Source organism: Rhodococcus sp. G6(2025) (assembly GCF_058628105.1).
On sequence record NZ_CP179753.1, the window covers coordinates 1 to 57,671 of the forward strand.

Sequence of the window (57,671 nt, forward strand, 5' to 3'; positions counted from 1 at the left end):
GCTGCTCCCGGCGCTCCGCACCGGGAGACGGAGCGAGTCGCTTCGCTCCCCGCCAGGGAGCCGCTGCGCGGCTCGCAGTGGGTCGATTCCCGTTGCCGTCAATCGAGTCGCTTCGCTCCTCTGGGTTTCCGAGATTAGGTTCTCACCAGTGGTTTTAATCGAAGCGTTCGGTCCGGTCCCCCACACCCCAGCGAGGCTGGGGAGGCAGGAGGGTGTGCCCGACTCGCCGCCCGCTCGGCTTCCCGCACCACTCAATGTCATACCCACAGCATACCACCCGCCCACCGCCACACCCCTCAATCATCCAAAATCAACAATTTCTCAAACCTTGTTTCTCAGCAACGTATTACGAACCTTACAATCTCACATTTGTGCACAACGCACGTAATTACTTATCTACCAATTATTTATCCAAACATGTTGTAAATCAACACCTTTCAAAAACTCGACTCTAAACCGGGGCGAAACAGGCACCCCACGCGCCCGTCGACACCCCCACACCCGGCGTCGGCACTCCCCTGTGTGGGGGTCGCCGGCAACCCCCACATCACAAACCGGGGACATGTCATCACACCAGGTCACAACACCATTACACCCCCACACGGCACACGGAATGCGCCTACGGGGCGTCTACATCGGTGCGGGTCCAGCCAGGGCGGTCCGATCGACGCGGCCCTCCACGTACTGCCCACCCGACGGACCATCAAGCACCGTCAGCAGCAACTCACGGCCCGCCGGCGAAGCACAAGCGGCTACCGGACGCGCTCTTCTCGAGCCCCTCCGGGACATCTCATCTTTCCTGGTCAGCACGCTGCCCCAGACCCCGGTCCTTACCGTCCATCCACGCAATCACATCGAAGACCCGCAACACCGTAAAATCTCCTCCGCAGCCCCGATCCTCAGCAACCGCCCGTGCAACGCCCCGTCGTCGGCACGCAGCGCCTCCCGCACCGGATTCAAGTGGGCGCGTGCAGTACCCAAAACCCCCATCACCACCGAATCCCAGATCGGGAACAGGCGCGGGGACGTTTACGGGCAATCAGCTTCGTGGCCTTCGTCCGGCCGATCCCCGGCAACGCCCACAGCGCCGTTTCCAGGTCCCAGGCAGGCCACCCCTGGCCGAGCGGATCCGATTCGTCGAACCAAGTCCCGATCCGGTCCCACCGCCCGCAGAAGCACGCTCAGCGCCTCCGCGGCGGTATCCAGGATCGCCCGCGCCGCCCTCGGCGGAATCTGCACGGACAAGAACGTCACCGCCGCCGCGACGACTCCGCGGACCAGATCACGGTCATCCGAGTGCAGCAGGGCGTCGACCATCGCCGTCGCCGCCGCGAGGAAACCTAAAACACGAAAAACGGCCCCTCCCGATTGAGCTCAAGGCCGAACCCGCGTGTGGACGGGACAAACGTCGACACCATGGAAAACATGAAGGGGTTCATGCGCGTTTAGGGACCGTAGCGACGAAACCCCACGGGCGATACCGTCCACGGCATGCCCAGACTCACCGAGGAACAGAAGAAGCAGCGCGCCGCCGACAAAGTCATGCGTGACGCCCTCGAAGCCGAGGAACGCGATCGGCGCGAAACAGAGAAACGACTCGAATGGGAAAGGAACGGAACCTACCTCACCGAAGTCGAGTTCGAAGCGAACATGCCCTGTCGAGGTTGCGGCAGACCATTCATCGACAACCGAGGTTCATGGCCTCCGGAAATGCACATGACTCCCGCTGAACGTGAGGAATACGACGCCGAAAACAAGTACTACCTCGACAGACACCGTGACTGCCACGCCTATAGAACTGGCATCAGCGGCTCACGGATAACCCACTGCGGATTCTGCTGTCCGCCTCCGCCGCTCAGCCCTAGGCAAATCGAAGTCATCCGAAATCTGTTCCGGAGCGCATCGAAGATCCCCGAACACGAACTCGACATCTGGGCGTCAACACTCACATGCGGACACACCGTCGAAGTCAGACAGCACCGCTCGTCCAGGTCGCGGACAAGCAGAGTCGAGGATTGCCCAGCACGCGCGGCACGACGAGGTGTTATCGGCACCGACCGTATCGGGCCAGCGGCACGTCCACCAGCGAGAACAATGTCCGAACAGCCGACGCTGACCACTGCAGAGGCTGACGCCATCAAGATGGTGGAGGAACAACAGGCGGCCTTGCAGCTTGCGAAAGATCGATTGAAACAGATCCGTCGCGACGTCGCCCGTGGCGTCAGTTTGGAAGACTGAATACAGCAGCGGAGCCAACCCGTCGGGGTGCTGGCGCATCGACTCGACGACACGCGGATCCTGTCGCTCGTGGTGCCAGCACTGCCGATTACCCCAACGTCAGATTGAAGTCGTCGAGGAGCGAGGCGGTCACCGCATCCCGAGCCCATCCGTCGGTGTCGAGTGGTGCCGAGCGCACCACCGTCAGAGCCGGTGTCGTTCGTCCGTCGATCAGCATCAGCGCGAGTTCGTTTCGTCCGTGCCGGCACTCGTAGCGCAGCCCCTGCGCCGCAGGGGTGTGGGTCAGAATGTCGGTTGCGGTCCGGCGAGTCTGCCCGTAGTCCCGCCAGGTGCACGCCGTCAGGGAGGCATCCCGGCCGAGCGGGATCAGGTTCCGCTGCCCGTCCAGCACCGCGACGTCGACATCATCGTCCAGCACGAGTTGCGCCAAGGACTTACCGGCCAGCAGCCGTTGTCGGATGATCAGGTCCGGTGGGATGTCCTGGCCACGCAGAATGCCCTCGGCGACCACCGCACCCACCGACAACCCGAGATACAGGTAACCGCCCAGCGCGGCCCCACCCGGGCACACGGCAGGGTCGTGGACAGGCTCGAAACGCCCCTGCACCGGAATGACAGACGTGCGGGTATCGAGGGTGCGGGCATCGACCCAGGGCGCGATGTTGCTGCGATTGAACGCATTCGGAGGATAGGACGAGGATGTCCAGTGCACCCGCCACACCGATGTCCCCGCCGCGATGGTGTCGATGTTCGCCGGATTGCCGTTGTAGGCCCCCACTCTCCTACATTCCCCGCTCGGCCAGGCTGATCATGTTGTCGACGGCGATCTCGGTCAGATCGCCGTCCTCGAGCTCCTGCAACGGGGTTCGGCCGTCGAGGATGTCGGAGGGGGTGCGCCACCAGGACGTGACCCCCCACGGGTCCTCCGCCGCCCCCAACCTGCTGTTCGCGTACGCCACGATCGGCCACACCCGGTGATGCACCGTATCGAACTGGAACGCCGGATAGTGATAATCGGGGCGGCGCCCCAACGGCAAACCGAGCAACACACCCTCATCCCGCAACTTCTTCACCAGAGTCCGCGATTCCCCCGCCCGCGGGGCCAGCACCCGCCCGGCCTCCCCGGCCTTGAAGGTGGCCACCTGCTCGAGCAACGACTGCCGCCGCTGCGCCGCCGCGCCCGCAAGGTCCCCGGCACGAGTGCCCACCGGGTCGGCGAACGCCTCATCGAGAATCAGCTTCGCGATCAGCGCCCACTCCTGACGCGGCGCATTCCGGGTCACGTACTCCACGAACTCGCCAGCCACCTCCACACCACGGCCCGCACCAGTGGGCCGGGCAGCACTCAACCGGTGACCACGACCGGCCACCACCCGCGACCCACCCCCGCTTTTCGCGGCCGGCGCCTTGATCACCTTCCGCCGTGTTCGATTCTCCGGCATCCCACACCTCCGATACGTGAAGTACGTAAAAATCATCGTACTCCACGTACTCCCTGCAGGGGGCCGACCCACGATCCGGAGATTTCATTTCGGACTCCGTGAAGTCGAGCAGGACCCGGCGGTAGAGGCCAGGCACCGCCTGCAAATTCAGCGACGCCAGATCGAGGTCAGCGGGCCGGCCGCGAACTCCGACCGCTACGACACGCGCGTGCGCCCCGAAAAATCGCATGAATGCCTCTCGCCGAAGCGGCAAGCGTTCACCGTATGTGGTGGGCGCGCAAGGCTGGAAACCGCTGGGTGGGGCTGCCTACAGGGGTGCTTACGCCCCGGAGACCTCCTACACGAACCGCTTCCCTCGGCTATTGCCTCGGGCACCCACATCATGTCGGTGCCGGCTGCGGCGACGCAACAGTAGGGTCCGTGACCTGCACGGAAGCAGCTGGCACACACCCGAGCCGCCCGCGACGGCCAGGCGCAGGTTCTTCCGCAGCGGCCCGTGCGTCCTTTCTCGTTCTCCTCCGTCTGATCTGGTACCCAACCCGACGGATCAAGGAGCCACCATGACCAACCCCCACGAGTTCGAGAACCCGGCGACGGATCGAACGGACGCAACACCACAGGCTGCGGCGCCCACGTGTTGCAGCACCGAGAGGCAAACCATCTGCTGCGACCAGCGTGAGAAGTCGACGTGCTGCGGTCCGGCGGCGACGGCCGGCGGCGGGTGCGGCTGCCAGTAGCCACTCAATTCACAACAGATGGCGGTGCGGTGCGAGCGAAGATGGCTCGCACCGCACCGCCGTCTGAGCTGGGTCATGCGACCGGTCGCCGTCCCCCGGAGACGGTGTGCGGGGCTATTGGTCCGCCGGCGTTGTGGCGCCGCAGGCGCAGGTTCCGCCGCTGCGGGGCTGGTAGTCGTGCACGTGGCCGGTGCGGTCCTGGCTGATCTCACAGCAGGCGTGCAGTCGGGCCTGGAGGGTGGCGCGGCCGCGTTGGACCCGGGATTTCATCCCGGACACCGAGATTCCCGCCTCGTCGGCGGCGGCGGCGTGGGTGCGGGCGTCGAGGTCGACCATCCGCACCGCGGCGGCCTGCTCGGCGGGCAACCCGGAGAGCATCGGCACCAGGCAGGAGGCGAGTTCCTTCTCCGCCGCCTCGTCGGCGTCGGGTTCGCCGTCCGGTGGGGTGTCGGGGACAGCGTCGACGGCGAGCTCGCGGCGGTGGGGCGCGGACCGGTAGTAGTCGGTGATCGCGTTGCGGGTGATGGCATACATCCAGCCGAGGAGCCGGTCCTGCTCGCGCAGGTTGTCCAGGCTCTTGGCCATCCGCAGGAACACGATCGACAGGATGTCGTCGGCGTCCTCGGGACGGGAGACCCGGCGGGCGATGAAGGCCCGCAGGTCGCTCGAGAAGCGGCGCCAGAGCTGGTCGAGATCTGCTGGTACCGGCTGTGTGGTTGCGGTGGTGGCCGTGTCCTCGCTGCTCATGATCTGTGGTTCCTTTCCGTCTCCAGCATCCCCGCCCGGCGGCGCGGTGGCGACCCCTTCGGGGCGCCCTTTCGAGGTACCGACGACGGTGACCGGATACGGACGCATCCGCGATCCGACGTCGTCGTTGCGTCCATATCCGGGATGCCTCGTCTGTATGGGTGTCGATGTCGATGACGGGTTCTCCGGTTCGACGTATCAGTAGAAGCGCGGTGAGGAGGTGAGAGCGATGCTGACCACACATTTGTTTTCGGGTCTGACCGACGAAGAGGTCGATCTGATCGTGGCGGAGGAACTGCATCTGCTCGACGCCGCCGCATGAGCGCCGTCGCCGCCCGCACCGGGCGTATCCGCTGACCACAGCACTCTCCTAGCCCTTACCCCCTCTGTATTGGGGTAGGGGCCGGAAGAGTGCCCGGAGCCAGACGGACAGCACACACGAAGAACCCGCCCCATCCTTCGGTGAAGGACGGGGCGGGTGTGTCGCCGGTCAGCGGGTGCGTACCGACCGCACCAGACGGGTGAGGACGGGGACGGCGGTGACCACCGCCCACAACCCGATCGCCGCGACCAGGGCCGCGGCGGTGTCACCAGCGGTGGCGGTGCCGAGCACGTGCCCGCGCAGGGCGTCGGTGGCGTGCGCGACCGGATTCACCGTCGCCATGGCCTGCATCCAGCCGGGCATGGTCTCGATCGGCGCGAACGCACTCGAGACGAACATCAGCGGCATCATCACCATCATCCCGGCGAACTGCACCACGTCCGGCCGCCGCAGCCGGTCCCCGATCAGCCCGAACAGCGCGCTCATCGCCCCCGCGAGCACCACCAGCACCACGACCGCGGCGACGGCATCGACGGCGGTGCCGTGGAACTCGAAACCCAAAGCGACGGCCGCGATCCCGAGCAACGCAGCCCGGGCCAGGGTGAACGCGGCCTCGTTGATCGTGCGGGCCACCCCCGGCAACGCCGCCCGCATCGGCAGGGCCGCGAATCGGTCGTGCAGGCCGTTGGTGTGATCGATGGCGGCGGAGACGCCGGCGTTGGTGCCGGCCATCACCGTGGAGACGGCGAGCATGGCCGGGGTGAGGAAGACGATGTAGCTGACCCCGGCCGGGAAACCGGGTCCGGCGGCGACGCTGCGGAAGACCTGGCTGAACAGCACCAACATGGCCATCGGCATGGTCAGCGAGAACATCAGCAACTGCGGGACGCGGGCACTGGTGCGCAGGTTCCGGACGGTGAGGGCGGCGAGCTGGTCCACGGCCGAGGGACGCCCGACCTGGGCGGTGGTGGTGGTGGTGCGGATGGTGGTCATCGGTGGGCTCCGGGGGTGTGGGCGAGGTGGGTGAAGACGTCGTCGAGGCTCGGGGAGGTCACGTCCAGGTCAGTGACCTCGATGCCGCCGCGGTGCAGGTGAGCGACCAGTTCGGTCGCGGTGGGGGCGTCGTCGACGGTGACCGACACCCGAACCCGGTCGGCGTCGACCCGGTCGGCGTCCGGGATGAACGGCAGCGCGGCGAGCTGACCGGCGGGGACGGTCGCGCTGACGACCTTGCCGCCGACGATCCGTTTCAGCTCGGCGGGGGTGCCGCGGGCGGCGACCCGGCCCCGACTCAGGACCACGATGTGGTCGGCGAGCCGGTCGGCTTCCTCGAGGTACTGGGTGGTGAGCACGACCGTGGTGCCCGCGTCGGTGAGCTCGTCGACGACGTCCCACAGCCCGGTGCGGGCGATCGGGTCCAGGCCGGTGGTCGGCTCGTCGAGGAACAGCACCGACGGAGAGCCGGCGAGGCTGGCGGCCAGATCGATCCGGCGGCGCGAGCCGCCGGAGAGTTCCCCGACCCGCCGGGTGGCGTACTCGTCCAATCCGAGCCGGTCGATCAGCGCGTCGGCCCGTACGCGGGCGGCGGTGCGGCGCAGCCCGGTCAGGCGGCCGATCAGTTCCAGATTTTCCCGGGCGGTGAGGAATTCGTCGAGCCCGGCGTATTGGCCGGTCACCCCGATCCGGCGGCGCACCTGGTCGGCGGCGGCGACGACGTCGAGACCCTCGATCTGCACGCGGCCGACGGTGGGCCGCACCAGGGTGGTCAACGTGCGGATCAGGGTGGTCTTGCCGGCACCGTTGTGGCCGAGGACCCCGAGGGTGGTCCCGGCGGCAGCCTCCAGGTCGACGCCGTCGAGAGCCCAGGTTGTGCCATAGGCGACGTGCAGGTCCTCGACGAGGACGGCAGGGGCGGTCATCTCGCACCCCCGCGGTGGTCTCCGGCCGGGCGGGTAGTCGGGTGCGTGGTCATCGCAGGGTTCCTCTCGAAGAAGGGTGTGCTCTCACCCGGTTCTGGATGAGAGTCCGCTTCCTCAGACGAAGCAACTTCGCGTTGGACGCGCCCACCGCCGAATCAGCTCTCTATCGGACGCCGGCGAGCCTGCTCACCAGGTGGTGGGCGTCGCGGTCCACCCCGCGCAGCGACGCCGACGACAGCGTCCGTTGCCACTCCAATCCCAGGTGGTGTCAGGCGGCGATGTCGGCCTTGCGGTGATGCGGGATGCTGGCGGCCCCGATCAGGGCCGCGACCACGGCGAGGGCGGCGAGGATCAGGTAGGTGCGGGCGTAGCTGCCGGTCCACGCCGACAGGACGGTTCCGGCCCACGGGGCCAGGGCCATGACGATGACGACCGGGGCGGACATCAGCCCGTTCAGGCGTCCGTAGTGGGTGGCGCCCCATCGGTCGGTGATCGCGGTGGCCTGGATCAGGGTGAAGATCCCGCGGATCAGCCCGGCCCCGATGGCCACCGAAATCAACGCGATGGTGGTGGAGGCGATCCCGAGCAATGCGGTGCTGGCGGCGGTGGCGGCGAGGATGACCACGATCCGGGTGCGGGCGGTGGTGCGGGCGGCGATCGGAAGGTAGCCGAGGCGGCCGAGGACCTGCCCGGCACCGCCCAACCCTAGGGTGAGGGCCGCCAGCGACGGGGAGAAGCCCTGCTCGATCAGCAACGGGACCAGGTTGAACACCCCGGCGAACGCGGCGAACGCCCCGAGACTCAGTGCGATGACGAGGGCGAGGAACGCGCGGCTGCGAGAGGCATCCCGGTGATCGACCGGATGGTCCCCCACTGGGGTGGGTGGGCGCGGCCACCGCCCACGCAACCCCAGCAGGTGCCCAGGCACGGTGACGACGGCAAGGACGGCGGCGAGGACGAGATAGGTTGTGCGCCAGTCATACCGGTCGACCAGCGCGGCGGTGAGCGGGGCGAAGACGGTGCTGGCCAGCCCGGCGGCCAGGGTCAGGATCATCAGCGCTTTGACGTAGCCGCCGCCGTACCAGCGGGTCAGCGCCGCGAACGCCGGCGGATACAGCACGCCGCCCATCGCGATCCCGGCCGCGATCCAGCCGGCGTAGAAGATCGGCAGACTCGGGGCCGCCGCCACCACCAGCAGGGACGGAACGGCCAGGACGGAGCCGGCGGTCATCACCGTCCGTGGGCCGATCCGGTCGATGATCCGCCCCACCGGAATGCCCGTGAGTGCTGCGGCGAGCTGGGAGATCGAGAACGCGGCGGTGATCTGCGGCAGCGACCACCCGGTATCGGCCGAGATGGATACCGAGAGCACCGGAAACGCGTAGTAGAGGATGCCCCAGCTGGTGATCTCGGTCAGGCACAGCACCGCCAGGACCCGCCGCAGACCGGTCCCGTCGAGAGACGCGGTCTGCGGCAGGGTCCTGGTGTCCGTCATCGGTTATCGGCCCGCGCGGGTGGCGAGACTGATCAGCGCCAGGTCCGGTGCGGGGCAGCACCCAGCGGGTGCTTCCTCGGCGTCGACGGTGTCGGCAGGGGTGTCGGCGTCGTCGAACACCCCGGCGCCGCCGCACACTCCGGTCTCCGGCAACGTGAGTTCGACCCGGGCGGCGGCGTCGTGGTCCCCGGCCAGGGCGGCCGCGATGCTGCGGACCTGCTCGTACCCGGTCATCGCCAGGAACGTCGGGGCGCGGCCGTAGCTCTTCATCCCGACCAGGAACACATTCGGCTCCGGATGCGACAGTTCGGCGACCCCGTGCGGGTAGACAGTGCCGCAGGAATGCACGTTCGGATCGATCAACGGCGCCAACTGGGTCGGGGCCTGCAGCACCGGATCCAGGCCCAGGCGAATCTCCGAGAGCCAGGACAAATCGGGCCGGAACCCGGTAAGCACCACCACCCGATCGACGTCCTCGATCCGGGCGCCGGTGTCGGACACCAACACCACCCGCTCACCGTGGGACTCGATGGCTGCGGTGCGGAATCCGGGAACCACCTGCAACAGCCCGTCGTCGACCGCCGCCTTGGCGCGCAATCCGAGGGCGCCGCGGGCGGGCAGCTGATCGTCCTCGCCGCCGCCGAAGGCGGAGCCGGCGTCGCCGCGGCGCAGCACCCAGCTGATCCGGGTACCCGGCGCCTGCTTCTCCAGATCGGCCAACGCGACGATGGCGGTCAGCGCCGAGTGCCCACTGCCGGCGATCACGATGTGCTTGCCCGCGTACCGATCCCGCACCTTCGGGTCGTCGATGTTCGGCACCCGGTACTCGATCCGGTCGGCCGCGGACTTCTCGCCGAGTGCGGGCAGACCTTCACCGCCGAGCGGATTGGGGGTGGTCCAGGTGCCGGAGGCGTCGATGACGGCCTGCGCGAGGATGCGGTCCGCGGTGCCGTCGGCGCGGCGCAGGTGCACCGAGAGCGGTTCGGTGTCGCGGCCGGCGTCGACGACCCGGTCCCGGCCGCGGCGGGCCACGCCGACCACCTCGGTGCCCAGCTGCACGATGTCGCCAAGGGCGGCGGCCAGCGGCGAAAGGTAGTCGCGGGTCCAGTCCTGGCCGGTTGGGTACGCCTCGTCGTCCGGGGCCACCCAGCCGGTGGCGACGAGCAGGCGGCGGGCGGCGGGGTCGATCAGCTCACCCCAGCGGGAGAACAGCCGCACGTGGTTCCACTCGGAGATCGCCGCACCGGCCACCGGGCCGCGTTCGAAGACCAGCGGGGTCAGGCCGCGCTCACGCAATTGTGCCGCGGCTGCGAGGCCGATCGGGCCGGCGCCTACGACGACTACGGGCAAGGTGTTCATCTGGATAATCCTTTCATCGACGTTCATCGATCCATTGAGATCGAAGAGTATCGATGTGCGTCGATTAATGCAACCATCGATGGATATCGATATAGTGAAGGGCATGACTTCCCTGGACATGCCGGTCGTCCGCGCCCCCGGTGCCGAGCAGGTGGATGCGTTGGCGCCGGAGGACGCGGTCACCTACGCCGGCTGGTTCGCCTGCCTGGCCGACCCGACCCGGGTGCGGCTGCTGCACCACGTCGCCTCCCGCCCGGCCGGGATCACGGTCGGCGATCTCGCCTCGGCGCTGGAGATCGGTCAGCCCACCGTCTCCCATCACGTCCGCAAGCTCGCCGACGTCGGGTTCGTCTCGGTACACAAGAACGGCACCAGCACCGTCGTCACGGTCAACCCGTCCTGCTGCACCGGTCTCCCGCACGCCGCCGACGCGGTGATGGGTGTGCTCACCCCGCGCCCGTGCTGCCCGGACGACCTCCCCGACGACGTCGTGGTTCGCGCCATGACCGAGCAGGATTGGGACGATGTGCGCCGAATCTACGGCGAGGGAATCGCCACCCGCATCGCCACCTTCACCACCGAGGTCCCCGCCCACGAGGTGTTGGACACCCAGTGGCTCGACGGGCATCGGTGGGTCGCCGAAATCGACGGCGTCGTGGTCGGCTGGGCCGCCCTGTCCTCGGTGTCCGGGCGGGACTGCTACGCCGGGGTGGCCGAGAACTCGATCTACGTCGCCGACGGGATGCGCGGGCGCGGGGTCGGGAAGACTTTGCTGCGCACCCAGGTGATCGCCGCCGACGAGGCCGGGCTGTGGACGTTGCAGACCTCGATCTTCCCGGAGAACCGGGCTTCCATCGCTCTGCACCACTCCGCCGGGTTCCGCACCCTCGGGGTGCGCGAGCGCATCGCCCAGCTCGACGGGATCTGGCGCGACGCCGTCTTCCTCGAACGCCGCAGCCCCGTCGCCGGGTAACCCGGAACCGACTGAGGCGCATCATGTCCGAGCCGCCACCCGTCGACCGCCAGGAGATCGCCGCCGACCTCGAACGCGCCCGCCGAACGCTGCACGAAATCCTCGGCCGCGCCACCGCAGCGGATTTCGATCGACGCTCCGCCGGCACCCGCTGGACCAATGAACAACTGCTGTTCCACATGGTTTTCGGCTACATGGTGGTGCGCCGACTGCTGATCCTGGTCCGGGTGTTCTCCCGGTTGCCGGACCGGGTCGGCCGAGGATTCGCCCGCGGACTGGACGCCGCCACGCCGGCGTTCCACGAGGTCAATTACCTCGGCTCGTGCGCGGCGGCCACCGTCTTCGATCGCCGCCGGATGGGCCGCCAGTGCGACCGCGTCATCGCGAATCTGCAACGCTCCCTCGCCCGGGAAACGGAGGCGAACCTGCTGCGCAGCATGGCTTTTCCGGTGCGCTGGGATCCGCTGTTCACCGAGACCATGACCCTCGAACAGGTCTACCGGTATCCGGGTAAGCACTTCGACTTCCACCGCGCCCAGCTCACTCTCGGCTGACGCCGCACCGTCGGAACTCCGGTGCCTTCGACTGGCCCGGTACGCACCGACGGGCGCCGGCCCCGCCGACATCAGCTCGGGTGCGTCCTTCCGGACCGGCCGGCGTCTATAGGTGTGCCGACATCCCGGCTATCCATCGAGGACGAGGAAACTTTCATGACCACCATTCCCACCGATACCCACATCGACATCGACCGCGCGCTCAAGGCCAAGCACCGGGCGCTGTGGGCCTCCGGCGATTACCCGGCCGTTGCCGCCGAGCTGATCCCGACCCTCGGCGAGGTGCTCGTGGAAGCAGTCGATATCCGCTCCGGCCAGCGGGTGCTCGACGTGGCCGCCGGCAGCGGCAACGCCGCGATCCCGGCTGCCGCGCGCGGCGCCACCGTCGTCGCGTCGGACCTGACACCGGAACTGTTCGTCGCCGGGCGAGCGATCGCCGACCAGCGCGGCGTCGAGCTGGACTGGGTCGAGGCCGACGCAGAGGCGTTGGCGTTCGACGACGACAGCTTCGACGCCGTCATCTCGGTCGTCGGAGCAATGTTCGCGCCGCACCATCAGCGGACAGCCGACGAGATGCTGCGAGTCTGCCGGCCCGGCGGCACCATCGCGATGATCAACTGGACACCGCAGGGCCTGATCGGCAACCTGTTCAAGACCATGGGACCCTACGCACCGCCCCCGCCGCCCGGTGCGAACCCGCCGCCGCTGTGGGGCGACGAGCAACACATCCGCGACCTGTTCGGCGACCGGGTGACCGCCCTCGACGCGCACCGCCAGTCGCTCGTGATCGACCGCTTCGCCAACCCGACCGAATTCCGGGAGTTCTGGAAACGCAACTACGGCCCGACGATCGCCGTCTACCGCCACAACGCCGCGGACCCGGATCGGATCGCGCACCTCGAACAGGATTTCCTGCAGTTCCTCACCGCATGGAATCGGGCCGATGCGCCCGGTCGGACACACTACGAAGCCGAATACCTTCTCGTCACCGCACGCAAACGGTAGTCCGCATCGGTCCTCGGTCACCGGCAGCGCACCGGGAGGATCGCGGAACACTCCGCCAGCTGTGAGATGCGGAAAGAACCCCATACGCCGACGGCAAACCATCGACTCGACTCGAAGGTCAAGCCGGGATCGTCGACTCCCTACCCGGACACAGGTCCACCGACTACCGATTTGCGGCCTGATTTGATTCCTGTCAATATCGAAGCATGTCGAAACAAGAGGTGTCGGAGAGCGGTGCCTGCTGCTCACCCCTGGCACGCGAACCCTTGACCGAGGACTGGGCCGGGGATCTGGCCCGAATGTTCAAGGCCCTCGGCGACCCGGTCCGGCTGCGCCTGCTCAGCCTCGTCGCCTCCCACGCGGGCGGCGAGGCGTGCGTGTGCGACATCTCCGCCACGATCGAGTTGTCCCAGCCGACGATCTCGCACCACCTGAAGGTGCTGCGCCACGCCGGATTACTGGACTGCGAACGCCGCGGCACCTGGGTGTACTACTGGGTGATCCCCTCCGCCCTGCAGCAACTGTCGGCGGTGCTGCTCACCGAGGGCGGACCCGTCGTCCCGTCCGAAGCGTGCGCCACGGAGGTGCCGGCATGAGTGAGACCGCCACCGAACACCCGGCCGTCGTCGGGAAACTCTCCACCCTCGACCGGTTCCTGCCGGTGTGGATCGGCGTCGCCATGGTCGCCGGACTACTGCTGGGCCGGATGATTCCCGGCCTCGGGGACGCCGTGTCCGCGGTGGAGATCGACGGCATCTCGTTGCCGATCGCGCTCGGACTGCTGATCATGATGTACCCGGTGCTCGCCAAGGTCCGCTACGACCGGCTCGACACCGTCACCGGCGACCGCAAACTCCTCGTCGGCTCGTTGGTCCTGAACTGGGTGCTCGGGCCCGCGCTGATGTTCGCCCTCGCCTGGCTGCTGCTGCCGGACCTGCCCGAGTACCGCACCGGCCTAATCATCGTCGGCCTGGCCCGCTGCATCGCCATGGTGATCATCTGGAACGACCTCGCCTGCGGTGACCGCGAGGCCGCCGCCGTGCTGGTCGCAATCAACTCGGTGTTCCAGGTGCTCATGTTCGCCGTCCTCGGCTGGTTCTACCTCTCGGTCCTTCCCGGCTGGCTGGGTCTCGAACAGACCACCATCGACACCTCGCCGTGGCAGATCGCCAAATCGGTACTGATCTTCCTGGGCATCCCCCTGCTCGCCGGCTACCTGACCCGCCGTTTCGGCGAAAAGGCCAAGGGCCGTGAGTGGTACGAGTCCACGTTCATCCCGAAGATCGGGCCCTGGGCGCTGTACGGGCTGTTGTTCACGATCGTGATCCTCTTCGCCCTTCAAGGTGAGCAGATCACCTCCCAGCCGTGGGACGTCGTCCGCATCGCCATTCCGTTGCTGGCGTATTTCGCGATCATGTGGGGCGGCGGCTACGCCCTCGGCGCGGCCATGGGTCTGGGTTACGAGCGCACCACCACCCTGGCGTTCACCGCCGCGGGCAACAACTTCGAACTCGCCATCGCCGTGGCCATCGCCACCTACGGCGCCACCTCCGGTCAGGCGTTGGCCGGTGTCGTCGGACCGCTGATCGAGGTCCCCGTCCTCGTCGCCCTGGTCTACGTGTCCCTGGCGCTCCGTAACCGCTTCACCCACTCGACTGGTTTCACCCCCGAATCTGCATCTGTGACGAAGGAGTCCTGATGTCCGACAGCCCGCTCGAGAAGGAACTGTTCCCCTCGCTCCACCGGGCAGGGCCGGAACTGCTGATGCCCCAGGCGGTCCTCTCGCGCACCGCCGCAGACCTGGCCGAACCTACACCGGCGTCTTCTCCCCGCAGACGGTGGAGCGGTACGTCTTCGAGTCCTACACCGCGCTGCGGCGCACCTCCAAGGTGCACACCCACCTGACCACCTTGGCCGGGCGGTTCGCCGCCGACCGGCTCACCGCCCTGGCCCAATCACAGGGTGCGGCACCGAAGGACGTCCCGGAGGTGCTGTTCGTGTGCGTGCACAACGCCGGGCGTTCCCAGATGGCCGCCGCCCTGCTCGACCACCACGCCCGCGGGCGGGTGCATGTCCGTTCCGCCGGGTCCGCCCCCATCCACGCGATCAACCCCACCGTTACCCTGGCGATGACCGAGGTCGGGATCGACCTGGGCGCCGAGTACCCGAAGCCGCTGACCGACGACGTCGTCGCCGCCGCCGACGTGGTGGTGTCGATGGGCTGCGGCGACGCCTGTGCGATCTACCCGGGCAAGCGGTACCTGGACTGGGCCCTCGCCGACCCCGACGCGCAACCGCTCGACGTCGTGCGGGTCATCCGCAACGACCTCGACACCCGAGTCCGGGCTCTGCTGCGCGAACTCACCACCGTCCCGGCCTGACCCGGACCAGACGTCCCCGACCCGTTTTTCGAAAGGACTTCCCTCATGTCCAAGCCCTCCGTGTTGTTCGTCTGCGTCCACAACGCCGGCCGCTCCCAGATGGCCGCCGGATTCCTCACTCATCTCGCCGGTGACCGGGTCGAGGTCCGCTCCGCCGGGTCCGCCCCCGCGAAGACCATCAACTCCGCCGCCGTCGAGGCGATGGCCGAGATCGGCATCGACATCTCCGCCCAGTCCCCGAAGATCCTCACCCCAGACACTGTCCAGACCTCCGACGTGGTCATCACCATGGGCTGCGGCGACGCCTGCCCCGTCTTCCCCGGGATCAGCTACCGGGACTGGGCCCTCGAGGACCCGGCCGGTAAGGGCGTCGACGCGGTCCGCCCGATCCGCGACCAGATCAAGTCCAAGGTCGAAGCGCTGATCGCCGAACTCGTCCCCGCCACCGCCTGAACCCGGGTGACCATCGTGAGTAAGCCCTCCGTGTTGTTCGTGTGCGTGAAGAACGGCGGCAAGTCCCAGATGGCCGCCGGCCTGATGCGCAAGGCCGCCGGCGATGCCGTTGACGTGTACTCCGCCGGCACCACACCCGGCGCCGCCGTCAACGCCCTCTCCGCCGAATCCTTGCTGGAGGTCGGCGTCGACATCACCGGGCAGACCCCGACGCTGATCGACCCGCAGCTGGTCCGCGACGTCGATCTGGTGGTCACCCTCGGCCGCGAAGCCCGCGTCGACCCGGTGGACGGCACCCGGTTCGAGAACTGGGACACCATTGAGCCGTCCGAGCGCGGTATCGACGGCATCGAGCGGATGCGCCTGGTGCGTGACGACATCGCCACCCGCATCGACGAGCTCGCCGCCCAGCTCCGCACCACCCAGCCCTGATACCCGAGGAGAACCCGCTCGTGAGCACCATCGAAATTTTCGAACCCGCCCTGTGCTGCAACACCGGCGTCTGCGGCGACGACGTCGACCAGGCGCTGGTCACCTTCTCCGCCGACATGGACTGGGTCCGCTCGAAGGGCGGGAACATCGCCCGATTCAACCTGGCCAGCGAACCGCTCGCCTTCGCCGAGCGTGAACCCGTCACCGCGTTCCTGCAGGTCTCCGGATCCGAGGGCCTGCCCCTGGTGCTCGTCGATGGTGTCACCGCGATCACCGGCCGCTACCCCGACCGGACCCAGCTCGCCAAGTGGGCCGGCATCATCACCGACACCCCGGACCCGGTCGTACCGGCCGCGACCGCGATGCTCGGGGTCACCGACACCACCGACGCCGGATCCTGCTGCGCCCCCACCGACACCACCGGAACCAGCTGCTGCTGAAAGGCTTTGCCTGTCATGAAGTTTCTCGACGCCCCGCCCCGCTTCCTGTTCTTCACCGGTAAGGGCGGGGTCGGGAAGACCTCGATCGCCTGCGCCGCAGCGATTCACCTCGCCCGCGCCGGCCGCACAGTGCTGCTGGTCAGTACCGACCCGGCCTCGAACGTCGGGCAGGTCTTCGGGCTGACCATCGGCAACACCATCACCGACGTTGCCGCCGCGCCCGGGCTCTCGGCCCTCGAGATCGACCCGGAGCAGGCCGCCGACGCCTACCGTGAACGGATCGTCGGACCGGTGCGCGGGCTGCTGCCGGAGAAGGAACTGGCGTCGATCACCGAGCAGCTGTCCAGGTCGTGCACCACCGAGATCGCCTCGTTCAACGAGTTCACCGCCCTGCTCACCGACCACGACACCGTCGCAGGGTTCGACCACGTGCTCTTCGACACCGCCCCGACCGGGCACACCATCCGGTTGCTGCAACTGCCCGGCTCGTGGACCGACTTCCTCAATGATGGCAAGGGCGACGCCTCCTGCCTGGGCCCGATGTCCGGGCTCGAGAAACAGCGCAGCATCTACGCCGACGCGGTCGCCGCCCTTGCCGATCCGCAGCGCACCCGGCGAGTCCTCGTCGCCAGGGCGCAGCGGGCGGCGCTCGCCGAGATCGCCCGCACCCACACCGAACTCGCCGACATCGGCCTGAGCCACCAGCACCTCGTCATCAACGGCCTGCTCCCCGAACCGGAGGACGGTGACGAACTCGCCGCCGCGATCCACCGACGCGAACAGGCCGCCCTCGCAGAATTGCCCGCAGCCCTGACCGGCCTGCCGCTCGATCGGGTGCAGCTCAAGGCCACCAACATGGTCGGCATCCGCGCACTCGAGAGCCTCTTCACCCACGCCGACTCCATTGCCGCGCCGGCCACCACAGCCCCCATGTCCGAGGTGCCGAACGCGTCCCTGTCCGCCCTGATCGACGAACTCGCCGACGCCGATCACGGGCTGATCATGTGCATGGGCAAGGGCGGGGTCGGCAAGACCACCCTCGCCGCCGCGATCGCCGTCGCCCTCACTCAGCGTGGCCACCAGGTGCATTTGACCACCACCGACCCGGCCGCCCACCTGACCGACACCCTCGCCGGAAACCTCGACGGCCTGCAGGTCTCCCGCATCGATCCGGCCGTCGCCACCGCGCAGTACCGGGACCGGGTGCTGGCCACCAAGGGCGCCGCCCTCGACGAACAAGGCCGCGCCACCCTCGCCGAGGACCTGGCCTCCCCGTGCACCGAGGAAGTCGCTGTGTTCCAGGCCTTCTCCCGGGTCATTCACGAATCCCGGCGGAAGTTCGTCGTCGTCGACACCGCCCCCACCGGGCACACCCTGCTCCTCCTCGATGCGACCGGGTCGTATCACCGGGAGATCGCCCGGCAGATGGGTGACAACACGAATTTCACCACCCCGTTGATGCGGCTGCAGAACCCTCATGAGACGAAGGTCCTGCTGGTCACGCTCGCCGAAACCACCCCCCGCCTCGAAGCCGAAGGCTTGCAGGCCGACCTGCAGCGCGCCGGCATCGAGCCGTGGGCGTGGGTGGTCAACAACTCCCTCACCGTCGCCCACCCCACCTCGCAGCTGCTCCGGCGGCGGGCCGCAACCGAACACAGTGAGATCGACGCCATCACCGCCGCGCACCACCGGATCGCAGTGGTACCGATGCTGGCCACCGAACCGGTCGGAGTCGATGCCCTGGCCGCGATAGTCGAACCCGCTCGGACCGTCCCGGTGAACTGACGCGTCGTCGGCGGGGTCGCCGCCGTGTGAATGCCCGCGTTCGCCGACCCGGTTGTGCCCATCCGCCGAGACCGAGGGCGCCGGCAGCCCACTGGGCGAGTGCTGGTCAGCAGCAGGGGGTCGTGGTGACGGGCTGCTGCTCACCGACCTGGGCGGCGGACTCGCCGGAACGCAGATCCAGCACGCTGGCGTCCCGCCCTCAGCCGGAGGTCAAAGGCAGCAGCGCTGGGGCTGGATTCAGCGCCTACTTCGGGGGTGAGTCGATAGCCGCTGACATGGCCCCCACCAGAGACTGCGCCTCCCGTCGCGAAACACCACCGGACCGCCATACGGCAGCCAGGTGAACCGTGGACCCGGGCAATACGGGGCCGCCACCCGACTCACCACCGGGTCGGCCACGCATATGCCCTCGTCGCCGCGCCACATATCAGGCCAAGGCCCCCAGCCGCACGACATCGAAGCTCGGCAGCCCAGCGCCACGCGCAAGGCCGCGCCAACACCCCGACTCCGCAGCACGTTATGACTTTGAACTGGAGAGACCGATGTTGCGGTCCAACCGCCTGGGCCTGAGACGCTTGGGTACCGACATCACGGCATCTCTCGCGGCTCCGTCAGAACCGCAGACAACCAGCAACGGAGTGCGCTCGGGGATCGGTAAGGCGCGGAACTTCTGGTCGGCTACTCGACCGACAACCACGTCCAGGGCGTACTCGGTGATGCGCTTGTTGATTCTGTCTGCCAGCTCGTCGGCTTCGGCTCCGACGACTCGCTCTCTCTCCACAACACCATCCCAGCCCGTTGCAGGCCCGAACCACATCACGGTGCGAGGACTGATAGGCATCACGATCTCGAGGGCTGTCGCAATGCTTCGTGGCTGCGTCGGGTAGACATGCACGAGTCGGCGGATCTCGCGTCGCCGACGGCCCTTCCGCGTGGCGGCGCGTTTGAGTTTCTGCTCGAACTCTTCCTCGCTCATCGAGCAGTCAGGCGAGTGATGGACATCGTCATCGGCGGTGATCACCACGACCGGCTCGTCACCGATCAGGTGTCGCTTGCCAGGGTGATGGGACCACCTCGTTGCCACGAGCATGGGACCACCCGAAGGTGTCATCGAGCATCGACCTCGCCTTCTGAACTGTCAACCGCGCCATGCCCCGGACGGGTGCGTTGCCGGTAGGACGGGCCCTCGATGACGAGGGTGTGCGCCGCGGAGGTGAGCCGGTCGATCGCCGACTGCGCCAGCAGGGCATCGGTGGTCATCGACAGCCACTCATCAGGGGACCTATTCGAGGAGACGATCGTCGCCTTGCGGCGATGCCGCTCCACGACCAACTCGTAGAAGTCGTTGGTCTCGGTCGCGTCCAGGGGCCGAAGCGCAAAATCGTCGAGGACCAGGAGATCGACGGTGGCGATGCGCCGCATCTCCGCCTCGACCGAGTTGTCCAGCCGGGCGGCGCGCAGCCGGGCGAACAGCTTGTCCGCCCGCGCGCAGAGCACCGTCATCCGGCGCCGGATCGCGACGTGCCCGAGGGCGGTCGCCAGGTGCGTTTTTCCGACCCCCACCGGACCCAGAACCAGGACCGAGTGGCCGGCCTCGGCGAACCGCAACGACACCAGATCCGAGAGCAGGGATCGGTCGTAACGGAGGTCGTCGAGAGCGTTCCAGGTGTCGATCCGCATCGACTGATCCAGACCGGCCTTCGCCGACCGCAAAGTGGCCGAACGTGATTCCCGCCGGGACACCTCATCGGCGAGGAGCAGTTCCAGGAACGCGACGTGGCTGAGTTGGTGCTGGCGGGCCAGCGCCAGTCGCTCGGGCAGGGTGTCCTTGAGGGCGCCGAGCTTGAGGGCCTTGAGAAGGGCGATCAGGTCGGCGCCGATCGGATCGACCGGCCCCGCGGGTGTGTGTGGGGTGGTCATCGTGTCTCCTTCGTGTCGGTGTTGCCCCCGGCGATCACCGTCAGATGCCCGGTCCTCTCGGTGGCGACGCCGGTCCCGGCAGTGGCGACGGTGGTCCTCTCGGTGGCAACACCGGTCCCGGCAGTGGCAACACCGGTCCCAGAGGTGGCGGGGGTGGTCCTGTCGGTGGCGAACTCGGCGGGGTCGCGGGTGAACCGGGACGGTGCCGCCGACCCGGCGGCCGGCAGCAGCGGTGCGGTGGTCTCGGTGGCGCGTTCGAGCATCGAGGCGATCTTGCTCACCGACACCACATCCAGATCCAGCGCCGTGCTGCACGCCGCTTCGACTGGGCCGGGCCCGTAGCGGCGGACCAGCCCGAGCAGCCGGTAGACCGCCCGCATCCGGATCCAGGGCAACGGATCGTCGAGCAGTCTTTCGGCGTAGATCCCAACGCAGCGGCCGTGCCCGGCGCAGGTGCCGATCAGCCGGTCCAGATCTCGCATCGCGTATCCGATCTTCTCGGTGGGCAGATCCTCCGGGTCGGTGCTGCGCCCACCGGCGGGCTGGCGCGGGTGCACCTTCACCAGGTTTCCGCGGGCGTAGAACTTCACCAGCGCACTGTCCGCCCGCACCTCGAGGATCGAACCGATCCACTGTCCCGGGATCGAATACAACGCCCTGGCGACCTCGGCATGAAAGTCGCGGTGCACCTTCACCTGTTTGAAGATCGGCACGTCGTAAACCGGCGGAACGGCCAGCAGCATCGGTGCCTCGTCCTCGTCGAACACCTCGAGCGGGCGGGCGGCGGTGGTGCCGTGCGTCCGCATCCCCGCGGTGTCACGGCACCACGCCTCGGCACGCTGTTGCGCCTCGGCTAGATCAGCGAATTCCTCACCAGCCCAGTAGTTTCCACGTACATATTGAACTGCTCTTTCGACCCTAGGTTTGTCTTTCGGCGATCGGATCCGGGCCGGATCCGTGACGAACCCGGTGTGCTGGGCGTAGTCCAGCCACCCCTGCGACAGCCGCGCATTGACCGCGTCCGCGTCGGCCACCACCGGTCTCAGGTTGTCGGGGATCAGGACCTTGAACACACCACCGAAGAAGGTCCACGCCGCTTCGCAGCCGGCGATCACCGCCGCCAGGGTCTGCGAGTACGTCAGCCACACGAACATGTGCCGCGAGTACACGGCGGTGAAGATCAGCGCGTGCACCTTGCGGCGCCGCCCGGTGTCCGGGTCGGTCAGATAGCCCAGGTAGCCGAAGTCGATCTGGCATTCGCTGCCGGGATCGCCGTCGACGATGCGGACGGTGGTGTCCTTGCGGCCGAAACCGCACCGCTCGGTGGCGAATCGGTGCAACGTCCGATACGGCACCACACAGCCCTGACGGGCCAGCAGTGTTTCGATCTTGGTGATCGTCAGCGGTGGATGCGGCCCGTCGCCCGCGACCCACGCCCGAATCTGGTCCTCGAACCCCAGCAGCTGGTCCCAGGCGGCGCCGTGTCCGCTCGGGCGGGCCGGGCGCACCGCCTCGATCACCGCGCCGATCAGCCCATCGTCGAGGGCGTCGACACAGTCGCCGCGCTGCAGCCCCGCGGCCTGGGCGGCCTCGATGTACCGCCGGGCCGTTTTGCGGTCCACCCCGCAGTGCGCCGCAATCGTGCGCAATCCCGGCGGCCGGGACCCGGGCACCCCGAGCCAGATCCGGAGCACTTCCTTGACTTCGTTCACATTGACCTCCCGAAACGCCATGCCCGTCCGCCTTCGTGACCGGGGATACCGACACGACGATCAAACGAGCGATCCGACGGGACTTCGGCGCGACGCGCCGGGTGGTCCCATGACTGGCAATCCGAGTGGTCCCATGAGGGTGGCAGAAATCAGGTCAAGACGGTCCCATGCTCATGGCAGGCGACAATCAGGAACAGCGGACGGTCGATGGTGATCAGACAGAAGGGCCGGTCCATCAGCAGATCGGTCAGTGTGTTGGCCATCGGGCCGATGGTGCTGATGTGCTCGTTCTGATGTGGTACGAACTCGAGAGTCCGTAGCTCGTCCTCGGTAATATTCGAGGCCAGCTGGCCGGCAGCCATCGTCTTGCCGTACCAGTCGGCCATCAATTCGTACTCACGTCGCCGACGAGGGCTGCGTGCCATCTGAAACGCAACGAATGTCGCCAGGTGCTCGAACTGTTCAGGCGTCAAGGTTGTTGACACCGAGTAGGGGTTGTTCAGGTGCTCGAGCACTCTCGCAGCTTGCCCTTCGACCACGCTCAACAACTCCTCCATACTGGAGTCGAGTTGTCCGTCGGTCGCCAGGAATGTGTAGAAGTCGGTGATCCCGACGTCCCGAATGTTGCGGACACCCTCCTTGAGGTCCTGCTTCTGCTTCACCCAGATCAACCCATTCGAATCTGCCCACTTCTCGAGCAGGAACTTCGGGATCACGTGGTGACGGGAACCCACCTTCCCGAACCGATCTATCGACCGCAGCCACGCTTCGCCGACCTCCATCATGGGTCAATTACAGCAATGAGGACCGACAGGATTCCCTTGCGTTGCTGACCAAGTCGCTCGGACGACACAAGTCCGGAACCGGTCCTCCCAACCATATTCGGTTCTTGACCGCCCCACCGAATCAGCCCCTCAGCCCCACACCCAGGGCTCAAACGAGCACGGAGGTCGGCTGCCTACCAGCTCAAGACTGAGACCTCCAGCGCGGCGCACGACACCGGACCCGACACAGGTCCGCCGTCCGAGTACTCAGTGCGCCGAGAGTCAGGTCCACGGTGTCCCGCTGGTCGATGCAGAAAAGACGCACGCCGCCCGGTCATCCGAAGATGCCACCACAATAGGCGAGGTGAACACCACGATCATCGTTGTTGATACGAACATCCTGTCGGCGTCGCCACGGTTGCGATCGCAGCCGTGGCAGCAACTACGCGAGTGGGCGTCGGGGCGGGGTGTGCAGGTAGTGGTGCCCGAGATCGTGGCGATGGAGACAGTGAATGTGGTGGTCCGAGATTGGCGGGTGCAGGCACAGAAGCTCGAAGCGCTCAAACTCGACCAACTAGGCCTGGCGGACGCCGTGGGGGCTATGGTCGAGGAGATCCGCCGCCAGTGCGTTGCGTACGCACAGGAGTTGCGCTCATCACTGTCAGATCTCGGGGCGTGTATCGCACCGGTGCCGACGAGCATCGATCACCTCGAAATCGCGCGGCGTTCGTCGGAGCGGCGAGCCCCGTACGTGGACAACCGATCGGATACGGAGAAGAAGTCCTCCGCGGCGTCACTGAAAGACGGGTACCGGGACACGCTGATTTGGTTCACGCTTCTGGCAACTGCGGCCGACAATCCGAACGCGGCGGTGTGGTTCGTCAGTGCGAATCGGCACGACTTCGGGAGACGCCTCAAGGGCAGAGACGACCCGAACGGGCCTACCCTCGACACTTTTCCGTTTCCGTGGCATCGACAGGCTGGAGGGAGAGTTGAGCGAGGTTGGCCTAATCGATCGGGTGCAGTACGTGCTCGGCTTGGATCGGTTGGTGCAGCATCTCGCGAGTGAGCATGCGCCGGTGCCGGTCGAGGAGTTCGCTCAGCGGCTAGAGAGGTGCGAGACATCGAATGTGATTTCTGAACAGTTGAGAGACCGTTTGCTGGGTGGCCGAATCGATCCGGAGAGTGGCGGATTGCCACTGACGACGGTGTGCTCGCAGATTGTCGATGTCGGTCATCCGGCTGAAGGGTGGCAGTTCAATGATGCGTCCGGCGCACGTGCCAGTGGGCCGTGGACAGCTCGGTTCCGAGTGGATGTGCCGGTGGTGATCAGTGTGGCCGGTGCGAGGGATATGCCAACGGATGTGTCGAAGCCAGTTCGTGTATCCGGTGGTCTCACAGTCGCGGAGGATGGTTCAGTCACAGACCTAGTGGTTGATGGGGTGGAGGCCCTGCCGGATGACGTGGGCCGCGCCGCGTGGCAACGGGTTCCTCGCGACTACACGGACGAGGCTTGGCTCTTCCCGTTCTCGGATGACGCACTCAAGATGATCGATCAGATGCTCCGTGGTGCGGTGAGTCCAGAAGAATCGATCGGGCGGATGGCGGACGGGTTTCAGACGCCGCCTGCCTTGATGGATGCGATAACCCGGGAGATGGGAGATGCGGAACCGCCACAAACTTGCGGGACCTTGCAATCTTCGTGAAGCAGCCTGAGGTTCAGGAAGCGATGGAGCGTGCATGGAGGGCGTGGAATGCGACGCGGCCGACTGAAGGGACGACGGACGGTTCGGGTACCGACACCAAGGGGTGAGGGCGCCTGCTCATCCCCACACTGGGTGCAGTTATAGGCCAGTTCTACGCTGACTGAGCGACGGGAGGACGCGCTTCGGCATACCTCGGAACATTTTGGTCGCAGCTCCGCTGACCCGTCGGGTTGCAGGATCTTCGTGCGCCGACCGATCACGGTGGTGCGAGATCGGCGACCGAGCGGTCATCTCCAGCTCCCACATACGCGTGACCGTCACGACGCCAACCTCCGGGCGTCGCCGGTCCGGGCGGACGGCATCGGCCACGATCCGGGCCAGCAGAGTCAATGCGGTCGTTTGGTCGCGCATCACCTGCAGCACCGGCCGCGCCTCACTGGTGAGAAGCATGGCCAGCTCGGAGCGTTGCTCGTCAGTGCGCGGGGCCGACCCAAGCCGGGCCGCGGAGGCTGTCCACCACTGGTGCAGGTTGATGCTGTTGTAGGTGGCCAACCGGACCCGGGTGGGCAGCGAGTTGTCCCAGTAGTCGCCGCGGCGGGCCGCCACCCAGTTGTTCTCCGACCAGTCGATCCCATAGTGCAGCAGCAACACCAAGCGCTCCGCCAACTGCGCGGCCGGATCGGCCAACGTCGGCAGTGGCGGAACCCCGGCCAGCCAGCGGTCGGTCACCGGAAACCTATGCTCCCCCAGAATTTCCATCAGCGCAGATCCTAGAGAAGATATGGAGTTTTCTCGAGTCTAGATGATTGATTCCTTGAACGGATCAGTGGTCGTAGGCGATCAGTGATCGCTTGGCAGTGGCGCCGATGTTCCAGTTGTGCCAGATGCCGGCGGCCATCGCCAGCACACGCTGGGCGACGCGGGCGAACACCCCGTGCGTGGTACGGCCACCGTGTTCCTCCAGGCCAAGCTGCCCTTTCAACGTGTGGTTGACCGATTCGATCCACTGCCGCACCCCGCCGAGATTGCCGTTCTTGTACGTTTCGTCCTTACGGTCCGGTCGCAGCAGCTGCAGACCCATCGCGGCGGTGGTATCGGCGAACTGTGCGCCGGAAAAGCCTTTGTCGGCGAGCAAGATCTGCCCCGACCGAATCAGGTGATGATCGCGTTCGAGCAGCGCGGTCACCACCTCACGCTCACCGAGCTTCGGATTCGCCAGGCACCACATGATCGGCATCCCGTCGCCCGCACAGACCAGATACAGCTTCAGCCCCCAGTAGAAGCGCGAATGGGAAGCGCAATAGCCGTACCCGGCGTGCCCGGCCAGGTCCGATCGCTTCACCGTTTCACGAGACATCCCGCAGGGCACCGGGGTGGCGTCGGTGATCCACAGGTCGTCGAACCAGGATGGTGAGATCCGCGCCAGCGTCTGAATTGCCTTGCACAGCAACCCTCGTGCCGCCCTGACACGTTTGTTGTAGTCCGACTGTCCGGGAATGTAGGGAAACAGGGCACGCAACTCGACGCTGTGGTGGGCGTGCCGGATCCACCGGCGTTCACAATCGAACCCGAGCAGCATCTGTGCCACGGCCAGGGTGAGCAGTTCGGCATCGCTGAGCACGGGCCGCCGACCCCGACCGGAGCGGGGTTCGACGACATGATCGTCGATGAGCACATACAGTTCGGTCAGGAGGGTTTCCAGTTCTTTGGTCACGCTTTGATCTTGGAAACCCTCCGCCTACTCCTCCTCCGCGACACGCTTCAAGGAATCAATCATCTAGTGAGTCGCACCTGCTCGCCGAGGGCCGCATTTGCGCGCGGAGTGTGGAGTGTGGAGTTGATCAGGATTTTTCGTCTTCTCGAGGGTCAGAGACTCGTCGGAAAGTGTCCGTCTACCCACCCGAGATCGGTGAGGTCTTTCCACAGCCATGACAATGCGAGTTTGGTCGCTGGTTTGCCGCTCTGCATGTCGAAGCGACCATGAGTGGGTGGAGAAGTTGGGAGCGAAAGCCTCGTACGGGGGGTATGCCTCGACGTAGGCCCTGAATGAGCCGTAGAGCGTGTCGCGGTCGTCGTCGATCTCCTGGACCCGTGCTTCGTCGTTCAAGGTCAGCGACACCGTCTTGACCCCGGGGCGACGTCCGTCCGGGCTCGGGGTGCCGGTCGGTTTGAGCAACCACCGAATTCCCGGCTCGATCGGTCCCGGAAATTCGAACGCACCGCGCTCACGGTGCGGGTGGTAGGAGATGTTCCCGTAGAACTCTGCGGGCATGAGACCGCGGCGTCCGAGAGTGTCTCCGAATCGGGGGGTCACGACCTGAGCGAGTTCGAGATAGCAGGTCATCGCCGCAGTGATGATCTGCTGCACGCGGTCAAGCATCCGCTCGGGTGTGAATGACCCCCAGGGCGTCGCATACGTCGGTGCGATATCGCCCTCCGGGTACAGGGGTGCAGTCGTCTCAGTTTCAGGTTTGAGCTGTCCGGGGAAGGCGAATTGCGCGCCTAGGATTCTGGTCTCGTCTCGCGCCTCATCCTGCGCGACTCCCGGTTGCTGCTGGCCGATTCGTTGAGCGATCCGAACGAAGCGGTCCGTCACGTCGCTGGCGAGGTGATCTCGCGAGGTTTCCCATACCCCGTTCAGCCCGGTCGGGACGGCGTGCCCGCGCGAGATCATCGGACGGTCCATCGGAATGTTGCCTGAAATCACCGGAGGAAGAACGTCGTTCGTTCCAGCATCGGACTCCAGCCAGGTCACCGACAGCTTGGAGTGTTTGATGTTGACTGCCACGGTCACCTTGTCGAGGTCCTGTGATCTGATGATCGAGAAGGGGAAGAATCACCCAGGATGCGGCACCTGGATTCCATCGCGCGATCGTCGCCATCACCGGGTCCACCCGAGTGGGTTCTCCTGCCGCGAGGACCATGGCGAACACATATTTCCAGCGGTCGAAGGCTCGCAGCGACGTCAGCAGCTTATCGACGTGTTCCTCCTCCTCGAGCAGAGCCTTCGCGGCGAACCACTGCTCGAAGATGGCGAGGGAGAAGGCGCAGTTCCGCCCAGTTGTCGTCACCAGTGACGAGTTCCGAATCTGTGCAGCCACGTCGGTTGTGGTGAACCGGGCGGGGTCGACAGCCTTTCCGGTGCGCACGGTCTCGACGGCGAGGCGCCGCAGGCCGGTGTAGAGGTCGTGGCCTTCGGCAGCGACGGCGTTCTCGACGACGCGATCGATCAGTTCGGGGATCCCGGTCGCGCCCTCGGTGGCACTGGCGTGCAGGGCTACCAGCAGGGCGAAGAACGACGCTCGATGGCGTCCTCGAGGTGCCGGCCCAGATGGCCGATCCGGTACCCGGCGACCAGTCGCATCAACCGGTCCGCGCTCGTCCTGCTCAGGGTGGGCACCGGAACGACTCGCTCGGTGACCTTCTCCTGCAATCTCGACGTCAAGATGATCCTCGACTTCGGCCACCTGGCGGCAAATTCGGAGGCTTGGCGGAGCGCGGTTGCCGCCTCGTCGGTGCGCTCGTCGAGGCCGTCGACCACCACGTCGACACCGAGACCGGGGAGGACGTCGAGGCCGACCTCGCCGACGATGAAATCACTGATCTTCCCGTCAACTTCCCTGACCGGCAACCACACCGGCACGGGCGCTGCCGGGTTCTTCGCGGCGTCCTCGATGCGACTCCGGAACCATTCTTCGGCGATATCGGACTTCCCCGATCCCAGCGGCCCGACGAGCAGGCGGTAGTCGCCGGCAGAGAGTTCACCGAGTTGCCGCGGAACCTGCACCCGCTCGGTGAGGGTCCGAGCGACCTGCTCCGGAGAGAGTCCGGCACCGAGGCGCCGGTGTTCGAGCCGTCCCCGAGAGACCGAGTTCAGACGGTCGAGGTACACGGGTCGGTCCGAGTTCTCGTACGGCGTGGTGGCTGCCGTGACGACGTGGGTGTTGTGCACGTGGTGGCCGCCGACGGTGACCGTGTTGCCGTCGCCGATCACACTGACCGTCTCTCGCGGCGTGCTGCCACTGGGCAGCGGATCGGAGTGCTCACTACCTCCGGCTGCTGACCCAAACGGCAGGGGCTCCACACGGGCCGAAGCCGGGGTGGGTTTCGGCAATAACACTGAAGGTTCTGCAGGCAGATCAGGCACAGGGACCCAACTCCGGGAGGATGTGCCGTGGCCAGTTGAGCAGCATGCGCAGCAGACGTTGGATGCCGCCGTCGGTATCGGCGAACTCTGTGACGTGAAACCGGTTGAGACGGTGCAGGTCCGCAGGAAGCGCATCCTCGGAGGAACCCGGAAGTACGACGATCAAGGTTCTCTTCTGAAAGTCGTGCTGGTTCTCGTTGAACCGGCCCTTGAGGGTGTCGGCCTCCACGACCGCGCCGGCGCCGGCGGTGGGTACGTTCGTCCCCTCCCACCGCTGTTTCCACGCCGTACTGACCGCGACGATGACGAAGTCGCTGTCGCGGACCATCTCCTGCCCCCATCGGGTCCAGTCGATCGAAGGGTCGCTCTGGTAGTACAGGTCGATGTGCGCGTCGATCCCGTTCGCGCGCAGACGCTCCACGAGGGACCGGACCGCGGTTTCCCACTCCTTCTCCTGCTCGCGGCTCCAGTCGGTGTTCTTGTGCGCCCAGCTGACCAGAGCAGTGGGTGGCATCGGCGAAGTCACCGGGCAACCTTACCGCAAACATGGCGTTGACACCATATGGTTTCAGATACATACTGGGTGTGTGAACGTCGACGCACCCGAGGACTTCTTCGACTGGCTCGACCGCATCGAAGCCAAAGCTCGCGGCGGGGACGAGCACGCCCGCAGAACACTCGCCCGCGCCGCCGATGCACTGTCCCAGCTCCGAGACCTCGACGGCCCACCCACCTCGGAAACCCCGGACCTCAAACGCGTCCGCCAGTCCCGCAACTACCAGGTATGGCGCACCGCCCACCCCTTCGACCCGTCCATCGCCTTCCGGCTGATCTGCTGGTTCCCGCCGAACAGCGACACCGTTGTCGTCGCCCTCTTCGCCGCCGACAAAGCACGCATGGGAGACGTGTTCTACAACAGCGTCGGCCCCCGGGCCGACACCGCGATCCGCGAATGGCTCCACCAAACCCGAGGAGAGGACCCGTCATGACCGAACCCACCCCGCGCACCCGCTTCCGCCGCGCCAACGACCGCATCGACAAGCTCGTGAGCGACCCGTTGATCGCCGACGAGGTGCGCAGCTACCGCGGCGAGCGTGAGACCGTCAACCGCATCCACGCCGAAGGGCTCGCCGACATCCGTAAGGCCAGCAATCTCACGCAGCAGCAAGTCGCCGCCGCCCTCGACACCGACCAAGGAACCGTCTCTCGCATCGAACGCCGCGACGACCTGTTGCTGTCGACCCTGCGGCAGTATCTCGCCGCGACCGGCGCCGAGCACCCGAAAATCGTCATCGAGAAGGACGGTGTCGAAATCACCCTCGACCTCGACGCCTTCGCCTGAACATCGCCAGCAAACCCACAGCCCACCTCCAGCCGACGTAGGAAGGCCGCACAGGCGGCCGGCAACCACCATCGCCGGGCAGGCACCATCCACGCCACGGTCCGCAGACGGCCCGACAAGGGGCCCTTTGTCACGTTCGACTGGCACGGATCCCGACCTGCCACCACGGATCGGCACGGCGCCACGCACTCAACTCTTCCCAGTCGTCGAAGAACATCGCCCATTGATCCGCGGGAATCCGTTGCAACAGCGCGTAGCTCGGGGAATCGTCGCGGAGCATCGTTTCGGTGAGGCCATGTGCGCGGAGCCGGCGCATCACCTGCAGCCGAGCGGCATCCGCAGCGAGCGGCGCCGAGATTGTCACGTCGCCGGCGCGCCGCAGCCGGCGGCGTCGAGGTACTGCTCGGTGACTTCCCCAGTCTCCCGAGCCATCCAGGTCAACTCCCCCAACCCGTCATCCCCCACCGTCGACAAGTCCACGCACGCGGCCATCGGCCCGCGCACGCACACCAACGCCAACTCGTTCTCCGACAACGCCTGCCACAGCTGTTCGACCGCGGACGACCCCATACCGCTATTGAACCGCACCAGTGCGGGAGCCGGATCGGTCGCGTCGCACCTCACCACACCCCGACCGTTGGTGATGCCGGCGCATTACCGCCCATATGGGCTATCAGATCCCCTACCCGGTCCGCTCGGCCAGCTGGGGTTCAGAGCGGATTCCACCAGGCGACGAAGGCGTTCCACTCAGCGATCAGCGGCCACACACCGGCCCTCGAGGGGATTCGCACCGAACAGGTCGGGAAGCAATCCGATCATCACCGTCTCCTCAGAACTGGTTCCACCAGGTCGCCACGCGTTCCACCACGTCCACGGCCAGAACGTCACGTCACCGACCTGATTCGGAACGTCGAACACGATGCCAGTCATGACATTGCTCCTTCAGGCTCGGCCCCGACCCATGCTGGACATCGGTACCGCCACTCCCAGCGCTACACACCGCGCCGGCGGCACCGCTTCGGGCAGTGCCCGTAGCCTGGTCAGTTGTGGGGAACACACCCGAACCCGGTCTGGACCTGACGGTCCTGCGAAGACTGCGCACACCCGGCGCCGATACCTACGACCCCGCGATCCCGAGGCGGTCCGCGCCGCCGAAAGTCGCGCGCGGAGCTGCGGAAACGACATGTCCCCACTGCAGAAGGGAGACCGGCTGCGCCGGCAAGCCCGAAATGGGAAGGTGACCGCGCAGTCCAGGATGTGGCCGCGGCGGCCCCACCGTTCCACGGTCTGAATCTCCCGGTCCGCCCGCTGCACCTTGCGAGCTCATCTTCTCCAACTGCTGCGCATCTGTAGGGCTTGACACTCGCGGCGACCTGGCAGCGACTGACCTGACCGTGTCCAGTGTGTCTCACGTCCCGTCGGGCCTTGCCCGTCCCACTTCGCTGGCATTTCCGCATGCTACGTCCGTGTACTCGGCCTCCGGCCGCGAATCGCGCCCCACGCTGGCCGACGACAGCACGAGGCAGGATGAGGTTATGAGCGACGGAGTTCTCTATGACGGCTATTGCGGTGAGCCCATCGCCTGGGCGCGGGTCGGCGAGCCTGTCATCGGGCATGGAGCCTGTCATCGGGCATGAGTGGACCGAGCACGGTCACGTAGCGATTACCGGGCGTCTGGGCCCGGCCGAAGCGGTACGGAAATACGGCCCAGTCACAGAGGTGATCCTTGGCCGGAACGGCGGCTTCAAGTCGGTCACCTACGGTGCCACGAGGTTCGTCTCCCGGTTCGTGGACCCACGGGGTACCGGGCTCGATGACGACGCTGCCATCGTTGTAGACGACCCCGCCAGACAGGACTACCAGTGCCCGGTCTGCAACGCCCTGCCCGGTGCGGGGTGCGTGAACAAGAAGGGGCAGCCCTGTGCGACCCACAGTAAACGGTCCCACGGGCGCAGCCGCTGGGAGATCGAGCGAGCACAGGAAGCGGACCGGATCGCCCGTGAGGAAGCCGAAGCCGCCGAGCAGTGGAAACACGATATGGCTACCCCACCCGTCGTCGGCGCAATGCTAGAGATCAAGCGATGGAAGCCGGCCGGGCCCCGGCATGGGAGCAGGTTCCCGACATCCCCCACCGCGTCACTGTTGCGCGAACCTACGCCAACCACACGGTTGGCGGTACTACTGAGAGCGGCGAGCACATATTGCTGGCGCGCAACGAATTCACCGGCGATTGGCACGTCATCTGCGGCCAACCAACGTCTATGCGGTTGCCGTGCAAGAACGGCGGCACCGGAGTGCAATGTCGGATCCGGCACAAGGAAGGACTACACCTGCGCGAGGACACGCCGTGGGATTGAAGCACCGAGGGCGATAAGGTTTCCCGGTTGACCGCCTGCCACGCTCGGACGCGACACCGAAGGGGCGGTCAGCCGCGGAAGCGGCTGTACCGCTGATCAAACCAGCGCTCACTCCCACGCGTCTGCGTTGCCGCCGACAGCATGAGCTGAATCTGATTCGCGCGCTGTCCGATGTGGATTCGCCGTTGGGGGTGTTGACCGGCGGCGACGGCATGTCCCCCGCAGGACATCGGCTGTGACTGTCGCACCGCCGAGATTCGTCGCGCCGCCGCCGAACGGGCACTTTTCGACTCGGGGCAGGATTGGATCGTGAACCACCGAACCGCAGCAGACCTCGAACGTGAACTCGCCATGCTCGCCTCCGTCCGCGACCGCCTCCGATCTTCGGAAGGCGACGACTTCCGCATCCCGACCACCGCGGTCGACCACGTTCTCGACGAGCGCTACAGCTACAGGGATCCAACCGTGACTCCGACCCGAGCACGCCCGGGACGGTCTACGTAGCGGCCACCCGGGGGCGTCCGGGCGAATCCGCAGGCCATCACCTTCAAACGCATCGTCGACACCCCGGAACGACATACCCCTGGTGACGTACACGCCACCACCGGTACGGGCTTCGGGCACTCCGGACCGGCGCAACGAATGCAACGGTGTATGATAGTGGTGCAAACGTAGCAAGGAGCGCTCGATGTCCACCTACCGATCAACCCCTCCCAGGCGGCACCACAAGCTTGCCGGGCACCGCCTGCGCCGAGACACCGTGACCGGCCGCTCCACGTACGTCCTTGACAACCCGCAGACCACTCCATCGCCGGACGAACGGCGGTTGTCCGATCTGTCGACGCCCGAACTGATCGACGTCGTCGCCTCCGAACTCGCCGCCCGCCCCGAGATGCACCTGGTCCGCAACCAGGTCACCGCGCTGCTGGCGATGGCACCGACCCTGACCGACCGCACCCAGGCCGCCCGGATCGGCGCCGACCTCGTCGACGACGCCATCGAACAAGCCGAAATCGAGCAAGCCGCCCGCCGGCACATCCTCGACCACCCGATGCTCACCGCCGGCCAGGTCGCCGCCGTCCTGCACCGACCCGCAGCCGATCGCACCGTCGCCTCCCGCCTGCGCACCACCGGCAAGGTCGTCGCCCTCCCGGTCGGCAACAGCTACCGGTATCCGGCGTTCCAGTTCGACGACGCGACTGCCTCGGTCCGCGAGGCCGTCGCCGCCGTGAATGAGCTCCTCGGTGCGGCCGCCGACCCGTGGGGGGTGGCGTCGTGGTGGCTGACCCCGTCCACCCGCCTCCCGAAGGGGCAGACCCCGGCCGACCTCGCCGCCGACCCCGACCCCGCAGCCCGTGGGAAGCTCGAGCGGCTCGCCTCGGCGGTGCTGCCCGACTGATGCCGAATATCGAACCACCGGCCGCAGGTTTACTCCGGCCGGCGCACCGGACCGTGCTCGACGCCGGAACCGTGGTGTGGCGGGTGCACAGCAGCCACCGTGCCGCACACGTCCCCAACCCGAGCGCGCAGCCCGACGAGCTCGCGGGCGGGCGGTTCGACTCCCTCGACGGCAGCTACGCCTACCTCTACCTCGCCGACAGCCCCGAGGGGGCGATCGCCGAAACCATTTGCCGGGACCTGCCCCTCGATCCCACCATCGCCCGGATCGTGCCCGCCAGTGCGGTGGCCGGCCGCACCCTGACTGCCCTGACCGTCACCCGCCCCCTCACCGTCGCCGCACTGCACGGCCCCCACCTCTCGGCGGTCGGACAAGATCTCTGGCTCACCAAATGCGAGGCACGGCTTTACGTCACGACCCGCCGGTGGGCGCACGCCATCCTTGCCGCCGATCCCGATATCGACGGGCTCGCCTACCGGCCCCGGCACAACGAAGACACCCTCGCCTGGGTCCTCACCAGTGATCCGGCGATCACACCCCACCCCGCCCTGACCCTCGACCCCACCACCACGCCCTTGCCGCTCGACCGCGGGCCCGGCCGTGACCTGGCCGCCAGGATCGTCGCCGACCACAGCGCCATCCTCTCCCCCACCTGAACCGGAGCACGGCCCTGGCCGCGGCCGACGCACATGGAGTATGTGCTCTCGCCTACGCACGGACACTTCACACGCGGCCAGATCCGCAGTCCGACACACGGAACCAAGCACCGACCGCAACGAGTACGTCACCAGGACCTCCAGCGGCATTGATGTGGCCTGCCGCTCCGGATCCGCGGGAATTCGTGAACACGACCTCGGCGTGACCGAGCCCCAGATGCGCAGCCGTGTCATCGAGTTCGATTCCGGCTCGTTCACGGTCGGGCACACCACAGAATGGTCGCGGCCGCTTCACCCAGACTCGCGGATTACCGCCCATGGGTGAGGAGAGGTGTGTGCACGCTCACTTATGCCATAAAACTGTTAGCACTCTCACATGGAGAGTGCTAAATTCTCCAGAGTCGATCACACACGAAACCGTGAGCGTCCCTCGCACCGAGGTGCACTCACCAGCCCCGACACCACGCCCTCGTAAGGAGGATCATGACCGCCCCTGCCGCCCCGTGTGAACCACCTGCCACCAGCGACGGGTGGTCCTCCGCAGACGCACCTCAGCGCCCGAGGCGACGTGCTTCACGGTTACCCACCGTGTCGATCGTGCTGGGTGCGTTGTCGATTCCGTCGTTCTGGGTGTTCGGGCTCGGGTTCGCCCTCGGCCTGTGCGCGGTGATGTGCGGGGCCGTCGCCACCACCCGGACCGCCGTCGCCGACGACGAGGCGGCCTCCCTGCGGGCGTTGCTGGGCATCGTCGCCGGAGTCGCCGGCATCATGATGTCCGCGATCGCACTCTTCCCCCTACTCGAATACCTGTGACAGGAGCACCCAACCCTCCTCGATGGGAAGAATCCGTGCCGCCGGTGACCGCCGCCCAGATCCGGCCCGAGACCGGCAGCGACGGCGCCACACCGGAGGTCCCGGCCCTGGTCGAGGGCCGGGAAGCTGGCATCGCCATACCCCTCGGCCTGGCGCTGCTGACCATTCTGGTGTGGGCCGCTGTCCTCGGCTCGTCACCGCTCGCCCTGTTGATACTTGTCGCAGTCGCCGGCATCGCCGCCCTGACCGCCGCCGCACTCTGACAAGCCTGCGCCGGACACACCCCGCCCCGAACCGGTCGAAGACGACGCCGGCCGGCCCCGCGCCGGTCACCTCCAGTACCCGCTCGCACTCGGCGCCGTACACCAACCGCCCCTCGCAGCAATCCGCGGCCCGGGCTGGCCGAAAATAGTGTGATGGTGTGGATCACACTCCCTGGACTTCGATGCCGCCGCTCACGAAAATCAGAAATGCGCCGCTCGTCATCACGTGCAGGTTGTCCGTGTAGCGCCCCTGCCAGCTGATCTTCATCGTTGGCGGGGGCTGCGCTTGGCTGCGCCACAACACCTCTCGCAGCCACACCCCGGGCCACGGCTACGTCGCGCCGGTACCGCCGTCACCTTTTCCGGCACCGCTCGCGTCCACCATCGACCTCTCGCGACACTGTTCATATCCTGCGCCACGCACCTGCCGTGCGTCACTACGCGGGAACAACGCGGTGCGTGCGCGGTCCCCCCTGGCCACCGGTCACGGGAGGTGGGCTCATACCGCTGCCTTACTGTGTTCCCGGTGGGAATCGAACGAATATCACTGGAGCTGCCGACCGGCTCGGCTCTCGATGAGGTGGAGGCGAAGGCCGCCGCGTCGTTGCGGGCCCAGGGCATCCGCCCCTTCTCCGATCTGTCCCTCCAGACGACCCTGACCACCGGAAACCCCGACCTCAGCCGGTACACCCTCACCTACTGGGTGGACGACCACCCCCGCAACTGATCGTCTCCCGACGACACCGACCACCGCCACGCAGGACGACGATGTGACCGGTCCCCAGGGGTGAGTCGGCCCACCCGCCGCGATCAGTTCTGTCGGCCCGCAACCATAGGCCCTGACCTCAACCGACCACCGGGCGATACCTCGCGAGGGCGAGAAGGGACCGCACATACCCCGCCTCCGCAACACCCGTCACCTCGTCATGGCGCTATCCGCAGAGCTCTCGGATGGCCTCGAAGGAGACACTCTTGACCCAGAACCCGTTCACGAGTGCCTGAGGGGCGACCCCTGACTCACTCCGAGACACCAGCATCTCGCGTGTTACCTGGACGGTAAGCCATGTTGTGTCGGCTGGGTGAGCCGTAGGACGCGCACCGACAAACGCTGGGATCTCTCTCCGCCAACTCACCTTCGGTCATGTCCGGCAACTTGATGCCGTCGCCTCGCGGTTCCAGGACAGCCCCCAGGCCGCTGCCTGCGCCAATGCCATCACCGGGGACCAGTCCCGCGGTCGAGATCAGATTGGGTCGCCGAACCTCGCCGCAGCTCCGGGTCGGGTGTGAGATAGCTTCTCCTACGAGATGCCCTTCGTCGCGGCCGAATTGTTTCTATGACAAGTTACGTTCTTCCACTACGACAGGGCATTTCGCAGTTGCGACCCACCCACGGACTCATCCGAATCGGCACACCCAGGTTTATCCCGCGAGCGTCCGCACTACCCCGACCAAGCCGTGCGCGGCAATCACTAGTGATACGAGCGCCGCTACTGTCATAATGACCAGCAATCCTGACTGCCACCGACGCACAAATTCAGCAGGTAGAAACCGGGTACTACCGGTAAGGCGTATCAGCCCGATAAGCATGAACGGTGTTGCTACCAGTGGAATCGTGACAGCAGAGATGGCAAGGACCACCATGTTAGGCGCCCAGGGAGTAGCGCAGAGCAGCGGCAGCAGGAGCCCCAAGATGGTCAGCCACTTAATGATTGGGCTCTTTTCCAAATCGACATTGCCTTCGTAACGCGAAGGAAAAGCGTTGTGTAACGCATCGACGACTGCTCTACTGAAGAGGAAGACCGTACCGACTATGGATGTGAATGAGGCAAAAAAGATCGCTACCCACAGAAGTGGCGGCCCAACGTCACCAATTGCGAGTTGCATTAGCCTGGCGAGATCATCGGTGTCGCTTATAGAAAATCCGGTACCGTGCACAGTTTCGGCGGCGACAATCCATATACTGAAATCGATGATGGCGATGGCTACGATCGCTACGAGCAGGTCAAGCACCTGCGTGGCACGGTGCCGTGGGGAACGCCAGCCCTTCTCGTAAATCGCATAGTTGTAGACTATCGCCGCGGGGGTGACTCCAGCTACCCCAATCAGCGCCACCACGACGAAAAGAGAGCCGAACATACCCTTATCAGATGGCACGCTGAACAGCAGCCCTTTAATTAGCGCCAGCAGTGAGGGTCCTTGGGAAATTGCGGTATAGACGAATGTGCCCACAAGTAGCAGCACAACTAATCGGCTGACGCTTTCGAAAATTGCATAGGCTCGCTTGGCCCTTAGCATAAACGCTGCAAGCGCCACCGTTACAACCGAGCCGATGAATACAGCAAACGGTGACTCGAACCCCACGAGTTCGACCAGTGCAGTGCCCGCAGCAGGCACGTAAAATGCACCATACGCAAATATGCCGAGCAGGAGACCCATCCCTGCAGCCAAAGGGAATACTTTCCCCAGTTTTCCGAAACCTTGCATAATCGTCAGCCCCTTCCCATTAAGGAGCTGATACTTCGTCAACATAAACATGAAGAAGAATTTGCTGAGTAGGACTAATGCAAAGCCCCACATCAAGGCGTATCCATAGTTCGCCCCAGCGACCGTTACATCGATAAGCTCGCCGGCTCCGAGCATGGTCATCGCTGCGACGAACCCGGGTCCAATCTGCCTTACGTTCGATACCCATTTAGGCAATCTCCCGGCTGGCCGCGCCATTTGCTTGGTCTGTTCCATACTCTCTCCTTCATTCCGACGGGGCGAACCCGCAGGCGGTGAAACGCGCAACGCTACTATCGCTGTCCGCACGGGCAATCTATAAATGGCGAGCGATAAATCATGATGGGCTCAGTTAAACCAAAGCACTGAACACGCCCCGGTCGCCGGCTAAGAGGTGGCGAGAATAGATTCTCTTGAAACCGACCGCCCGGCTTGAGTTCCCGCCTTTAGCGGCAAGACCAAATGGCGGGGTTGACGAATTGTCGCTCTGTCACGCGGCGATATTGCCGTGGCGGCCTTCGAAGGCCGCCTCCGGCGCTCCCAGGGGCGACACTTGAGCCCGGCTTGCTGCCATAGGTCCGTCATCGTCCTTCCGTTCGATTGACCGAGCTCCACTTGACGAGAACTGCTGGGGCGCCGCGCCGGGATCGGCAATGTCGCGGCTGCGGTCCTCTCAGCCACCTGATCAGTCCGGAACAGTGGCTATGGTATGACCGACATCACACCCGCGCAAGGGAATCCCGGAATTCAGAAGATGTTTCACGATACGAAAAATAGGCAATTGTTCGCGCTAAGCGGTCACCGCCCCGGATGCGCCTAAGTCTCCTACATCGATCTCAGTTGGTACGCGGTCTAGGTCGAACAGAGCGTCTGAAAGCTTCGGGATGGGCCACGCCGTGCGGGCGAGTCGGCGTGACATGGTGGCGATCATGGCGATGTAGACCATCGCTTCCTGATGTTCAGGCTGCGTCTCGTAGTCGCGGACGCAACGGCGTGCTTACAGATCCAGGCGAAGGTTCGCTCGACGACCCAACGCCGGAGAACCACGTTGAACCCTTAACATCACCGGTGCGCTTGACGACCTGATCCGTGAGGGACACAACCCGTTTCGACCAGTCGATCAGCCGTCTGACGTAGCCACCGTCCGCCCACACCAGGCTGATCGTCGAGAATAGGGGCACGCAGCGCAGCCAGCAGCCGGATGGCGCGGTCACGGTCCCGGATTCCGACCATGGTTACCACGACCGCCACTAGCAGCCCGTTGACGTCGGCCGCGAAGACGTTTGCGGCCGTTCAGTGCCCGCGTCGTATCCTCGGCTCGACCGGGCCACCGCGTCGTGCGCCCTGCACCGATTTGGAGTAAACGATCGTGTCGGACGGCAGCGGGTGTCGGCGCCCTGTATCCGCACCCGATCACGTTACGCGTCGTGAATCCGCTGCCATACTCCCGTGGACTTCAGCTACTCATTGGGCGCGTGATTTTCGCAGTCGCAGGCCGAGTCACACATGCGTCTGTAGGGGAACAGAATCCTCGCCACGCTTACTTGTTGCACCGCGGGCATGGCCAGACCATCAACACGCATCGGAGCGTAGGCGCACAGTGCGATGAGCTAGCACAACTCAGATTGACCACCTACCCGGCGAGCAGGTGCATTTCCGGTATGCGCACATAACCTGGTCGTCGAACTATTTTGTGGCAGGGCCGCTAAGAGCTCTTGCCGCTCGACAGGCTGGGTGTCCGAGATCCCAGTGCTCAGCGCCACTTTCACAGTTGGCCACAGCATGACAAGCTGGCGGTGACTTGAAGCTGGAGACACAGCTTGGCCAACCGCCTCCACTAAGGCCACCGGAGACTCCACCCAGGCTACTTAATTCCGCCATACGGAATTTTTTTCCGTCAAACGAAATGAACCCTTGCGATTGACAAACTCATGGCATAACGTTTTCTTCCGACACCATGGCCAGACCAACGCTCGGCCGGTTCTACGTAGAACCATGAGATTGAGATTCGCCCACAAACGCTGGCGGTTGTCTCGCCGAGCGTCACACACCGCGATATGAGGAGATCCCGATGGGCCGTGAGCGGCTCGATCGACGGGGTTTCGCCTCCTGGAACCGAACCATCTCGCCTCCGTTGGCGCGTCCAATTTGGCCCGCCCCGTTTGGGTACCGCCAGGTACCTCTGTCTAGGAAGGAACGATGAACACTATGACTGAGGAACACCTCGACAGACGGAAGCGGAAGTTCTGGGGGTGGGGCTATGCAGACACGAGTGTCAGCGACTCGGAGATTCTCGAAATCGGGGGCATGCTTCGGGACAAGTTCGGGCTCCGACTCCGCGAGCTGGCCAAGGCCCCCGACATCAGCGAAATCGAACTGCGGGAGCCGCGAGTCCACGCGCCGGAATCGCTGGCCGGAATCTGTCAGAACGACACGTGGGCGCGAGCCGAGCACACTCTGGGCAAGAATCTGGGCGACTTCGTCCGTGGGTTGGCCAAACAATTCGACAACCCACCGGATTTCGTCGCGTTCCCACGTACTGAACACGATGTTGTCTCTGTGCTCGACTGGGCCCACACCAACGACGTCGCAGTCGTTCCGTACGGCGGGGGGTCCTCCGTAGCCCAGGGCATTGAGCCGATCGTGTCCGATGACTACCGCGGCGCAATCAGCCTCGACCTGCGGCACCTGAACCGAGTGCTGGAGATTGACCGGGCTTCGCGGTCGGCGCTGATCCAGGGTGGCGTCCTGGGACCCGACATGGAGAACCAGCTTCGACCACACGGATTGTCGATGCGGTTCTTCTTGCAGGCCTTTGAATTCTCTACCCTCGGCGGGTGGATTGCGACCAGGGCAGCGGGACACTTCGCCACTGGATTCACCCAGATCGACGACTACGTTCAAGCCATGCGTGTAGTGACCCCTTCAGGAACACTGCAAACCGGACGCATTCCTGCCGACGGGGCAGGGGTTTCGCCCGACCGCATGTTTATCGGTTCCGAGGGCACGCTTGGCGTCATCACCGAAGCGTGGATGCGGCTGCAGGACAAGCCGACGTTCAAGGTCGCCACATCGGTGCCGTTCAGTGACTTCGACAAGGCCGTAGACGCCATCCGTGCTCTTGCTCAATCCGGTCTCGCACCGACCAACTGCCGACTGCTCGACCCAACAGAAAGCCTGCTGTCCGGCGCGTCGGACGGCTCCGACTCGATCCTGGTCCTCGCCTTCGAGTCGGCCGACCATCCCTTGGATACATGGATGCAACGTGCCGCTCAGATCTGCGCCGACCACGGTGGCCGGGTTAGCGCTGAAGCGTTACAAGGTCGTTCGGCGCCCGAAGCCGGCCACGCCGGCGCTGCCGGCAAATGGCGAAACTTCTTCGTGCGCGGCCCGCACTACAAGGAGGGCTACTCCCGCATGGGCGTACTACGAGAAACCTTTGAGACCGCGTGCACATGGAGCGCGTTCCCCGAGCTTCATGCACGGGTGATGCAGGCGACGACCGAGGCCGTTAAGCGCGAGTGTGGCGACGGCGTCGTCGCGTGCCGTTTCACCCACGTCTATCCCGACGGCCCCGCCCCTTACTACACCGTGGTGGCGTCAGCGAAGCCGGGCGGCGAACTACAGCAATGGGCCGCGATCAAACAGGCCGCATCTGATGCAGTCCTTGCCACGGGCGGCACCATCACCCACCACCACGCCGTCGGCCGCTTCCACCGCCCCTGGTATGACCAGCAGCGTCCGGAGCTGTTCACGTCAGCACTGCGTGCGGTGAAGCAGACTGTCGACCCCAACATGGTGATGAACCCTGGGGTCCTCATTGATCCGAAATAAATAACCGGCCGGGCTTGGGCCGGGGCGCGTCAGCGTCCCGCCCAACTTGGGTGGCACACGCTTCGCAATATTCCCACGCATCCTGGATAGGTACGCACGAAAGAACTGGTCTAGCAAGGGAAGTCACCATGCCCAGCGGATCTACCCCGACGACCAGTTGGCAACCCCGCATTGGATGCGCGAAGCATGCGACGCGTCACCCTGGGCGTGCGCAATAGAGGAGCGGAGTACGTGGCGCGTCCCTTTGATGCCGTAGTCAGGCACGGCGTCGAGTGATTCGACGACGCAATCTAGGGATACCTCGCGCGGTATCGGAGCCGCGTTCCCAATCCCACTGAGGACCGTTCGGTCAACGTGCCTGCGCATACGCAGCATTTACCGTGTCATGCATCCGTCTCTCGGGCATATTCTGTTCGGCCATTTCGTTGAAGTGGTCTCCTCGAAAACCGCTGTCGCGCTGTCAGTTGCGGACCGACATGGATCACAGCTGGCCAGCTAGACACCCGCAACCGAACCTCGAACGAATTGCCGCGAAACCTCACTACAGCCTCCACAGGTACAGCCGATCACCGCTCGCGAACCCTCCTGTCTGGCAGTTCTGCCGCACGATGGACCATCCTGCCGCCATCGGTTGGATCACCGATTTCGAAGTGCACCGATGGAACGGAGCCGATGCTTACCCAGCTCGGTGGCTGCTGCAGCCTCACGAGCAACTGGAGCGGATCGAGGTCATCACGACCTACCCCCGCCCGAATGCGAATTAGAAACATACTGAACAGTCACCTATCGCCGTTCAAAGTGAGCCACCGGGCCCGGTGCTTAGCAAGTTACGGCGGCCTCGCAGGCCGTGCAAAACTGAACAGTACAAGCAAACTCCTACCGAATTCAGGCGGTGATGAAGTGCCATTCTTCGATCTTCTAGTCAATGCGTGTGAGCAGAACCCGGGGCGAATCGCCGTTCGCTGCGACAATGAGGCCTCCTCATTCTCAGAACACTTTTCCCGGATCAGTCGGGCTGCACACCTCCTTCGCATGACCTTAGGCCTGGCCTCCAATGACCGCTTTGCAATTTTATCCCGCAACTCCGTCGACTACTTGGAGCTTATCCACGCCTCACTTCTGGGCGCGGCAATAGTTGTACCCTTGAATGTCCGATCATCTGAACCCGAACTTGCGGCCGTCCTCCGGGATGCGGGGTGCCGGGCCCTCTTCTTTAGCGATGAATTCTGCGGTGTGGCGCAACGACTCAAAGACGTCACGGAAGTCGAGCACATCATCCAGATCGGAGATAGTCAACCCTCCTACACCGCCTATCGCGGCTTAATACAGGAAGCGACGGAATGGCTTCCCAAGCGTCCAGATGGATCCGATACTGCGTTCATCATGTACACCAGCGGTACAACTGGGAGAGCGAAGGGAGTCGTCATAGAACACGCCGCGATGGCCAACGATATCTATAAAACCGGAATAGTGACGACCCTCACCCAAGGCTATACATTTTTACTCCATGCTCCCCTGTTTCATATAGCCTCAATACGGGGCTTCGGTCTCGCCCCTGCCACCGGCTCAACGGTCGTGCTTTTGCCTCGATTTGATCCGCCGCGCATCATTCAAGAGATCAAAGCGCACGATGTGAATACAACAAGTTTCATCGCTTCTACGGTCAGAAACATGCTCGAACTTCCTGGATTCCATGGCACGGCATTGCCCAGTCTCACAACGATCGGATACGGCAGCGCTCCGATGCATCCCGCAGTTCTCCGCCGACTGATGAGCGCTTTTCCCAAGGCAGAGTTTGTCAATTGGTACGGCATGACTGAGACGTGCGGTCACGTGAGCGTCCTCAACGGACTGGACCACAAGCTTGGTGGTCGCCGGCTCACGTCATGCGGACGCGCCATGCCGGGGATCGGCGTCCGGGTCATCGACGAGGCCGGCTTGCCCGTCAGTCACGGCACCGTCGGTGAGATTACGGTGTCTGGTGACAACCTGATGCGCGGATACTGGAATCAACCCCCGCTGAAGACAGATCATACGGGCACCTCGTGGTATCCGACTGGAGATGCCGGCTATCTCGATGATGACGGATACTTGCACTTGGTGGGCAGGATCCGAGACATGATTATCACCGGTGGCGAGAATGTGGCGCCCGGCGAGGTGGAAGCTGCGCTCTGTAACCACCCTGAGGTCCATCAGGCAGTGGTCTTCGGTATGGACGACCTCAAATGGGGTGAGGCTGTGTACGCCTGCGTGTCCGCTCCGGCAAATGCTCAGATAAGTTCTGACCAACTTCGAGCACACTGCCGGACCCAGTTGGCCGGATACAAGGTTCCAAAAACCATCAGTATCCAGCACAATCCATTCCCTATGAGCGGCTCCAATAAGATTGACCGAAACCTGGTGAAATCTCTTTATACGCAGAGCTATCCCGACAAGACCAACACACACGGTCATCGAGATGACTGACATCAAGGCTGTCGAAGCATCGAAATCGGCGGTAGTGCGTGCCCCTACGGCAGGTCCAGACTTCTCACTGGGCCGGGCGCCAAATCCAATCATGGTCGGCCATTGCCGGACTGTGGGCGCCATTTCGCCTCTGCGGCGGCGCTGAATCTGACGCCATTGCACTCAAGACTCCGTGACCCACCCATTACGATCACCAGCGACGTCGACAACCCACTGTGCGGGACGTAACAGTGCCGCAGCGTTACAGCCGCACAACGTGCCACGGCAGCAACGTGGCGCAATGGGATGCGACTTTGAGGCATTGGGCGGTCGTGGTCGCCCGATCTCGCTGGTCGCGACGCACCCGGTGCACCGGAGCCGAGCCGGCGTCTCGTCTCGTCTCGTCTCGTCGCGTCGCGTCGCGTCGCGTCCGAGCGTTGCCGAGACGGTGACCAGGGCGTCGTCACCTAGGCTCCAGCCCTTCCCGGATGACACGCCCGAATACTTTCGGCCTATCGTGCAGTGAGTGTATTTTTTCACTAGACGGAATCCGCAGACAGCCGGGCAAGTACGGAGGTGAGAAGGTGGCAAGTACGCCAGGTGCGTCAGGCGGCGTCCAATCCGTCGACCGGATTTTCGACCTGCTCGAGGCGATGGCGGCTGCCGAGGGATCAGTAGCTCTGAGCGAACTCGCCGACCGCACGAAACTACCCCCTCCGACCGTGCATCGCTTGATCCGCTCTCTGGTCAGCCGAGGCTACGCTCGGCAGTTGCCTGGCCGCAGATATGCGCTCGGTCCCAAGCTCATTCCGTTAGGTGAATCCGCAACAAAGCGGATCGGCGCCTGGGCGGCGTCGCATTTGTCGGACCTCGTGGCCAGCACCGGAGAAACCGCGAACATGGCAGTGCTCGACGGGAGCATGGCCGTATACGTGGCCCAGGTGCCATCCCCTCACACAATGCGCATGTTCACTGAGGTAGGTCGGCGCGTGCACTTGCACTGCACTGGCGTGGGCAAAGCACTCCTTTCTCAGTTGCCGGACGACACCGTCCGGCAGTTGATAGGCCGGGTGGAGATGCTCGCGTACACCCCCAACTCACATACCAATATCGACGCCTTACTCGCCGATCTTGCTGAGAGTCGGCGGCGCGGATATTCGGTCGACGAAGGCGAACAGGAGATCGGGGTGCGGTGCTTCTCCGTACCAGTGCTCAATGCTCCGACACCGACTGCGCTGTCGATCTCGGGTCCGGCTGCTCGGCTCAGTATCGAGTCGGCGGACCACAACGCTCCCCTGCTACAGCGGATTGCTACGGAGTTGTCCGCGGAATTCGGCAAGGGCACGGCGCGCTAGCTGTTGCACGGCGGCGGACGGCCCATAAATGCGACCGGGAGGGTGCTATGCCTTGCTCGAGTCGGCCAACTGGAACGTCACGGAAACTCGCCTGTCGTTGTACTCGCTGACATCGATCGGGAAGGCACTCGCAAAATTTCCGGAGAGGGCCCGGCCCATCAAGCGGGCCCCGACGGGCAAGTCCACGGGATAGATCCCCGCGGGTTTACGGGATCGGTGAGGAACCGCGCCGGCGGTGCGGATACGCGTTCAGCAAACTGCGTATCTCGGCTTCGGAACAGGTCGACTCAGGGATGACCTGCCACAATCTGTCGAGGAACCGGCGCCGCGTCATCCCGAACTGCGTAAGGACTTCCTCCTCGCACGCGCCCCCGTACGGCGCCCACATGCTGGCGAACCCGATGAGGCGCTCAGCCTCGCCGTCAGGATGGATGTGTTTGCGGTTTGCTTCGATCCAACCGGCGCGGCGCCTCTGGCGCAATTGACGATACTCACGAGAGTTCACGGGACTTCACCTCTGATCGTACCGAGCAGGCCCTCGGAATTGGGGTGTCCTCGCCGAAGCGAGGGTATCTACAGGGAATGCCATTTTGTCCTCGCCCTCACCGTCAAGTCTCTGACCTTGCGCTGCACCAGGGTCAGTTCCGCAGGCGTGCGGCGACCTCGGCTGCGAGCCGCGCGGCGAGCAGTTGTGCCAGGTGGTCACCGCGACGATCGGTCAGGTCCGAGAGCTGCGTTTCGGCAGGAGTAGCCATCCGCCAGGATCGTGGTGTCCGCGTCCACCCCGGCCACGGCGGATAGGAGTTGCTGTTCGGCGACGGCCGCCGACACCTCGTCGTGCCTTTCTCGATGTCGAAGTTCCGGGCGAGGCCACAGCATCCGCCCAACCGCTGCACCTCGGCGCCCGCCATTCTCGAGTAACTGTGCGTCCGGACTCCATCCATCACCAAATGATGAACCCGCAACGGCTTGGACGACCGCCTGTCGTCCTGCGCGTGCACGACGACCTGGGCAACCGCGCCGCTCAAGCTTGCCGTCAGAAGTCCGCACCCCGCTCGGCGGCGCCGATCGCGCTAATGCTTCGGCGATCAACGCCAGCGTCGTCGACGCCGTCGGCGGTGGCGACTGTAAGCACCGCGCAGAACCGGTGCTGGTTGCTCGGGTTCAGTCGCCACCGTGATCCCAGCGAGTGACCACTCAAACCAGCCGAATTTAAGTGATTCGTTGCATCACAACCGCTTCAAACACCGACCAGGGGCTGCAGTCGTGTGCAGAATCATCGCACTGCACAGGAACGGCGGAGGTCGGTCCGGTCGAATTATCCTCTTACCATAGATCCAGCGAGCGAGTGAAGATCGAGGCGAGGTCCTCATCATGGACCTCGCATGGTGCAGCGGCTAGCACACGTTGCTGCATCAGTGCGCCCTCGACGAGTGCGTCGACGTCGGAGGATTTGTAGCCGACCTCGGCGATCCCGTTGGGGATGCCAATATCACACATGAGCGCAGTGAGTACGTCCGGCAGGAACGAGCTCAAGTCGTTGGGCTTGTCAGCATCGGGCGCGAGGAGCGAGGCGGCACGGAGGTGTCGCTCGGGAGCTGTGGAGAAGGTGAACCGGAAAGCCTCGGGCGCGGTCAGGGACACGGCCATGCCGTGCGGCACCATCGGCTTGTCGGCCGGGTAATCCTTGGCGTTGTAGTCCTTCACTCGTCCAGCGATTGGGTATGCGTTGGCGTGCGGGATGTGTACGCCGGCATTTCCGAAACCGAGGCCGGCGAAAGTGGCTGCGAGCGCCATCGAAGCGCGTGCGTCCTCATCGTCGCCGTCGAGCACCGCCCGCCTGAACGAGGTGGACATCAGCATGAGGGCCTTTTCTGCCCACATGTCCGAGATGGGGTTGGAACCGCAGTAGGGAACGCGTTGCTCCGGACGCTTCCGTTCGTAGGCCATGTACGGCCGCGCGGTAAGGCTCTCCAGTGCATGGCACAAGATGTCCATGCCGGAGGAAGCAGTGACGCCAGACGGCTGGCTAATGGTGAGTTTGGGATCAACCACGGCCAGGGTCGGGCGTAGGCGAGCGTGACTGATTCCGGTCTTCACCTTCAGATCCAGCACATCGAGCACACAGATTGTGGTGCTCTCGGCGCCGGTACCCGTCGTGGTCGGAACGGCGACGAGGGGTTTGAGTGGCTGATCCGGGGAAACGCCCCGGCCTACTGGCGAATTGACGTAGTCCATCAGGTCACCGCCATTGGTGGTGAGTAGGTTAATCACCTTGGCTGTATCGATACTCGATCCGCCACCGACTGCAATGAAGGCATCCCACGGACCTGTGTCACGGGCGTATGCGATCGCTTGCTCGAGACTGGCATCGGTTGGTTCCACGTGGACGCCGTCGTAGACAATCGCATCGATGCCAAACTCGTTGATTCGTTCAGCTACCCGCTGCGGGATCCCGGCAGCGGCGACCCCGGGGTCAGTAACGACCAGGACGCGCTTCGCGCCTGTCAGGCTGAGGTCGAAGCCAATTTCGTCCGCGGCACCTGGTCCATATTTCAACAGGGGCGCACCATAGGTGAAGACGCTTTCGGGGTTGGCCGGCAGGATCTGCGATTGGGTTTTCATACGCTCTCTTTCTCGGTAGATGGGATTTCTCAGTGGGTGCTCATCCAGGCTGCTGAGGCATCGCGGCTCAGGCCTGCGATGGTGTGGTCCGTCCAGGAACCTCCCTCAGGCTGATCCCCGCGGTTTCTCTCGAGACGGCAAGCGCGATCAGTGACACAACCGCGCCACCGATCAAGTAAAAGGCAGGTGCACTGCCGTTTCCAGTCACTGCGACCAGCCATGTTGCGATGAACGGTGCAGTTCCGCCGGCTAGCGCAGCTGCCGCGTTGTATCCGATGGCCATCGAGGTGAAGCGGGTCTGCGTCGGGAACATTTCGACCATCATGGCGAACACGCACGCCGAGTACATGCCGAAGATGATTCCGAGTATCACCTGACACAACACGACGGCAACCAATCCGCCGGTGTTCATCCAGGCGAAGATCGGGTAGGAAAGAGCCATGTAACCGACTGCAGCAAGGGCCATTACAGGCTTACGCCCAAAGCGATCTGAGCTACGAGCGGCGACCGGCGTGACAGCGATTTTCACCAGCAATGCAATCACGACGATGAAATACGCGCTCCCTGCAGGTAGCCGACCGCTTTCCTCGAGGTGGTTGGGCAGGTAGGCAAGAATCAAGTAGTACGGCACCATGTGGGTAACCGCGATTCCGGTGCAGCGCAGAATTGCGCCACCCTCCTGCCGTACTGCTTCCCGCAGTGGTGACTTCGCTCGTTTTCCGGCAGCCACGACCTCCTGGAAGATCGGAGATTCGTCGACACGCAGGCGGAGGAACAGACCGACGAGTCCAATCGGCCCCGCGATGAGGAACGGTATGCGCCATGCCCAGTCGTCCATGGCGGTGTCACCGAGCGAAGTCGCCAGAAACGCCACCACTGATGCACCGATCAGCGGTCCTGCATTGGCTGCCATCTCACCGAAGCCGACAATGTAATTTCGCTTGCGCACGGGGGCGTGCTCAGCAAGGAAAGCAACCGCGCCGGCAAGTTCGCCACCGGCAGACAGGCCTTGCAGTAGGCGTAGCACGAGGAGCAGGACTGGCGCGGCAATTCCTATTGCCGCGTACCCCGGTAGGAGTCCGATCAAGCACGTCGAACCACTGATGAGCAAGATAACGACGGCAAGGGTGTTTTTTCGGCCAATTCGGTCGCCGATGTAACCGAACAGAACACCACCGAGCGGACGGATGAGGAATGACACGGCGAATGCTGCGTATGCCGACAACAGAGCGGCGTTACGGTCTTCGCTGGGGAAGAACACAGCTCCGACGCTGCCCGCGAGGTAGCCGTAGATTGCATAGTCGTACCATTCGACGCCTTGTCCGATCGCCGCGCCGAAAATGACTCGTCGCATGCTCTGTGTATCGACTGACTGTGGTGCCGAACGGACAGTCCGGGCGGATTCGCCGGGCATGCTGACTCCTTTAGTAGGCCAATGCTTCTCGTTGCGAACTTGGCGAGAACGTTGACTTAGATTGCGAAGGGTTTCCCCAGCTGGGGCGGGACGATGACGCAACCCGCCCAAGCACGGCCGACCGGTTGTCTCGAATCAACGGGGACCCAGATGTTCATCACCATATGTTCGACAGCATGTGTCACAGCATTCAGCGCTGCCATGAAACAGCGGCGGATGTGGTCGCACCAGCCCATGCGCGGCGATACCGCTCGCATAACCCCGCACCTCCTAGTGGCGAAGGAAGAGTAACAAGAACCACACGACCGGCCCGAAGCAATGGTCTGGCCATCAGCTGGTGTTCCACACGCTATGCCATGGATCACATCACCCGCAAGGGTCAATTTCAAATGATGGGAACTCTTTTCCATAATGCGAAAGACCTGTGAAGTGTTCGTTGCAACCTCTAACTGACAATTGGCGGGTCCTGGTGCGAACCATAAGGACGTCCGCGAGGGCCAACGCGGGCATCCCGCAGGGCCGCCCTGTCCTCGATTCACCTCGCATAGTGCAGAAAGTTCCTCAGGTGTCTGTCAGCATGCGTGGCCGCCGCACGGACTACCTATTGCTCAACGTGTATCGCGTCGGTACGCCATGGACCTCGGCGAATTGTTTGGGCCGATAGGATTTCGATGCATGTCTGCTGCGATGCCCGATCACAGAGCGCTGCGCCAGCTCGTATCAGTACATCACTCTGTTCGACCACTAGCTGCGCGTGCTGGTGCCATCTGCTAACGGCTCGCGAGTTTGCCTTGCGTCTTGACGATATGAATCCTAGTCTTCCCATCGAGATGATGGTCTGGCCATAATGTTGGAACGCGTACGTCCGGATCTGACGACGTCTACGGGGCCAGGACAGCTTCGTGGAGGCCTGCGCCGCAGGCCCACGTGAGCCTTTGGTCAAGAGGGCTCGGGCTTGAGCTGACTGAAAATACCTCCACCGATTGTGATGGGGGATCCGCCAATAGCACTGCAAAAAAAGGAGAACGATGGTTATCGCGACGACCAACCCGGCTACCGGAGAAACGCTAAAGACCTTCCAGCCGGCCGCTGACACCGAGGTAGAGATCGCCATCGGGCGTGCGTACTCCCGATGGAAGAGCTACCGAACCACCGACTTCACCCAACGTTCGACGTGGATGCGAGCCAGTTCCGATCTGCTGGACACGGAGACTGCAGACGTCGCCCGGTTGATGACAACCGAGATGGGCAAGACCGTGGATGCAGCACGCGCGGAGATCAGCAAATGCGTTCGTGCCCTGAACTACTACGCAGACCATGCCGAACAACTTCTGGCCGACGAGTTGGTCGACGCTCAATCGGTAGGTGCGGATCGTGCGTATGCACGGTATGAGCCGTTGGGCCCGACCCTGGCGGTCATGCCGTGGAATTTTCCCCTCTGGCAGGTCATCCGGTTTGCCGCGCCCGCGCTGATGGCGGCCAACGTTGTCCTGCTCAAACACGCGTCGAACGTGCCTCAAACCGCGATGTATCTCGAGGACTTGTTTCGACGCGGTGGATTTCCGGACGGTTGCTTCCAAACTTTGCTAATCACCTCGGCTCAGGTGGAATCGGTGCTGCGTGACCCGCGGATTGCTGCGGCCACGCTCACCGGCAGTGAACTGGCCGGCCGCTCGGTTGCCGCTATCTGCGGTGATGAGGTCAAGCGCACTGTGCTAGAACTCGGCGGCAGCGATCCTTTTGTGGTGATGCCCTCAGCAGAACTGGATCGAGCAGTCGACGCTGCGGTCACCTCGCGAGTCCAGAACAACGGTCAGACTTGCATCGCCGCCAAGCGTTTCATTGTGCACACCGATGTGTACGACGCATTCACCAACGCATTCGTGACCAAGATGCGGGCGTTGCGAGTCGGCGATCCCCTGAACTCGGATACACAAGTAGGGCCCCTGGCCACCGAGCAAAACCGGCTCGATGTCGACGCACTGGTGACCGACGCAATCGAGCGTGGCGCGCAAGTGCTGTGCGGTGGCGGTCTGCCCGATGGTCGGGGCTGGTTCTATCCGCCGACTGTGCTCGCTAACATCACGCCGCAAATGCGCGTATACGCCGAGGAGGCGTTCGGTCCTGTAGCGGCCGTGTACCGCGTCAGAGATATCGATGAGGCGATCGAAGTCGCCAACGCCACGCCGTTTGGTCTAGGTTCAAACGCTTGGACCACCGCTGCCAGCGAGCAGAAGCGATTCATTCACGAACTCGAGGCGGGGCAGGTGTTCATCAACGGGATGACAGGCTCATACAACGAACTGCCTTTTGGCGGCACAAAGCGGTCCGGGTACGGACGCGAACTTTCCGGGCACGGCATTCGTGAATTTTGCAATCTCAAAACTGTCTGGATCGGTGCATGACCATGGCAGGCGGCCCCTCAGGCCCCGGAGGTGACCCTGCAGCGACAAACCTGACTTAAGCCCCAAGTGGATGGCACTTCCCAATCGCGGTGGCGGCGTGCAGCGCCCAGGAGGCCGCGATACGAAGTCAACAGCCAAGTCGCGCTCTACGCAGACTTGCTGGCGGGCGTCCTCAGGCACTCGGCGGCGCACACCACCGCTGCAGCAGTGCGGCATCGAGACCCGTGGGACGCCTGCCTCCACTTGAACGGGGCACTCCTTCGATTGCATCCTCGCGTCGCCCCCCTGTCGCCGAGGCGGTCGCGGCTGCTGCTGTTGCTGACGCAGACGAACACCGAGTGCCGATGATCAGCACGCCACCTGCAGCTGCCGGAATACCTGGTGCGCTCGCGCCGATCGCGATGCCGCTTGCACCATTGGCGACCTGTGCCGGGACCAGACGATCGGTGCGTCGTTCCGGCGCCGGCAGATCACCACAACATCGCCGTCTGGCCTCCCGCCACTGCGCCGAGGTGTAACTGATGCGCCAACATGCGCCGTACTCGTGGCCCAGTTCCCTGCGCGAAGAGGGGCATCGCTGGGCCTCGCGGAGCGATGATCGGTGCAGGTCGAGGTGCCCCCGAGGTGGCACTGCGAGCCACCGAACGTTCCGATCGATCGTGACGCGACTTTCATTGTCAGTGAGGCAAACTCGTGTTTAGATACTAGTTGTGTCTATGCGAACGGTGTCCGACCTGGTGTACTCGACTGTCAAGGAACTCATCTTGTCGGCCGAACTTCCGGGCGGCGAGCTGATCAGCGAAGGTGACATCGCCAATCAGGTGGGCACGAGTCGGACACCGGTTCGTGAAGCATTTCTTCGGCTCGAAGCCGAAGGATGGATGAAGTTGTTTCCGAAGCGCGGCGCATTGGTCGTTCCGATCGCGGACGGCGAGGCCGAGCACATCGTTGAGGCGCGGCTGCTAGTCGAGGCCGGGAGTTTATGTGCCATTAGATCCGATGCAGGGCGTCGTGAGGACGCCGCGGCGGAAATGCGCGCCAGCGTGATTCGCCAGCTTGATCTTGCCAAGTCCGCCGATCGTGCAGCGTTCACAGGAGAGGACGCCGATTTCCATTCGGTGGTAGTGCGGTACGGCGCCAACCCCCTGCTCGCGGCGTTCTACATAGGCCTTCGCGACCGACAGCGCCGTATGACGGCATGCTCGGTCGGCAGGGATCCGATGCAGCTCGATCGAGTCTTCGCCGATCATGCCCAGCTTGCGAGCTTTGTCGAACACGGGCAGGTCGAGGAGTTCAAGTCTTTGCTCGGTCGCCATATGCGTGAGGTTCATCAACTGACTGGGGGACGATAGTTCTGCAGCAGCTGCCGAAGTACCCTTGTGAGCACGCCGAATCCCAGTCGGTCACCTTTGCTACCGCGGCGATGCTCGGGTGCGGAATAACGCTAGTCTTCGAGCGCATACAGCGGCACGGCGGATCTCACGGAACCACAGCAGTCTAATCGCTGACACACGTCGGATCCGTGCCGGCACCCGCCGCCCGACAATCCAATGTGGCGCTGGCGAAGCGGCTTGAGAGCTGCTATTTGGGACAACATCCTTTTCAACTGTGAAGAACGCTTGTAGGACTCAACGGAGTTGACCGCGGTTGCACTTCAGTGAGTGAGTGACTGATCTACATACATAACGCGATGCGTTTCGGCCGGTGCATTTTCGAACTGAAACTCGCTATACAACTCGTTTTGTGCTCCCGCTGTCACAGCCAACCATCTCATGTTGACTCGTCCGATGGCGATGCTCGTAACGATTCCGTTGAGCAGAGCCGTGGCGCGACGGGGTGCGAACAGACTGATGCACGCAATTGCAGCTTGAATTAAGAGAAACGGCACTTGGAAGACCTCCCGGGTCTGCATCGCGGGACGGGTCGGGTCATACAGGCCCACCGACGCCGGTTGATGTTCGGTTCGGTGTCATCGGTCAGGATCCGGGTCAACAAGGTGGCAAGCTGGATCGAGTCCTACGCGGGAGCCCTCTGGACACCTCGTGAACGGAGGAATACGACTGGTATCGCCCTGGATCAGAATGAATCTCAGAAGACCTTGAGGATATACTAGTTCCTCGGATTGCCCGATCACGTCCATAATTTGCGTTGATGACGTCGGGAGCATTGGTTCTGAATCACGCTCCTTCCGACTGCGCACTCCCCTATTACCGAGATACGAGTTCGGGACCCACCTGGCCGACGTAACTGCAGGATTCTGTTTCGCGCGGCACACTCCCCAGGTTGCGGTGGAGTCCATGAGTACCAGGGCCGCTCTAAACCGACGCCAGTGAGGACACTAGGTTCGATTTTCACAGGGGTAAAGGAACAGATTCCGGGTGAGTGCTCAGATCTGGTGAAGGTGCCGAGCTGATGGGAATCTTGGTTCGGAGAACTCCCGACAATTCTCACGATCGATCGAGCGCGAGCAGATAGTTGGCCGCCAAATCTTCGGCGGCTGAGGCGATCAGATCTGCAGCGTCCGCCATCGACCGTGTTACGTCCGGTTCGCGGTCCTGTAGGGAGTAGATCGCGGAAAATTCGGAAGCCGCCTGCTCTTCTGGGGAAAGGCGTGACACTCCCACAATGGCGTATGTCGGAACGTCATGAGCAGTGGCATGAAGGCGCACCCCAATCGGGGCTTTGCCGTGCAAGGACTGGTGATCGAGGGAGCCCTCACCAGTGATGACAGCGCACGCGCCGTCGAGGTGCTGATCGATGTCCACCAGGTCGAGAATAAGCTCAATTCCGGAGCGGAACTCCGCTTGCAACACGGTCATTGCAGCGAATCCTACTCCACCGGCCGCCCCTGCCCCCGGGTTGTCGCGGGCATCGCGCCCTGTGGCCGCTGCAACTCGGTCGGCCCAATGTGCTAATGCGGCATCGAGTTCGGCAACCTGGGTGGGGGTGGCGCCTTTTTGTGGTCCGTAGACTGCGGCGGCACCAGTGGGGCCACACAGTGGGTTGTCCACGTCACTTGCAAGGATGATTTTCGCGTGTCCGAGTCCCGGGTGCAACCAGGACACATCCAGCATCGTCGCTTGAGACAGGGCGCCACCTCCGTCTGGGATCGGGCTCCCGTGAACGTTGACGACTTCGGCGCCAAGTGCACGCAGAAAGCCGGCTCCGCCGTCGGTGCAGGCACTGCCACCGATACCGAGCACTATCTCCCGGCATCCGTCGTCGAGGGCACGGGCGACGACCGTGCCCAGACCACGGCTTGAGGCGGTCAGAGGACGCAGTACCCCGCCGGAAAGGCGGTGCAGGCCAGAGATGTCTGCCATTTCGACGACGGCGAGTGTGCCTTTCCGCGCGTAGGCAGTCAGCGTCCTCTGTCCGGTTGGCCCGGGCGCAGCCACAGGGATCCTCTCAAAGCCTGCCGCCAGAGCAGCGGCGAGGGTTCCCTCGCCTCCGTCCGCGATCGGGCACTCGATAGTCCGGATCGTCGGATCGCACCGCTGAATGCCTCGACTGATCTGCGCCGCGGCGTCTGCCGCAGAGATCGACCCCTTGAATTTGTCGGGAGCGACGACGACATGACCGGGCATCTCAGATCACCATCCAGTTCAACATTCGGCGAGGCGGGACGCAGCGATCATCGCTCCAGATGAGCGATCCCTTAACTGAAGCGGAGTCAGAGCGAAACATCAGATCACGGCTCCCGGGTTCAGGATGTGCTGCGGGTCCAGCGCGGACTTGATGCGCCGGGTCAGCTCCATGACGTCCTCGCCGATCTGGTTGGGAAGCCATCCCTTTTTCAGCCGGCCAACGCCGTGCTCACCGGTGATGGTGCCACCGAGCGAGATCGCAAGATCCATGATTTCGCCGAAGGCGAGGTTCGCACGTGCGGTCTCATCTTCGTTGGTGGGGTCGTGCACGATCAGCGGATGGGTGTTGCCGTCGCCGGCATGGGCGATGACGGCCACGAGCAGCTTGTGTCGGGCCGCAATGTCCTCTATGCCGTGGATGAGCGCGGGTAGAGCGGGGAGCGGGACACCTACATCTTCGAGGAGAAGGTTGCCCAACCGCTCGACGGCTGGGATCGCGAACCGTCGCGCTGCGGTGAAGGCTTCGCCCTCTTTCGGGTCGTCGGTTGTAAAAACGTCGGAGGCGTTGTTGTCGTGGAACACCTTGGCCATGAACTCGGTTGCCCGGATTCGGTCTTCACCGGGTGAGTCGGACTGGGCAATAAGCATGCCGTGTGCGTTGAGGTCGAGGCCCATGTTCATGCCACTCTCGACGGCGCCGATGGAGGCCCGGTCCATGAACTCGAGCATGGCCGGACGCATCACCCTGGTGATGTCCAAGATCGCGTTCGTCGCGTCCTGCACGGTGGCGAAGGATCCGACCACGGTGCTTGCCGGCGCCTGTTCAGGTAGAAGTCGGATTGTGATCTCGGTGATGATGCCAAGAGTGCCTTCGCTGCCCACGAATAGCTTGGTCAGCGACAGACCCGCCGAGTCCTTGAGACGTGGGCCTCCGAGTCGGACGGCCGTGCCGTCGGCCAGAACGACCTGCAGGCCGAGGATGTAGTCGGTGGTCACTCCGTATTTCACGCAACACAATCCGCCGGCGTTGGTGGCGGCATTGCCACCGATCGAGCACATCTCGAATGACGAGGGGTCCGGCGGGTACCACAGTCCGTGTTCGGCTACTGCGCGCTTTACCTCGACGTTGATCAGCCCAGGCTGCACAACGGCCATCCGCGTCACCGGATTGACCTCGATGTTGCGCATCAACTCGGTTGTCAGGACGATTCCGCCATCGACAGCTGTCGCGCCTCCCGACAGACCCGATCCAGCGCCGCGCGGAACGACGGGGATGTTATGCGCGGTTGCCCATCGCATAACCGCTTGGACGTCCTCAGTGGACGTGGCACGAACGACGGCCAGTGGACGGCCGGCGTCGGGATCGCGTGCCCAGTCCCGCCGGTAGCTCTCGGTCACATCGGGGTCGGTGATGATGGACGCGTTGGGTATCTGTGTCTGCAGGTCGCCCAGTCGCTCATCTGTCACAGTCATCGGATCTCCTTGATCAAGGTGGTGCCAGCCGGGCCGGAGGACGCATTTCGGACGGGTTTGCTTTCGGGGCGGGTGCTTCCGGTATGGAGCCACCTCAAAGGACTGGTGATCAGCGACGGTCGGCAGGCATCTAGCGCATTCTGCGGCTCGATCCTGGGAGTACCGACGCACTTGTGTGCCATCGTCCGAACCTCGATTTCATCGAGATTCATCTTTGAGAGTGCTGGCGAAAGCTGCGGCGATTTCGTCAGCTACCCCATACCACGAGTTTCCGTAATTCGAGAATATACTTTCGCATTACGAGACTGGCAGCGTTTCTCTCCGATGTCAATACCCGCGGTTCTTCGCCCGGCTACGACGAAGTTCAAGCCCGCCGCTCACGATTGCCTTGCAACGCAGGTGTTTCAGGATTCCGTCGAGGTGCCTTGAGAGTGCAACTCCAGCGCGCCTCGACAACGTGGACGTTGAACCGCGACGGGGTCCTCAATGTTGCCCGACATCCTCGGTCGCGATGCTTCGCACCCAAAACCGGGTCTTGACAGACACTCCGGACCCGAGTTGACTCGAACACATAACGGAAAAATTATTCCGCATTACGGAATGAAAGCCTTCGCTAGTCGGCGAGCGTGCCGCAGAAGGCTCAGTTGTCTTGGCAGCTGCCGTTGCCCAC

General features: G+C 64.4%; 52 protein-coding genes and 3 pseudogenes. 27 read left to right on the plus strand and 28 right to left on the minus strand.

The window, feature by feature from the left end; genetic code table 11:
• Positions 1 to 849: 849 nt before the first annotated feature.
• The 3 genes and pseudogenes from ACLIVD_RS42900 to ACLIVD_RS42910 all read right to left on the minus strand — a co-directional run.
• Positions 850 to 990, minus strand: coding sequence for a hypothetical protein (locus ACLIVD_RS42900; protein WP_491933852.1), 141 nt, complete (start codon positions 988 to 990; stop codon positions 850 to 852).
• Entirely contained in the window at positions 990 to 1,154 is a 165-nt protein-coding gene (locus ACLIVD_RS42905) for a DUF6308 family protein (RefSeq protein ID WP_491933879.1), read from the minus strand. Before ACLIVD_RS42905 ends, ACLIVD_RS42900 begins: the two co-directional genes overlap by 1 nt.
• A 40-nt stretch (positions 1,155 to 1,194) precedes the next feature.
• Positions 1,195 to 1,317: pseudogene (locus ACLIVD_RS42910) on the minus strand (hypothetical protein); the annotation flags it as partial.
• A gap of 174 nt (positions 1,318 to 1,491) precedes the next feature.
• On the opposite strand from ACLIVD_RS42910, the gene ACLIVD_RS42915 reads away from it, so the two are divergent.
• Complete coding sequence (locus ACLIVD_RS42915; RefSeq protein ID WP_491933853.1) at positions 1,492 to 2,238, plus strand: hypothetical protein; 747 nt, start codon at positions 1,492 to 1,494, stop codon at positions 2,236 to 2,238.
• A gap of 88 nt (positions 2,239 to 2,326) precedes the next feature.
• On the opposite strand, the gene ACLIVD_RS42920 is transcribed toward ACLIVD_RS42915, so the two are convergent.
• The 7 genes from ACLIVD_RS42920 to ACLIVD_RS42950 all read right to left on the minus strand — a co-directional run bounded on the left by ACLIVD_RS42920 (position 2,327) and on the right by ACLIVD_RS42950 (position 10,259).
• Entirely contained in the window at positions 2,327 to 3,016 is a 690-nt protein-coding gene (locus ACLIVD_RS42920) for a hypothetical protein (RefSeq protein ID WP_491933854.1), read from the minus strand.
• A 4-nt stretch (positions 3,017 to 3,020) separates the two neighbouring features.
• Positions 3,021 to 3,545, minus strand: a complete 525-nt coding sequence (locus ACLIVD_RS42925) for a hypothetical protein (protein ID WP_491933855.1) — start codon at positions 3,543 to 3,545, stop codon at positions 3,021 to 3,023.
• 986 nt (positions 3,546 to 4,531) lie between these two features.
• The gene (locus tag ACLIVD_RS42930) at positions 4,532 to 5,164 is read right to left on the minus strand and encodes a sigma-70 family RNA polymerase sigma factor (RefSeq protein ID WP_491933856.1); all 633 of its coding nucleotides are present in this window, start codon (positions 5,162 to 5,164) and stop codon (positions 4,532 to 4,534) included.
• Between the two features lie 490 nt (positions 5,165 to 5,654).
• The gene (locus ACLIVD_RS42935; protein WP_491933857.1) at positions 5,655 to 6,479 is read right to left on the minus strand and encodes an ABC transporter permease; all 825 of its coding nucleotides are present in this window, start codon (positions 6,477 to 6,479) and stop codon (positions 5,655 to 5,657) included.
• Positions 6,476 to 7,405 (minus strand): ATP-binding cassette domain-containing protein, encoded by a 930-nt coding sequence (locus ACLIVD_RS42940; RefSeq protein WP_206004719.1) that lies wholly within the window; start codon positions 7,403 to 7,405, stop codon positions 6,476 to 6,478. Before ACLIVD_RS42940 ends, ACLIVD_RS42935 begins: the two co-directional genes overlap by 4 nt.
• Positions 7,406 to 7,673: 268 nt before the next feature.
• Positions 7,674 to 8,900 carry an MFS transporter gene (locus ACLIVD_RS42945; protein WP_206004720.1) on the minus strand — a complete coding sequence of 409 codons (1,227 nt, stop codon included), beginning with the start codon at positions 8,898 to 8,900 and terminating at the stop codon, positions 7,674 to 7,676.
• 3 nt (positions 8,901 to 8,903) lie between these two features.
• On the minus strand, positions 8,904 to 10,259 hold the full coding sequence (locus tag ACLIVD_RS42950; RefSeq protein ID WP_206004721.1) for an NAD(P)-binding domain-containing protein: 1,356 nt from the start codon (positions 10,257 to 10,259) through the stop codon (positions 8,904 to 8,906).
• Between the two features lie 103 nt (positions 10,260 to 10,362).
• On the opposite strand from ACLIVD_RS42950, the gene ACLIVD_RS42955 reads away from it, so the two are divergent.
• The 10 genes and pseudogenes from ACLIVD_RS42955 to arsA all read left to right on the plus strand — a co-directional run bounded on the left by ACLIVD_RS42955 (position 10,363) and on the right by arsA (position 18,282).
• On the plus strand, positions 10,363 to 11,232 hold the full coding sequence (locus ACLIVD_RS42955) for a helix-turn-helix domain-containing GNAT family N-acetyltransferase (protein WP_206004722.1): 870 nt from the start codon (positions 10,363 to 10,365) through the stop codon (positions 11,230 to 11,232).
• Positions 11,233 to 11,255: 23 nt separating this feature from the next.
• On the plus strand, positions 11,256 to 11,786 hold the full coding sequence (locus ACLIVD_RS42960) for a DinB family protein (RefSeq protein WP_206004723.1): 531 nt from the start codon (positions 11,256 to 11,258) through the stop codon (positions 11,784 to 11,786).
• Positions 11,787 to 11,942: 156 nt separating this feature from the next.
• Positions 11,943 to 12,791 (plus strand): class I SAM-dependent methyltransferase, encoded by an 849-nt coding sequence (locus ACLIVD_RS42965; RefSeq protein WP_206004724.1) that lies wholly within the window; start codon positions 11,943 to 11,945, stop codon positions 12,789 to 12,791.
• A gap of 206 nt (positions 12,792 to 12,997) precedes the next feature.
• Positions 12,998 to 13,387: an ArsR/SmtB family transcription factor gene (locus tag ACLIVD_RS42970; RefSeq protein ID WP_206004725.1), complete on the plus strand. Its 390-nt coding sequence runs from the start codon at positions 12,998 to 13,000 to the stop codon at positions 13,385 to 13,387.
• Positions 13,384 to 14,490, plus strand: coding sequence for an ACR3 family arsenite efflux transporter (gene arsB, locus ACLIVD_RS42975; protein ID WP_206004726.1), 1,107 nt, complete (start codon positions 13,384 to 13,386; stop codon positions 14,488 to 14,490). Before ACLIVD_RS42970 ends, arsB begins: the two co-directional genes overlap by 4 nt.
• Positions 14,490 to 15,172, plus strand: a pseudogene (locus ACLIVD_RS42980) (arsenate reductase/protein-tyrosine-phosphatase family protein). Before arsB ends, ACLIVD_RS42980 begins: the two are co-directional and overlap by 1 nt.
• A gap of 45 nt (positions 15,173 to 15,217) precedes the next feature.
• On the plus strand, positions 15,218 to 15,625 hold the full coding sequence (locus tag ACLIVD_RS42985; protein WP_206004727.1) for an arsenate reductase ArsC: 408 nt from the start codon (positions 15,218 to 15,220) through the stop codon (positions 15,623 to 15,625).
• A 15-nt stretch (positions 15,626 to 15,640) separates the two neighbouring features.
• Positions 15,641 to 16,057: an arsenate-mycothiol transferase ArsC gene (locus tag ACLIVD_RS42990; protein WP_206004728.1), complete on the plus strand. Its 417-nt coding sequence runs from the start codon at positions 15,641 to 15,643 to the stop codon at positions 16,055 to 16,057.
• 20 nt (positions 16,058 to 16,077) lie between these two features.
• Positions 16,078 to 16,497, plus strand: a complete 420-nt coding sequence (arsD, locus tag ACLIVD_RS42995; RefSeq protein WP_206004729.1) for an arsenite efflux transporter metallochaperone ArsD — start codon at positions 16,078 to 16,080, stop codon at positions 16,495 to 16,497.
• A gap of 15 nt (positions 16,498 to 16,512) precedes the next feature.
• Complete coding sequence (gene arsA, locus ACLIVD_RS43000) at positions 16,513 to 18,282, plus strand: arsenical pump-driving ATPase (RefSeq protein ID WP_206004730.1); 1,770 nt, start codon at positions 16,513 to 16,515, stop codon at positions 18,280 to 18,282.
• A 517-nt stretch (positions 18,283 to 18,799) separates the two neighbouring features.
• On the opposite strand, the gene ACLIVD_RS43005 is transcribed toward arsA, so the two are convergent.
• From ACLIVD_RS43005 to ACLIVD_RS43020, 4 genes are all read right to left on the minus strand, one after another.
• Positions 18,800 to 19,306 carry a hypothetical protein gene (locus ACLIVD_RS43005; protein ID WP_491933859.1) on the minus strand — a complete coding sequence of 169 codons (507 nt, stop codon included), beginning with the start codon at positions 19,304 to 19,306 and terminating at the stop codon, positions 18,800 to 18,802.
• 83 nt (positions 19,307 to 19,389) lie between these two features.
• Positions 19,390 to 20,202 carry an ATP-binding protein gene (locus ACLIVD_RS43010; protein WP_087555394.1) on the minus strand — a complete coding sequence of 271 codons (813 nt, stop codon included), beginning with the start codon at positions 20,200 to 20,202 and terminating at the stop codon, positions 19,390 to 19,392.
• Complete coding sequence (gene istA, locus ACLIVD_RS43015; RefSeq protein ID WP_206004732.1) at positions 20,199 to 21,935, minus strand: IS21 family transposase; 1,737 nt, start codon at positions 21,933 to 21,935, stop codon at positions 20,199 to 20,201. Before istA ends, ACLIVD_RS43010 begins: the two co-directional genes overlap by 4 nt.
• Positions 21,936 to 22,063: 128 nt before the next feature.
• Positions 22,064 to 22,699 carry a DUF4238 domain-containing protein gene (locus ACLIVD_RS43020; protein WP_491933860.1) on the minus strand — a complete coding sequence of 212 codons (636 nt, stop codon included), beginning with the start codon at positions 22,697 to 22,699 and terminating at the stop codon, positions 22,064 to 22,066.
• A gap of 343 nt (positions 22,700 to 23,042) precedes the next feature.
• Here ACLIVD_RS43020 and ACLIVD_RS43025 point away from each other — a divergent pair, with 343 nt between their 5' ends.
• Both ACLIVD_RS43025 and ACLIVD_RS43030 read left to right on the plus strand, forming a co-directional pair.
• The gene (locus ACLIVD_RS43025; protein ID WP_206004734.1) at positions 23,043 to 23,747 is read left to right on the plus strand and encodes a PIN domain-containing protein; all 705 of its coding nucleotides are present in this window, start codon (positions 23,043 to 23,045) and stop codon (positions 23,745 to 23,747) included.
• Positions 23,728 to 24,384, plus strand: coding sequence for a hypothetical protein (locus ACLIVD_RS43030; RefSeq protein WP_491933861.1), 657 nt, complete (start codon positions 23,728 to 23,730; stop codon positions 24,382 to 24,384). Before ACLIVD_RS43025 ends, ACLIVD_RS43030 begins: the two co-directional genes overlap by 20 nt.
• Before the next feature lie 138 nt (positions 24,385 to 24,522).
• On the opposite strand, the gene ACLIVD_RS43035 is transcribed toward ACLIVD_RS43030, so the two are convergent.
• From ACLIVD_RS43035 to ACLIVD_RS43050, 4 genes are all read right to left on the minus strand, one after another.
• The gene (locus ACLIVD_RS43035; protein ID WP_241032090.1) at positions 24,523 to 25,143 is read right to left on the minus strand and encodes a hypothetical protein; all 621 of its coding nucleotides are present in this window, start codon (positions 25,141 to 25,143) and stop codon (positions 24,523 to 24,525) included.
• Positions 25,144 to 25,207: 64 nt separating this feature from the next.
• Positions 25,208 to 26,098: an IS982 family transposase gene (locus ACLIVD_RS43040; RefSeq protein ID WP_206004736.1), complete on the minus strand. Its 891-nt coding sequence runs from the start codon at positions 26,096 to 26,098 to the stop codon at positions 25,208 to 25,210.
• 1,563 nt (positions 26,099 to 27,661) lie between these two features.
• A complete protein-coding gene (locus ACLIVD_RS43045) occupies positions 27,662 to 28,378 on the minus strand; it encodes a hypothetical protein (RefSeq protein ID WP_206004738.1) in 717 nt (238 codons plus the stop codon).
• A gap of 145 nt (positions 28,379 to 28,523) precedes the next feature.
• The gene (locus tag ACLIVD_RS43050; protein WP_206004739.1) at positions 28,524 to 29,057 is read right to left on the minus strand and encodes a TIR domain-containing protein; all 534 of its coding nucleotides are present in this window, start codon (positions 29,055 to 29,057) and stop codon (positions 28,524 to 28,526) included.
• Positions 29,058 to 29,118: 61 nt separating this feature from the next.
• Here ACLIVD_RS43050 and ACLIVD_RS43055 point away from each other — a divergent pair, with 61 nt between their 5' ends.
• Positions 29,119 to 29,520, plus strand: coding sequence for a hypothetical protein (locus ACLIVD_RS43055; protein ID WP_206004740.1), 402 nt, complete (start codon positions 29,119 to 29,121; stop codon positions 29,518 to 29,520).
• Positions 29,517 to 29,873: a helix-turn-helix domain-containing protein gene (locus ACLIVD_RS43060; protein ID WP_206004741.1), complete on the plus strand. Its 357-nt coding sequence runs from the start codon at positions 29,517 to 29,519 to the stop codon at positions 29,871 to 29,873. Before ACLIVD_RS43055 ends, ACLIVD_RS43060 begins: the two co-directional genes overlap by 4 nt.
• Before the next feature lie 130 nt (positions 29,874 to 30,003).
• Here the strand turns inward: ACLIVD_RS43060 and ACLIVD_RS43065 are convergent, their stop codons facing one another.
• From ACLIVD_RS43065 to ACLIVD_RS43075, 3 genes are all read right to left on the minus strand, one after another.
• On the minus strand, positions 30,004 to 30,237 hold the full coding sequence (locus ACLIVD_RS43065) for a hypothetical protein (RefSeq protein ID WP_206004742.1): 234 nt from the start codon (positions 30,235 to 30,237) through the stop codon (positions 30,004 to 30,006).
• Positions 30,234 to 30,443, minus strand: a complete 210-nt coding sequence (locus ACLIVD_RS43070; RefSeq protein ID WP_206004743.1) for a hypothetical protein — start codon at positions 30,441 to 30,443, stop codon at positions 30,234 to 30,236. Before ACLIVD_RS43070 ends, ACLIVD_RS43065 begins: the two co-directional genes overlap by 4 nt.
• A gap of 177 nt (positions 30,444 to 30,620) precedes the next feature.
• Positions 30,621 to 30,803: a hypothetical protein gene (locus ACLIVD_RS43075; RefSeq protein ID WP_206004744.1), complete on the minus strand. Its 183-nt coding sequence runs from the start codon at positions 30,801 to 30,803 to the stop codon at positions 30,621 to 30,623.
• A gap of 1,736 nt (positions 30,804 to 32,539) precedes the next feature.
• Between ACLIVD_RS43075 and ACLIVD_RS43080 the strand changes: the two genes are divergently transcribed.
• From ACLIVD_RS43080 to ACLIVD_RS43105, 6 genes are all read left to right on the plus strand, one after another.
• A complete protein-coding gene (locus ACLIVD_RS43080; protein WP_206004854.1) occupies positions 32,540 to 32,734 on the plus strand; it encodes a hypothetical protein in 195 nt (64 codons plus the stop codon).
• Between the two features lie 184 nt (positions 32,735 to 32,918).
• Positions 32,919 to 33,629, plus strand: coding sequence for a hypothetical protein (locus tag ACLIVD_RS43085; protein ID WP_206004746.1), 711 nt, complete (start codon positions 32,919 to 32,921; stop codon positions 33,627 to 33,629).
• Entirely contained in the window at positions 33,629 to 34,285 is a 657-nt protein-coding gene (locus tag ACLIVD_RS43090) for an RES family NAD+ phosphorylase (protein WP_206004747.1), read from the plus strand. The genes ACLIVD_RS43085 and ACLIVD_RS43090 overlap by 1 nt, the downstream gene beginning before the upstream one ends.
• Positions 34,286 to 34,873: 588 nt before the next feature.
• Positions 34,874 to 35,098: a hypothetical protein gene (locus ACLIVD_RS43095; RefSeq protein WP_206004748.1), complete on the plus strand. Its 225-nt coding sequence runs from the start codon at positions 34,874 to 34,876 to the stop codon at positions 35,096 to 35,098.
• A gap of 44 nt (positions 35,099 to 35,142) precedes the next feature.
• Entirely contained in the window at positions 35,143 to 35,361 is a 219-nt protein-coding gene (locus ACLIVD_RS43100; protein ID WP_491933862.1) for a hypothetical protein, read from the plus strand.
• Positions 35,362 to 35,887: 526 nt separating this feature from the next.
• Entirely contained in the window at positions 35,888 to 36,088 is a 201-nt protein-coding gene (locus ACLIVD_RS43105; protein WP_206004750.1) for a hypothetical protein, read from the plus strand.
• 692 nt (positions 36,089 to 36,780) lie between these two features.
• On the opposite strand, the gene ACLIVD_RS43110 is transcribed toward ACLIVD_RS43105, so the two are convergent.
• Positions 36,781 to 38,100 (minus strand): Nramp family divalent metal transporter, encoded by a 1,320-nt coding sequence (locus ACLIVD_RS43110; protein WP_206004751.1) that lies wholly within the window; start codon positions 38,098 to 38,100, stop codon positions 36,781 to 36,783.
• A gap of 1,971 nt (positions 38,101 to 40,071) precedes the next feature.
• Between ACLIVD_RS43110 and ACLIVD_RS43115 the strand changes: the two genes are divergently transcribed.
• From ACLIVD_RS43115 to ACLIVD_RS43130, 4 genes are all read left to right on the plus strand, one after another.
• Positions 40,072 to 41,697 (plus strand): FAD-binding oxidoreductase, encoded by a 1,626-nt coding sequence (locus ACLIVD_RS43115; protein ID WP_206004752.1) that lies wholly within the window; start codon positions 40,072 to 40,074, stop codon positions 41,695 to 41,697.
• A gap of 900 nt (positions 41,698 to 42,597) precedes the next feature.
• Complete coding sequence (locus ACLIVD_RS43120; RefSeq protein ID WP_206004753.1) at positions 42,598 to 44,163, plus strand: class I adenylate-forming enzyme family protein; 1,566 nt, start codon at positions 42,598 to 42,600, stop codon at positions 44,161 to 44,163.
• Positions 44,164 to 44,187: 24 nt separating this feature from the next.
• Positions 44,188 to 44,391, plus strand: coding sequence for a glycerate kinase (locus tag ACLIVD_RS43125; RefSeq protein ID WP_476748551.1), 204 nt, complete (start codon positions 44,188 to 44,190; stop codon positions 44,389 to 44,391).
• Positions 44,392 to 44,726: 335 nt separating this feature from the next.
• Positions 44,727 to 45,497: an IclR family transcriptional regulator gene (locus ACLIVD_RS43130; protein WP_259375207.1), complete on the plus strand. Its 771-nt coding sequence runs from the start codon at positions 44,727 to 44,729 to the stop codon at positions 45,495 to 45,497.
• Positions 45,498 to 45,702: 205 nt separating this feature from the next.
• On the opposite strand, the gene ACLIVD_RS43135 is transcribed toward ACLIVD_RS43130, so the two are convergent.
• From ACLIVD_RS43135 to ACLIVD_RS43150, 4 genes and pseudogenes are all read right to left on the minus strand, one after another.
• A complete protein-coding gene (locus ACLIVD_RS43135) occupies positions 45,703 to 46,002 on the minus strand; it encodes a hypothetical protein (protein WP_206004755.1) in 300 nt (99 codons plus the stop codon).
• Between the two features lie 133 nt (positions 46,003 to 46,135).
• Positions 46,136 to 46,442, minus strand: a pseudogene (locus tag ACLIVD_RS43140) (FAD-binding oxidoreductase); the annotation flags it as partial.
• 381 nt (positions 46,443 to 46,823) lie between these two features.
• On the minus strand, positions 46,824 to 48,122 hold the full coding sequence (locus tag ACLIVD_RS43145; protein ID WP_206004756.1) for a hydroxyacid-oxoacid transhydrogenase: 1,299 nt from the start codon (positions 48,120 to 48,122) through the stop codon (positions 46,824 to 46,826).
• A 67-nt stretch (positions 48,123 to 48,189) separates the two neighbouring features.
• Positions 48,190 to 49,536, minus strand: coding sequence for an MFS transporter (locus ACLIVD_RS43150; RefSeq protein WP_206004757.1), 1,347 nt, complete (start codon positions 49,534 to 49,536; stop codon positions 48,190 to 48,192).
• A 1,028-nt stretch (positions 49,537 to 50,564) separates the two neighbouring features.
• On the opposite strand from ACLIVD_RS43150, the gene ACLIVD_RS43155 reads away from it, so the two are divergent.
• Both ACLIVD_RS43155 and ACLIVD_RS43160 read left to right on the plus strand, forming a co-directional pair.
• Positions 50,565 to 51,941, plus strand: a complete 1,377-nt coding sequence (locus ACLIVD_RS43155; protein WP_206004758.1) for an NADP-dependent succinic semialdehyde dehydrogenase — start codon at positions 50,565 to 50,567, stop codon at positions 51,939 to 51,941.
• 716 nt (positions 51,942 to 52,657) lie between these two features.
• The gene (locus tag ACLIVD_RS43160; RefSeq protein ID WP_206004759.1) at positions 52,658 to 53,293 is read left to right on the plus strand and encodes a GntR family transcriptional regulator; all 636 of its coding nucleotides are present in this window, start codon (positions 52,658 to 52,660) and stop codon (positions 53,291 to 53,293) included.
• A gap of 1,095 nt (positions 53,294 to 54,388) precedes the next feature.
• On the opposite strand, the gene ACLIVD_RS43165 is transcribed toward ACLIVD_RS43160, so the two are convergent.
• Both ACLIVD_RS43165 and ACLIVD_RS43170 read right to left on the minus strand, forming a co-directional pair.
• A complete protein-coding gene (locus tag ACLIVD_RS43165) occupies positions 54,389 to 55,528 on the minus strand; it encodes a glycerate kinase (RefSeq protein WP_206004760.1) in 1,140 nt (379 codons plus the stop codon).
• Between the two features lie 99 nt (positions 55,529 to 55,627).
• Entirely contained in the window at positions 55,628 to 57,001 is a 1,374-nt protein-coding gene (locus ACLIVD_RS43170) for an FAD-binding oxidoreductase (RefSeq protein ID WP_206004843.1), read from the minus strand.
• Positions 57,002 to 57,671: the final 670 nt, after the last annotated feature.

Coding starts and splice junctions, on each gene's coding strand:
- ACLIVD_RS43060 (WP_206004741.1), top strand. CDS start 29,517: ATGACCGAACCCACCCCGCGCACCCGCTTCCGCCGCGCCAACGACCGC.
- ACLIVD_RS43090 (WP_206004747.1), top strand. CDS start 33,629: ATGCCGAATATCGAACCACCGGCCGCAGGTTTACTCCGGCCGGCGCAC.
- ACLIVD_RS42935 (WP_491933857.1), bottom strand. CDS start 6,479: ATGACCACCATCCGCACCACCACCACCACCGCCCAGGTCGGGCGTCCC.
- ACLIVD_RS43115 (WP_206004752.1), top strand. CDS start 40,072: ATGACTGAGGAACACCTCGACAGACGGAAGCGGAAGTTCTGGGGGTGG.
- ACLIVD_RS43010 (WP_087555394.1), bottom strand. CDS start 20,202: ATGACCACCCCACACACACCCGCGGGGCCGGTCGATCCGATCGGCGCC.
- ACLIVD_RS43020 (WP_491933860.1), bottom strand. CDS start 22,699: ATGATGGAGGTCGGCGAAGCGTGGCTGCGGTCGATAGATCGGTTCGGG.
- ACLIVD_RS42960 (WP_206004723.1), top strand. CDS start 11,256: ATGTCCGAGCCGCCACCCGTCGACCGCCAGGAGATCGCCGCCGACCTC.
- ACLIVD_RS42945 (WP_206004720.1), bottom strand. CDS start 8,900: ATGACGGACACCAGGACCCTGCCGCAGACCGCGTCTCTCGACGGGACC.
- ACLIVD_RS42985 (WP_206004727.1), top strand. CDS start 15,218: ATGTCCAAGCCCTCCGTGTTGTTCGTCTGCGTCCACAACGCCGGCCGC.
- ACLIVD_RS43145 (WP_206004756.1), bottom strand. CDS start 48,122: ATGAAAACCCAATCGCAGATCCTGCCGGCCAACCCCGAAAGCGTCTTC.
- ACLIVD_RS43070 (WP_206004743.1), bottom strand. CDS start 30,443: ATGGGGTCGTCCGCGGTCGAACAGCTGTGGCAGGCGTTGTCGGAGAAC.
- ACLIVD_RS43035 (WP_241032090.1), bottom strand. CDS start 25,143: ATGGAAATTCTGGGGGAGCATAGGTTTCCGGTGACCGACCGCTGGCTG.
- ACLIVD_RS42965 (WP_206004724.1), top strand. CDS start 11,943: ATGACCACCATTCCCACCGATACCCACATCGACATCGACCGCGCGCTC.
- ACLIVD_RS43150 (WP_206004757.1), bottom strand. CDS start 49,536: ATGCCCGGCGAATCCGCCCGGACTGTCCGTTCGGCACCACAGTCAGTC.
- ACLIVD_RS42900 (WP_491933852.1), bottom strand. CDS start 990: ATGGGGGTTTTGGGTACTGCACGCGCCCACTTGAATCCGGTGCGGGAG.
- ACLIVD_RS43170 (WP_206004843.1), bottom strand. CDS start 57,001: ATGACTGTGACAGATGAGCGACTGGGCGACCTGCAGACACAGATACCC.
- ACLIVD_RS43110 (WP_206004751.1), bottom strand. CDS start 38,100: ATGGAACAGACCAAGCAAATGGCGCGGCCAGCCGGGAGATTGCCTAAA.
- ACLIVD_RS43160 (WP_206004759.1), top strand. CDS start 52,658: ATGCGAACGGTGTCCGACCTGGTGTACTCGACTGTCAAGGAACTCATC.
- ACLIVD_RS42940 (WP_206004719.1), bottom strand. CDS start 7,405: ATGACCGCCCCTGCCGTCCTCGTCGAGGACCTGCACGTCGCCTATGGC.
- ACLIVD_RS43165 (WP_206004760.1), bottom strand. CDS start 55,528: ATGCCCGGTCATGTCGTCGTCGCTCCCGACAAATTCAAGGGGTCGATC.
- ACLIVD_RS42950 (WP_206004721.1), bottom strand. CDS start 10,259: ATGAACACCTTGCCCGTAGTCGTCGTAGGCGCCGGCCCGATCGGCCTC.
- istA (WP_206004732.1), bottom strand. CDS start 21,935: ATGGCGTTTCGGGAGGTCAATGTGAACGAAGTCAAGGAAGTGCTCCGG.
- ACLIVD_RS42930 (WP_491933856.1), bottom strand. CDS start 5,164: ATGAGCAGCGAGGACACGGCCACCACCGCAACCACACAGCCGGTACCA.
- ACLIVD_RS42915 (WP_491933853.1), top strand. CDS start 1,492: ATGCCCAGACTCACCGAGGAACAGAAGAAGCAGCGCGCCGCCGACAAA.
- arsA (WP_206004730.1), top strand. CDS start 16,513: ATGAAGTTTCTCGACGCCCCGCCCCGCTTCCTGTTCTTCACCGGTAAG.
- ACLIVD_RS43155 (WP_206004758.1), top strand. CDS start 50,565: ATGGTTATCGCGACGACCAACCCGGCTACCGGAGAAACGCTAAAGACC.
- arsB (WP_206004726.1), top strand. CDS start 13,384: ATGAGTGAGACCGCCACCGAACACCCGGCCGTCGTCGGGAAACTCTCC.
- ACLIVD_RS42955 (WP_206004722.1), top strand. CDS start 10,363: ATGACTTCCCTGGACATGCCGGTCGTCCGCGCCCCCGGTGCCGAGCAG.
- ACLIVD_RS43085 (WP_206004746.1), top strand. CDS start 32,919: ATGTCCACCTACCGATCAACCCCTCCCAGGCGGCACCACAAGCTTGCC.
- ACLIVD_RS42970 (WP_206004725.1), top strand. CDS start 12,998: ATGTCGAAACAAGAGGTGTCGGAGAGCGGTGCCTGCTGCTCACCCCTG.
- ACLIVD_RS43075 (WP_206004744.1), bottom strand. CDS start 30,803: ATGACTGGCATCGTGTTCGACGTTCCGAATCAGGTCGGTGACGTGACG.